Here is a 56,828-nt window from a genome sequence, read left to right as displayed (position 1 = left end):
TCATGGGCGGAAGCCTTGGACTGGATCGATGCAGAGCTCGGCCAGTACCCGTGGGTGCACACCATCAATAACGCAGCCCAGATCGCTGCCGCGCTCTTGTGGGGATCGTCGTTCCTTGACGCGCTCCACATCACGGTGGCCGGCGGACGGGATACAGATTCGAACGGCGCGACTGTGGGCAGCGTGTGGGGAGCGCTCCACGGCATTGAGTCGATTCCCGCCGAGCTCGTGGGAAGCACTCACACGCGCGTGCGCAGCGCCGTGCGCGACTTCGACCGTGTGGCCATCGAAGACTTGGTGGCGCGCACACTCGCCCTGATCGACGCGTAGTGTGGGCGGGCCCATGCCGTCGCCCGCATGACCGGCCAGTAGACTGAGCGCTTAGGCTCGCCACCGCCGTCGTGCCGCCAGCACCCGCCCCTCCCGCACAGCCCACCACAGGAGCACCGTGAGCCTCATCGTGCAGAAGTTCGGGGGATCGTCGGTCGCCGACGCCGAGAGCATCAAGCGCGTCGCGAAGCGCATCGTCGAGACCCGCAAAGCCGGCCATGACGTCGTCGTGGCCGTCAGCGCCATGGGCGACACCACCGACGAACTCATCGACCTCGCCCACGAGGTCACCCCGCAGCCCGACCCGCGCGAGATGGACATGCTGCTCACCACGGGCGAGCGCATCTCGATGGCGTTGCTCGCCATGGCCATCAAGTCGATGGGGTTCGAGGCACGCTCCTACACCGGCAGCCAGGCCGGCATGATCACGGATGCGCGCCACGGCTCCGCCCGCATCGTCGACGTGACGCCGGTGCGCGTTCGCGAAGCCCTCGACGACGGCGCGATCGCGATCGTTGCCGGGTTCCAGGGCTTCAACCGCGACAGCAAAGACATCACGACGCTCGGGCGTGGCGGCAGCGACACGACCGCCGTCGCGCTGGCCGCCGCCCTCGAGGCCGATGTGTGCGAGATCTACACCGACGTGGACGGCGTGTTCAGCGCCGACCCCCGCGTCGTGAAGCGCGCCCGCAAGCTCGACCACGTTTCGACCGAAGAGATGCTCGAGCTGGCCGCCGCCGGCGCCAAGGTGCTGCACATTCGCGCCGTCGAGTTCGCGCGTCGCCACGACGTGACCCTGCACGTGCGCTCGTCGTTCAGCCCGCTACCCGGCACCCTCGTCGTGCCTCCCAGTGAGAAGGACACCATGGAAGAACCGATCATCACCGGAGTCGCCGGCGACCTCAGCGAGGCGAAGATCACCGTCGTGGGCGTGCCCGACACCCCCGGCATGGCCGCCGACATCTTCACGATCGTCGCCAAGACCGGCGCCAACATCGACATGATCGTGCAGAACGTGTCCCTCGCCTCCACCGGCCGCACCGACATCTCGTTCACCCTGCCGAAGTCAGACGGCGAGAAGGTGCTCACCGCGCTGCGAGCCGAGCAGCAGGACGTCGGCTTCGAGTCGCTGCAGTACGACGACCAGATCGGCAAGCTGTCGGTCGTCGGCGGCGGCATGCGCACCAGCGCCGGCGTGAGCGCCCAACTGTTCACGGCGCTGAAGGAGGCGGGCATCAACATGGAGATGATCTCCACGTCGGAAATCCGCATTTCCGTCGTTACCCGCGCGGACATCCTCAACCACGCCGTGCAGGTCGTGCACACCGCGTTCGGCCTCGACGCCGATGACGAAGCCGTGGTCTACGCGGGGACGGGCCGATGAGCGCCGGCCTGCGCCTGGGTGTCGTCGGCGCGACCGGGCAGGTCGGTGCCGTCGTGCGGCAGCTGCTGCTCGATCGCGACTTCCCCCTCGCGGAGGTGCGGTTCTTTGCGAGCGCGCGCAGCGCGGGCACGAGCATCCCGTTCGGCGACCGCGAGATCGTCGTCGAAGACGCGTCGACCGCCGACCCGACGGGGCTCGACATCGCGATCTTCAGCGCGGGTGCGACCCTGAGCAAGGCGCAGGCTCCGCGGTTCGCGGCCGCCGGCGTGACCGTCATCGACAACTCGTCGGGCTGGCGCATGGACCCGGAGGTGCCGCTCGTCGTCGCCGAAGTGAACCCGCACGCCATCGGCGAGGCGCGCAAGGGCATCATCGCGAACCCCAACTGCACCACCATGGCCGCGATGCCCGTGCTGAAGGTGCTCGACCGCGAGGCCGGCCTCGAGCGGCTCATCGTCAGCACCTACCAGGCGGTGTCGGGTGCGGGGCTCGCCGGCGGCGAAGAGCTGCTCGAGCAGGCGGCCGCCGTCGTCGCGCAAGACGCGATGGGGCTCGTGCACTCGGGCTCGGCCGTCGAGTTCCCGGCGGGCGGAAAATTCCCGAAGACCATTGCGTTCAATGTGATCCCGCAGGCAGGCAACTTCGTCGACGACGGCCTCGGCGAGACCGACGAAGAGAAGAAGCTGCGCAACGAGTCGCGCAAGATTCTCGAGCTACCCGAACTGCGGGTCAGCGGGCTGTGCGTGCGCGTGCCCGTCTTCACCGGCCACTCGCTGGCCATCAATGCCGAGTTCGCCCGGGCCATCTCACCCGAGCGCGCCCGCGAGCTGCTCGCCGACGCCCCCGGAGTTCAGCTGATGGACGTGCCGACCCCGCTCGACGCCGCCGGCGCCGACCCGTCGCTCGTGGGCCGCATCCGCGCCGACGAGGGAGTGCCCGGCGGCCGCGGCCTCGCCCTGTTCATCTCGAACGACAACCTGCGCAAGGGCGCCGCGCTCAACGCGGTGCAGCTGGCCGAGCTCGTCGCGTCGACGAAGGCCGCTGCGGCGTAGCGCCAACCGCACACGCTGGCCGCGCCGAATACTCGATATGGATGCACGGAGAAGCCTTTCGACGCTCGCTGCGGTGGCGATGACACTCGGCGTGGCCGCCTGCGCGGCGATTCCTCCGGAGCCGACGGCCACGAGCATCCCGCCCGACGGGGATCGCCCCGTCGTCGCGTTCTACGGCGACTCGTACACGCTCGGCACCGGGGCCACATCCGACGCCGCCCGCTGGTCGACGATCATCAGCGCCGACCGCGGCTGGCGCGAGGTGAACCCGAGCGTCAACGGGCTCGGCTTCATCAACAACCGCACCGTCTTCGGCGAGGGAGACCTGCCGTCGATCATCATCGCGGCCGAGCCCGAACTGGTCTTCGTGACGATGGGTCTCAACGACAACTTCGCCTACGAACGCCGCCCCGACGAGCGCGACCGCATCCGAGAGCAGATCGGCATCGACCTCGAGCGGCTGCGCGACGGGCTGCCGGAGGCGCGCATTGTCGTCGTCGAGCCGTTCTGGTACACCGACGAGCGCCCCGAGAGTGTTGAGGTCATCATCGGCTGGGTGCGCGAGGGCGCTGAGGTGATCGACGCCGACTTCATCGCCGGGGCCTCCCGCTGGATCGAGGGCCGCCCCGAACTGATGGCCGCTGATGGCCTGCACCCCAACGACGACGGCTACGCGGTGATGGCCGAGCGCATGGATGCGGAGCTCGCAGTTCTGGGCTTGTAGTGCGGGTGGTCCGACCGTGGGCGGGACAGTGGAGGCGGGTATCCGCTCCGCCTCGCTAGGCTCGTCCCGTTATGGCGCTCGAGTCTCTGCCCCGCACGTACGCCGCGATTGGCGATAGTTTCACCGAGGGCATGGGTGACGAGCTTCCCGACGGAACGCCGCGTGGCTGGGCAGACCTGGTGGCCATCGGCCTTGCGCACGCCGCCGGCGAGCCGGTCGGCTACGCGAACTTCGCGATCCGCGGCCGCCTGCTCGGCCCGATCCTTGCCGAGCAGTTGCGACCGGCGATCGACCTGGGCCCGCAGCTGCTGACCATGAACGGCGGGGGCAACGACATCATGCGCCCGCGCGTGAGTGTGGCAGCGACGGCCGACCGCCTCGTGTCGGCGGCGGAGCGCGCGAGCGATGCGGGCATCCGTGTGGTGGTGGTGAGCGGCGGGAACCCAACCGATCACATCCCGTTGGGCCCGGTTTTTCAGCGCCGCGGCGACGAGTTGGCGGATGCGGTGCGCGCCCGTCTCGACCGCTCGCCGCACACGATCGGCTACGTCGACAATTGGAGCGACCCCGAGCTGCGCGCGCTGCGCTACTGGTCGATCGATCGCCTGCACCTGAACTCACTCGGTCACGCGCGCGCTGCCGCCAACGTGCTCGCCGCGCTCGAGGTGCCGGTGCCGGCGGCGGGCGCCCCCGACGAAGTGGCCGACGAACTGCAGCGCCCTCGCACCGCGGAGTATTGGCGCGAATACGTCCTTCCCTGGATCGGCCGCCGCCTCACCGGCCGCTCCTCCGGCGACGGTCGCACCGCCAAGCGCCCCACCCTCGAGCCGATCGCCCCTGCCTAAGCCCCGTCCGTGCCCGCTGTGCACCGCTCCCCGCGCTGAGAGTCGCTGCGCTGCGCTGTGCTCCCCGGGCCTAACGGCGCTGCGCTGCCTCGTGCCGTGACCGCTGGCTCAAGTCGCGCCAGCCGGCGCCGCGCCATCCTGCCCGGGCCTCTGCCCGGCACCTCCCCGGCACCTCCCCGGCACCTCCCCGGCACCTCCCCGGCACCTCCCCGGCACCTCCCCGGCACCTCCCCGGCACCTCCCCGGCACCTCCTTTGCCCCTCTCCGCGCCTTCCAAAGACGCGGAACGCAAGACAGTGTTTCACTTTCAAGAATGCCGTTGTGCTGTGTCGTTTCTCAGGAGTTCCGGACCGCCGACCCCAGAAACGTGCGGCTCGGCGGCCGTGCCGGGCCTCTACTCCTGAGAAATGTCACGGTCATGGGCGCGCCACTAATCCCCACGCCCCCATGCACCGTGACACTGCTCGCGACTGTGAATCGAATTCGGCGTTCCGCGTCTTTGGAAGGGGCTGGAGGGGGTGCACGTCTTCCCGAGCGCCCGTCGCCGCCATCGATCACCCGCCGCCGCAAAGGGAGGCGGGCGGGCGTCTACCCCTCGCGGTCGCGCTTCTCTCGGGCCTGGAGGCGGACCGCGCGTACGGAGAGTTGCGCGACGACCGCGACCAACAGCATCCCGAACAGGATGCTCGACAGCGATGGCGGAATCAGGAACGCCAGCGAGACTCCCGCGCCCGACGCTGCGACCGCGGCGACGCCGACGACGAGGCCGTCGCGCAGGCGCACGAGGCCCGCCCGCAGGTTCGGGATGGTGCCAGACACGGCCGCCGGAATCATGGCGAGCAGCGACGTTCCCTTCGCCAGCAGGTCGCCCATGCCGAACAGCGCGATGAACACCGGCACGGCAATGATGCCGCCCCCAATGCCGAACATGCCGGCCGCCAGCCCCATCACGAGTCCGAGGCCGACGAGCCCCAGCATGACGAGCGGCTGCAGCTCGAGCGAGCCTCCGCGCTCGGGCGTCACCAGAATCAGGTACACGGCCGCCGCCAGAAGCCCCACGATGAACAACCAGCGCAGCCACGCCAACGGCAAAGAGCGCAGCAGCCACGCGCCGATCGGAGCGCCGACGATCGTGCCCGCGCCCACGAACAAGGCCGCCACCCAGTCGACCTGCCCGCCGATCCCGTAGAAGATCGACCCCGCGATCGCGGTTGGCACGATGGCGACGAGGGAGGTGGCTGCGGCCTGCCGCTGGTCCATGCGGGCCCACCACAGCAGCAGCGGCACCATGATGATGCCGCCGCCCACCCCGAACAGGCCGGCAAGAAGTCCGCCGATCGCGCCGACGGCAAGAAGGGCAAGAATCACCCACCCACCCTAGGCGCCTCGGGCCGGAGGCCCAGAATTGAGCGGCTAAACTCGCTGCGTGAGTGACACCATCGACGTCGCCCTCATCGGCGGCGGAATCATGAGCGCGACCCTCGGCACCATGCTCAAGCAGCTGGAGCCCGAATGGGACATCCGCATCTACGAGCGACTCGGCGAAGTCGCCCAAGAGTCGTCCAACCCGTGGAACAACGCCGGCACCGGCCACGCCGCCCTCTGCGAGCTCAACTACACGCCCGAGAAGCCAGACGGCACGATCGACATCACCAACGCGGTGAAAGTCAACGAACAGTTCCAGGTGTCGCGCCAATTCTGGTCGTACCTCGTGAACGAGGGCCTCCTGCCCGACCCGTCCGCGTTCCTCAGTGCCACCCCGCACATGAGCTTCGTGTGGGGCGAAAAAAACGTCGAATACCTGCGCAAGCGCTACGAGGCGCTGAAAGATCACCCCCTCTTCGTGGGCATGAAGTACTCGGAGGACCCGGCCGAGATCCACGAGTGGGCGCCGCTGCTCATGCCGGGCCGCGCGAAGAGCCAGCCCGTCGCGGCCACCTTCATCGCGTCGGGAACCGACGTCGACTTCGGTGCCCTCACCCGGATGCTCGTGGCCGCCCTCGAAGACCAGGGTGCGCAGGTGCGCACCGAGCACACCGTCACCGGGCTGAAGCAAGACAAAACCGACGGCACGTGGCTGCTGAAGATGCGCCACGAGGTGGGCCTCTTCCCGCTCGAGGTGCGGGCCAAGTTCGTGTTCGTGGGCGCGGGCGGCTACGCGCTCCCCCTGCTGCAGAAGTCGGGCATCCCCGAGATCCGTGGCTACGGCGGATTCCCCGTCAGCGGCGAGTGGCTGCGCACCGACAACCAGGCGATCGTCGCCCAACACTCGGCGAAGGTGTATGGCAAGGCGTCGGTCGGCGCCCCGCCGATGAGCGTGCCGCACCTCGACACCCGCGTCGTCGACGGCGAACGCTCCCTCCTGTTCGGGCCGTACGCAGGCTTCAGCCCCAAGTTTTTGAAGTCAGGATCGCTGTTTGACCTGATCTCGACCATCCGCTGGCACAACCTTGTGCCCATGATCCAGGTGGCGCTGCGCAACTTCGACCTGCTGAAGTACCTCATCGGCGAGCTGCTCGCGAGCCGCAGCGACCGCGAGAACACCCTGCGCGAATTCTTCCCGAACGCGAAGGGCGACGACTGGTACGAGATGGTCGCCGGCCAGCGCGTGCAGATCATCAAGAACGTTCCCGGCAAAGGCGGAACCCTGCAGTTCGGCACCGAGGTCGTCGCCTCCGCCGACGGTTCGATCGCCGGCCTGCTCGGGGCTTCGCCGGGCGCGAGCACGGCCGCGCCCATCATGCTCGACCTGATCGAGAAGTGCTTCCCGTCGAAGCTCGACGAGTGGACTCCCCGCCTCAAGCGCATGATCCCGTCATACGGCGGCACCGTGTCGGCCGACCCGAAGCTCGCCGACAAGCTGCTCACCGAGACGGCGGAGGCCCTCGCCATCGCACGCTGAGCGTCGGGACGACTCGCACGAGGCGGGCGCGTGCTCGCTAACCTCGACGCATGACCGAACTCGACGACCGCTCGGATGCTCGCTTCGCGTCGATCGCGCGCCTCGCCTTCTGGACGACGGTCGCCCTCTTCGCCGCGCTCGCCGCGTGGTTGCTCGTCGCCGGCCCGCCTGAGGTGATCGGCCACTTTGGCGCCGACAACGGCAGCCCGCGCTTCGACCCGACGCCCGTGTTCGTCGGCTACATGACGCTGATCGTCGCGTTCCTCATCGGGATTTTCGTGTCGGTGCCGGCGTTCGTGCGGCGCATCCCCATCGAGTTCGTCAACGTGCCGAACCGTCAGCTCTGGGACACGCCTGAGCGGCGCGCGATTCTCGCCCGGCGCATGGGCGCCGACATGTACCTGATGGGCGCGGTGACCATGTTAGTGCTGGTCGCTACGGTGGTGCTGAGCACGCTCGGCGGCCTCGGGCTGACGGCGCCCGATTGGGTGTTTCTCGTGATGATGACCGTCTACATGGTCACTCTCGGCGTGCTCGTGCTGGCCATGTTCCGCGGCGACCGCTACAATCCGCGGGCGCTGCCCGTCTAGTTGCGGGCCGCCCCGTCGCTCGCCCGCACGACGAACGTGTCGGGCGCGGCGAAGCCGTGCTCACTGAACGCGTTGTCGACGGCGACCTGCACGCGCGACAGGTCGTCGAGCTTCACGAGCGCGATCGCCGCGCCGCCGAAGCCGCCGCCCGTCATGCGCGCGCCGATTGCGCCGGCCCCGACCGCGGTCTCGACGGCGAGGTCGAGCTCGGGCACCGAGATCTCGAAGTCGTCGCGCATGCTGCGGTGCGAGGCATCCAGCAGCTCGCCGATCGCGAGCGGGCCGCCGGGGCCGACGGCGACGGTGGACGAGCCGGAGCCGTCCTCGTCGGCCTCGCCGAGCAGCATCCCGCTTTCGCCGCGCAGCGTGTCGACCGTGTCGAGCACGCGCTGGTTCTCGGTGACGACGTGGGCGACCCGGCGGTAGGTCACGTCGTCGAGCAGCTCGCGGGCGCGTGGCAGATCGGCGACCGTCACGTCGCGCAACGACTCGACGCCCATGGCGGCGGCTCCCCGTTCGCAGGCGGCACGGCGCTCGCCGTACCCTCCGGTGGCGTGCGAGTGCTTGACGCCCGTGTCGATGACGAGCACCACGAGCCCTGCCTCGTCGAGGCCGAGCGGCACCACCTGCGCCTCGAGCGAGCGGCAGTCGAGGAAGACGGCGTGGTCGCGCACGCCGAGCAGCGACGCCGACTGGTCCATGATGCCGGTGGGCGCGCCGACGGCGATGTTCTCGGCCCGCTGACCCACGCGCGCGAGCGTGGGGCGGTCGAGCTCGACTCGCCAGACGTCGTTGAGGGCCAACGCGACGGCACTTTCGATCGCGGCCGACGATGACAGGCCGGCGCCGACGGGTACGTCCGAGTCGATGAACAGGTCGAGGCCCGGCACCGCCGCGAGGTCGCCGCCGAACTCGTCGAGGCCGAGCGCCCAGGCAACGCCGAGCACGTAGGCCGACCAGCCGCCGAGTTCGCGGCCGGCGTCCTCCGACGAAAGCGCGGCGAGAGCATCCAGTGAGATTTCGACGAGCTCGTCGGCGAACGTGGAGGCGGCCCGCAAAAGCCGGTCGTCGCGCAGCCCGACGCCGACGACCGTGCGCCGGTCGATGGCGAACGGCAGCACGAAGCCGAGGTTGTAGTCGGTGTGCTCGCCGATCAGGTTGACGCGGCCGGGCGCCGACCACAGCCCGTCGGGCTCGTGCCCAAACACCGCGGTGAAGCCCGCGGTTACGTCGTCGCGAATGTCAGTCAACGGCTTTCTCCCAACCAGAGCGAATGAACGCGGCCTGAGCCTCCGGCGTCACGTCGCCGATGAAGGCTCCCATGGCCGCCTCTGAGCCTGCCAGGTACTTGAGCTTGTCGGCGGCGCGGCGGGGCGACGTGATCTGCAGCATCAGCCGCACGCTGTCGCGGTGCGAGTGCACGGGCGCCTGGTGCCACGCGGCGATGTACGGCGTGGGGGTGTCGTACAGCGCGTCGAGGGCGCGCACGAGGCGGCGGTAGAGCGGTGCCAGGTCGTCGCGCTCGGCGGCGGTGAGGCCGGCGAGGTCGGGCACGTGGCGGTGCGGCAGCAGGTGAATCTCGAGCGGCCAGCGTGCCGCGAACGGCACGAAAGCTGTGAAGTGCTCGGTGGAGGCGATGACGCGCTCGCCGGCTCCGGGCTGGCCCGCGGCGTCGCCGACTCCCCGCTCAAAATCAAGGATGCGCGCAAACAGGTCATCGCCCACGCTCTCGATCGGACGCAGTAGCCCCCGCGTGCGCGGCGTAATGAACGGGTACGCGTAGATCTGCCCGTGCGGATGCGGCAGGGTCACGCCGATCTCTTCGCCCCGGTTCTCGAACACGAAGACCTGCTCGATGCCGGGCAGGGCGCTAAGTTGCTCGGTGCGGTGCGCCCACGCTTCGATCACGGTGCGGGCGCGGCCGACCGTCTGCGAGCCGAACGACCCCTCGTGGTCGGGGGCGAAGCACACGACCTCGCAGCGCCCCACGCTGGTGCGCGAACGGCCGAGTCCGATCGCGGCGGTGTCGTCGAGGCCCGTCGGCGCGTTGTCGTCCTCCAGCAGGGGGCCGAACGACGGCGAGCGGTTCTCGAACACGGCCACGTCGTAGATGTCGGGAATCTCACTCGGGTTGGCGTCGGTCTGCGGCGCCAGCGGATCCTGGTCGGCCGGCGGCAAGAACACTCGGTTCTGCCGGGCCGCCGCGTGTGACACCCACTCGCCGGTGAGCACGTCCTGCCGCATGGTGGCGGTCGCGGGGCGCGGGTCAAGCACGCGTGCGTCGGCCCGGCGCGTTTCGGGCGCAGGAAGCGTCGAGTCGATGTCGTCGACGTAAATCAGCTCACGCCCGTCAGCGAGGCGTGTTGAGTGGATGCTATGGGTCACTCGTCAACGGTACGCGCGCGCGGTTTCATTCTCATAAGCCGTACGCTTTCGATATCGACAACCTTCGAAAGGCGGTGGATGCTCGTGAGCGCCTCCCCGACAGCGACGACGCGTCGTGAACGGCTCGCCGCATCCATCGCCCGCCGCGGGTTCGCCCGCGTCGTCGACCTCGCCCGCGAGGCCGACGTCAGCGAGGTGACCGTGCGCACCGACCTGGCGGCGCTCGAAGCCGACGGGCGCATCGCGCGGGTGCACGGCGGGGCAATCCCGCGCGGGCCGGTCACCGAGCGCGAGCTCAGCGTTGAACGCACCCGCACCCGGCTCGCCCGCGCGAAGGAGGCCATCGCGGCCGAGGCCGCCGCGCGCGTGCAGCCGGGGCAGAGCGTGCTGCTCGACGTCGGCTCGACCACTCTCGCCGTCGCCCACGCGCTCGTCGCCCGGCACGACCTCGACGATGTCGTCGTCGTGACGAACGGGCTCGCCATCGCGCTCGCGCTCGAGCCGGCCCTGCCGCGGCTCACCGTCGTCGTGACCGGCGGAACCCTGCGCTCGCTGCAGCACTCGCTCGTCAACCCGCTCGCCACCACACTGCTCGACGGCGTGCACGCCGACCTCGCGATCATCGGGGCGACGGGCGTGCACGCCGAGCACGGGGTGACGAATGTCAACCTGCCCGAGGCCGAGGTGAAGCAGAAGATGGTCGCGGCCGCCGACCGGGTGCTGCTCGTCGCCGACGCGTCGAAGCGCGGCGTCGCCCACCTGGGGCGGGTGGCGGCGCTCGACGAGGTCGACGAGCTGATCACGGATGCACGGGGCGGGGCGGCGGCGAGCGGCGCGTTCGTCGACGACCCGGCCCGTGCATCCCTTGCCGCCCTCGCCGACACCGGCCTCGCCATCACTGCCGTGCCGGTCGGCGCCGGATTAGGCTGAGCGCGTGACCACCCCCACCACTCACACGCCCGTGCCCCCGACCGGCGAGCAGTACGTTCTGCACCACGACGGATCCCACGGGCCCGTCGAGGCCGTCATCACCGAAGTGGCCGCATCGCTGCGCTCGCTGACCGTCGACGGCCACGACCTGACGCAGAGCTACGACGACGACCGCCTGCCGCCGTTCGGCTGCGGGATCGTGCTCGCGCCGTGGCCGAACCGGGTGCGCGACGGCCGGTGGGTGCACGACGGCACGCCGCTGCAACTCGACATCACCGAGGTCGATAAGAACAACGCGATCCACGGCCTGTTGCGCAACACCCCGTACCGGCTCGTGTCGCGCACCGCCGACAGTGTGACTCTCGGGGCCGCGGTCGTGCCGCAGCACGGCTGGCCGTTCCGGCTCTGGACGACCGTCACCTACCAGCTGACCGGCAACGGTGTGCGGGTCACGCACGAGGTGACCAACCAGGGTGCCGAGCGGGCGCCGTTTGCGGTGGGCGCGCATCCGTTCATTCGGGTCGGATCGCACGACGTCGAAACGCTGACGCTAACCGCGCGCACCGTCGAACACGTCGCCGTGGATGACCGGCTCAACCCGACCGGATTTGAGCCGGCGACTGACGGCGGCGACTGGGATCTCACCGGCGGCCGGGCCATCTCGTCGCTCGCCCTCGACGACGCGTGGAAGGTGGGCCGCGACGACGACGGGATGATCCGCACGGTGCTGACCGCGCCGGACGGCACCGAGACCGAGGTATGGCAAGACGGCGACTGGGAGTGGCTGCAAATCTTCATCACGCGCATCTTCGCCGGCCCCGACGGCCCCACCACCGCGGTCGCGATCGAGCCGATGACGGCGCCCGCCGACGCGCTCAACTCAGGTGTCGGCCTGCGCTGGCTCGAACCCGGCGAGGTGTGGAGCGGTGGCTGGGGCATCTGCCGGCCGGCGTAGCCCGCGAACGGGGGGTGCCACGGCTCGTCTGCCGAATGGTTGGATAAGCGTGGGGGAAGACTCGACGCCCCCTGCGCGCACGCCGTGATACCCCGCGCACAGCCCAGGCTGGAGTCGCTTCATGAAAATCACCCCCAAGGCCATTGCCCTGACCGCGGTCGGAGTGCTCGTCGTCGGAGGTGCTGCCGTCGCTGCCCCGATGCTGGGCGACTCGTTCACCGCCTCCGTCGCTCCGACGGCCGCGGCCGGTGGGCCCGTCGAGTTCGCCGTCAACGCGAACGGCGAAACGTACGGCAGCCCGCTCAACGAGCAGGTGCCCGACCTGATCTTGACTCAGGCGGAGGGCGGCAAGATCGGCTACGTGCGGGTGAGCGAGCTGAACCACGCACGCAACGTTCGCAAGTCGTCGACGAACCCGAACAAGGTGTTCGACATCCCCGTCTACGAGTCGGACGGCGAGACGAAGATCGGCGTCTTCCGCGTCCTCGACGACACCGAGAACCCGCGCGACCGCAACGGCTGACGTTGTGGGCCCCGTCGGGCTCGAACCGACGACCCGCGGATTAAAAGTCCGCTGCTCTGCCAACTGAGCTAGAGGCCCGCCCACCAGCGTACCGGCCCGCGACGCCCAGCGCTCGGGGGTAGCGTGGCGGCCATGGCCGAGCGTCCCCACCGACCCACACGTGTGCCCTCCGAGTTCTTCGAGGCCTACGAGGGCGGACTCGACCCCGCCGTGCAGTTGCGTATCGCCCACGACAGCGCCCGCGCGCTCGTGCACCGCGTGCGCACGGCTGCCGCCGACGACGCCGACGTGGTCGAGCGCATGGTCGCCTACACCGACGAGCACGGACTCGACACGCTCGCCGAGCTCTGGGCGCAGGCCGGGCCCCGCACCCTGCCCGGCGCGCTGTGGCGCCTTTCGCTGCTTCGCGCGATGATTCGTCAGGATGCTCGGGGCACCGCCCTCATTTATCAGCGCGGCTCTGAGGTGCTCACCTCGAGCGCCCACGTCGTCGTCGCCGGGGCCGAGGCGCCCACCGGCCCGGGGGAGATCCTCCGGCTCGCCGACCAGGTGTTGCGCGGCGCCTACTCAGGAGATTTCGCTGTCGCGCTCGACCGCGCTGCGGCGTTCTGTCGGGTGTCGGCCGCGGGTGCGGCCGACCTCGCCGACGACGCGGATGCGGGTCTCGACGACGAGCGCGCCGCCGTGATGACGGGGCGAGCATCCCGCCTCGCCGAGAGCGCGGACGACTTCACGGCCTGCGCAGCCCTTGAGCGCCGCGCCGCCCTCGACTAGGGCGGGGAGGCGCGCGCGTGCCGCGCCTCCCCGCTGCCGGGCCTGCCGGTGCGTCAGTGTGGCCGCAGTGCGGCACTTTGTCCTGGCGCACCGCGCCCAAACTGCCGCACACCCGCGCCGACACAGGGGTCTACGCCGAGACAACCCTCGGGTCAGGCGTGTTTCGGCGCAAACCCTTGTCTCGGCGAGCATGCGCCCCGTTCCGGAGCCGCGGCACCCTTGTCGTGCGGGTTTACGCAACTCGTGCAGTGGCAAACCCGCAAGAGTTGCGCGAACCCGCACACTTTCGCACTCCGACACGCCCGGGGTCGGCCCGCACCTGATTATCCGCGGAATAACCCAGCGTGCACCGCCGTTAGTCTTGAGCAGCCGGTCCGCAGTAACCCCGGGCTCCACATTTCGCCGCTACGAGCGGCCTCGCGCCGAGAGGCGTTCTGCGGGCCGGCTTTTTCGTGCCCGCACGCCGTGACGGCGTTCCTCCTGCCCGCCGCGCGCGCTCCCGCCCGCGCGCTGGTGCGAGCGACTACTGAACTGTAGGAACTCCTACACCGGAGTAGTCGCCAGCGCCCCCGGGTGGGATCGCGGGCACCGGCGCCCGCTCTCCCCGCCCACCCCGCACGCTGTCCGCCGCCCACGCCGACCCGCACCCCGGAACCTGAGAGTCACCTCCACGGCACCATCCGCGCCAAACCGGATGCCCGACGCCCCCGAACACTGGGCATGACATCGACCACGTTCGGCTCCCGCACTGCGCGGCGCACCGTCCCGGTGCGTGCGGCGCTCGCTGCGGCGACGCTGGCCGCCCTCCTCGGGGCGACGGGATGCGCATCCGCGACATCCCCGACCGCCGAGCCGAGCGCATCCATCGCCCCCGACGCGCAGCGCGACGAGCCGAACACCACCGACGACGCCGAGCCGGCTGTTCCGGCCGAGCCCGGTCCCGACGAGGTCATCACGATTGGACTGCGGTTCACCCCGCCGACGATCACGGTGCCCGTCGGAACGACGGTGACCTGGCGTAACGCCGAAGGGATCGGTCACACGATCACCTCCGGCGCCTGGGGGGGACGTCAACGAGACGACCGGTCTCCGCGGCAGCCAGGAGGCCGATGGCATGTTCCGTCACGCGCTCGCGCGGGCGGGGGAAGAGGGGGACACCTTCTCCTTCACATTCACCGAACCGGGGGAGTACCCGTACTTCTGCGAGCCCCACCTCACGATGAACGGTTCCGTCACCGTCGAGGCGGCCGGCTAGCGGGATGCACGGATCACCTCCCGGCTCACCACACAGTTCCACCACACAGTTCCACCACACACAAGGAGATACGCACCATGCGCAAGGTAACTGCATTTGCTGGCCTCGGCCTCGCCGCTGCCCTCGTCCTGTCCGGCTGCGCCGCCGAGGCGGAGGCTCCGGCCGATGAGCCCACGATGGAGCAGCCGGCCCCCGAGGCCGAGGCTCCCATGATCGACACCGTCAACAGCGACGGGGCGAACCTCCGCGCCGCGCTGACCGCCCTGCTCGCCGACCACGTGTACCTCGCCGGTGCCGCGATCAACCAGGCGCTCGCCGACGGGGGCGACCTCGAGACCCCGGCCGTTCAGGCGGCCGTCGCGGCGCTGGACGAGAACTCGGTCGAGGTTGCCGCACTTGTCGGCTCGGCCTACCCCGACGCCGAGCAGCCCTTCCTTGACTCGTGGCGCTCGCACATCCCGTTCTTCGTGAACTACACCCTCGGTCAGGCGACCGGCGACCAGGAGCTGGCCGACCAGGCCGTGGCCGACCTGAACGCCTACGCCGTGTCGTTCGGTGAGCTGATCAACTCGGTCGTTCCCGAGCTGCCGGCCGAGGCCGTTCAGGCTGAGCTCGAAATGCACGCCGTGACGCTGCTTGCGGCGATCGATGCGAACATCGCGGGCGACCCGGCCTACTTCGACCTCCTCAAGGAGGCCGCCAGCCACATGCCGATGACCGCCACCGCTCTCGCCGGCGGCATCGCGGCGAACCTCGGCCTGCAGTAAGGGCCGACACCTCACCAGAGTTGTTCCTCCAACTAGGTGAACTCGGAGCCGCCGGGCGGGACTGCATTCCCGCCCGGCGTTTCCGCGTGCCCTGGGCGCACGCCGCGTGAACTCGAGCAATGACCCGCGTTCTCAGCGATTACGCACCCGAAGCGGCCACGACCTGGAATGCTGGAGCCGTGCATCCAGAACCAGAGGTGGCGACCGACGACGCGACGCCGCCCACCGCCGACGAGGCGACCGCGCTGCTGACGCGGGTCGCGACCGGCGACCAGCGCGCGTTCAGCGACCTCTACGACCTCATCGCGCCCCGCATGCTGGGCCTCGTGCGCCACGTGCTGAAAGACCACGCGCAGTCGGAGGAGGTCGTGCAGGAGGTCTTGCTCGAAGTGTGGCAAACCGCTTCGCGCTTCGATCCGAATAAGGGGAAAGCGGTGACGTGGATGCTCACGATGGCTCACCGACGCGCGATCGACCGGGTGCGCAGCGCCCAGGCGAGCCGCGATCGGGACACCAAGATCGGCATCCGCGATCTCGGCCGAGACGTCGACACGGTGTCGGAGACGGTCGAGATCAGCATCGAACACAAGCGAGTGGAGAAGGCGATGGCGAGGTTGAGCGACCTGCAACGGCAGGCCGTCGAGCTCGCGTACTACGGCGGCTACACGCAGAGCGAGGTGGCCGAGATGCTGAACATTCCGCTCGGAACAGTTAAGACACGATTGCGCGATGGGCTGATACGCCTGCGCACAGAATTGGGGGTGGCGTCATGAGTTCGTTGTCGAACGAGCAGCTTGAGACCGCTGCCGCCTACGCGCTGGGCGCGCTCGACGCCGACGAGGCAGCCGAGTTCGAACTGGTGCTGGCGCTTTCGCCAGAGCTGCAGCGCGAGGTCGAGTCGCTGCGCGAGGCAACGGGGATGCTCGGAGCGGCCACCGCTCCCGTCGCCCCGTCGCCGGGTCTGAAGCAGTCGGTCATGGCGCAGCTGGCGGCGACGCCGCAGTTGCCGCGCGAAGACGCGGGCGCGCAGCTCGCGGCCCACGCCGCCCCGGTCGACCCGGCCCAGCTGGCGCCCGCTCACACTCTGGCCGGTGCGGAGCCGGCAACGGAGATTCCTGCGCCGATCCCGATGAGCGGTCTCGCCGCCGACAAGGCCCGTATGCGGTGGTTCGCCCGCCCGGCGACGATTGTCGCGGCTGCCGCGGCCGCCGTCGTCCTGTTCTTCGCCGGAGCCTTCGCCGCCGATCTGGTGCGCCCGAGTTCGGTCAACCAGCAGGTGCTGGCGCAGGTGGTCGCCGCTCCCGATGCGACGGTCGCCTCGAGCGAGGTCGCGGGTGGTGCGACGGCGAGCCTCGTGAGCTCCGAGTCACTCGGGCTGTCGGTGATGGTGTTCGACGGCCTCGCGACGCTCTCCGACGACGAGGCGTATGCGCTCTGGTACATCACGGGCGACCAGATCTCGCCGGCCGGCCTGTTCACGGTCGACGCCGACGGGCAGACCGTGCAGGTGCTTGAGGGCGAGTTCGTCGCCGGAACGATCGTCGGCGTGACGGTCGAGCCCGCGTCGGGTAGCCCGCAGCCGACGAGCGACCCGATCGTCGCGATCGTCACCGAGTCTGCGTAAGGCTTAGTCGACCCGCACCCGGTAGCCGACGCCACGGACGGTTTCGATGGGCGACAGCCCCCGCTCGGATGCTGCGCCCAGCTTCGCGCGGATCGACCCGATCATGACGCGCACCGCGCGCGCCCCCGCCTCGGAGTCGACGTCGGGGGAGAACTGGCGCGCGAGGTCCTGCGGAGACACGAGGCGCGGGGCGCGGGCGGCGATCGTGTGCAGCATCGAGAACTCACGGTGGGTGAGGCGCACGTCGACTCCGGCGTAGCTGACCATGTGGGCGGCGGTGTCGATGTGCAGGTCGCCGACGATGACGGCGGGCGCGTGGGGTGAGCTCGGCAGCCCGAGCCCCATGAGGCAGCGACGCAATTCCTCGGCCGTGAAGGGCGTTGGCAAGAGAGCGTTGGCGCCTGCGTCGAGCGCGCGAGCAGCGTCAGTGTTGCCGGTCGCTGCCGCGTCGATCGCCACAACGACGGGCACGTTCGCCCACTGGTGCACGGTATTGATGAGTGCGTCGAGCTCCACCCCAGTCGGCTCGGCGGGCGTCAGCACCACGTCGGGAGCGTCGCTCGCGAGCGCGACAAGCAACTCTGCGGCGTCGCGGTGCGCCACATAGTCGACTCCGGCGGCGATCAACTGCCGGTCGGTGTCGCGGCACAGCTCCCGGAGGGCGGTAGTGCCGGCCACGCGCCGAAACGCGCGCGGTCCCTGGGCGGCGCGGGGAGCATCCTGAGTCTGCGGGCTCACCCGAACTTGCCCGAGACGTAGTCTTCCGTCGCCTTGACGGACGGGTTCGAGAAGATCACCGAGGTGTCGTCATACTCGATGAGCGTGCCGGGCATGCCCGTGCCGGCGATGGTGAAGAACGCGGTCTTGTCACTCACCCGCGAGGCCTGCTGCATGTTGTGGGTGACGATGACGATCGTGTAGTCGCGCTTGAGCTCCTCGATGAGGTCTTCGATCGCGAGGGTCGAGATGGGGTCGAGGGCCGAGCAGGGCTCGTCCATGAGAATCACCTCGGGCTCGACGGCGATCGCCCGGGCGATGCAGAGGCGCTGCTGTTGACCGCCCGAGAGAGACGAGCCGGGGCGGTCGAGGCGATCCTTGACCTCGTTCCAGAGATTCGCGCCCTGGAGGGACTTTTCGACGAGGTCGTCGGCGTCCGACTTCGAGATGCGACGGTTGTTGAGCTTGACGCCGGCGAGCACGTTGTCGGCAATCGACATCGTCGGGAACGGGTTGGGGCGCTGGAACACCATGCCGACCTGGCGGCGCACGAGAACGGGGTCGATGCCCGCGCCGTACAGGTTGTCGCCGTCGACGAGCACCTCGCCTTCGACGTAGGCGCCGGGAATCACTTCGTGCATGCGGTTCAGCGTGCGGATGAACGTCGACTTTCCGCATCCTGACGGCCCGATGAAGGCTGTCACGCTGCGGGGCTCAATGGTGAGGCTGACATCCTCTACGGCCTTGAACTTGCCGTAGTAGACGTTGAGGTCGCGGACTTCGATGCGCTTAGACACGGGTGAACTTTCTTCTCTGGGGGTCAGCGGCCGAGCGTCGGCGCGAAGAGGCGGGCGATGAGTCGGGCAGTCAGGTTGAGCACCATGACGATGAGAATCAGGGTGAGCGCGCCGGCCCAGGCGCGGTCGAGGAAGGCCTGGCTGTCGACACCCTGGTTGGCGTAGGAAGTGAAGACGAACACGGGCAGCGACTGCATGCGGTCGTTGAACATGTCGTAGTTCATGCTCGCGGTGAATCCGGCGACGATGAGTAGCGGCGCCGTCTCTCCGATCACGCGGGCGATGGCGATCATGATGCCCGTCGTGATGCCGGCGATGGAGGTCGGCAAGACGACCTTCAGCACCGTGAGCCACTTGGGCACGCCAAGGGCGTACGCCGCCTCGCGCAATTCGTTGGGCACGATGCGCAGCATCTCCTCGCAGGAGCGCACGACGACAGGAATCATCAGCACGCTGAGCGCGATCGAGCCGGCGAAGCCCATGCGAACACCCGGTCCGAAGACGAGGGCGAACAGTGCGAAGGCGAACAGGCCGGCGACGATGGAGGGGATGCCCGTCATGACGTCGACGAAGAACGTGATCGCCCGGGCGAGCGGGCCGCGCCCGTATTCCACGAGGTAGATCGCGGTCATCAGGCCGATCGGGATGGAGATGATCGCCGCAGTGCCGGTCATGAGCAGCGTGCCGACGATGGCGTGAGCGGCGCCGCCGCCTTCGCCGACAACGTTGCGCATCGACTCGGAGAAGAACTGAATGTCGAATCGGGCAGCGCCGCGGGTGACGACGGTGAAGAGCAGGGAAATGAGCGGGATGATCGCGACCGTGAATGCGATCGTCACCATCGCCGTAACGAAGCGGTCCGTGGCCTGCCGCGTTCCTTCGATCTGTCGGCTGATCAGGGTGATCATGACGACGTACAGCACGGTGCCGAGGGCAAGAGCGAGGGTCAGGCTGAGGCCGTCCGTCGCGCCGACGGAGCCGAGGAACGCCGCAACGCCGAACCCAGCCGCGAGGCTCAGCCCGAGGATCGTCCACGGCGTGCGGCGATTGAGGCGTCCGTGGTCGTGAATGTTCGCCGGCGTCGAGGTGCGCAGGGGCGCGGGAGTGCTGTCGATGGCCATGTCAGTTCGCTCCCGAGAAGTCTTTGCGACGGTTGACCACCCAGCGGGCAATCGAGTTCACGATGAGGGTGATCACGAAGAGGACGAGGCCCGTCGCGATCAGGAGGTTGACGTTGACCCCGTACGACTCGGGGAAGCTGAGCGCGATGTTCGCGGCGATCGTCGAGGGGTTACGTGACTGCAGAACCGCGAACGACACGACGGCGGCCGGTGACAGAACCATGGCCACGGCCATCGTTTCGCCGAGCGCACGTCCGAGGCCGAGCATCGCTCCGGAGACGATGCCGGGGCGGCCGAAGGGCAACACCGCCATGCGAATCATTTCCCAGCGCGTTGCGCCGAGCGCCAGCGCGGCCTCCTCGTGCAGAACGGGGGTTTGCAGGAAGACCTCGCGACAGATGGCCGTCATGACCGGCAGGATCATGACACCGAGCACGATCGCGGCGGTGAGAATCGTCCGACCCGTGCCCGACGCGGGCGGGGCAAAGAGCGGAATCCAGCCGAGGTTCTCCGTCAACCACGTGTACAGGGGCTGCACGGCCGGGGCAAGAACGCCGATGCCCCACAGGCCGTAGACGACGCTCGGCACAGCGGCGAGCAGGTCGATGATGTAGCCGAGCGCCTGTGCGAGGCGGCGGGGGGCGAAGTGCGAGATGAAGAGCGCGATGCCGATCGCGAGCGGCAAAGCCATGAGCAGGGCAAGCGACGCCGACCAGAGGGTTCCGAAGACAAGCGGCCACACGTAGGCCCAGAAGCTGTCGGGTCGGCCGATGAAGTCATTCGGGTCGGCAACGAGAGCGGGAAGGCTCTGGGCGACAAGGAAGATGGCGACGGCAGCGAGGATGACGAGAATCAGAGAGCCGGCGATGAGTGCAGACTTCGAGAAGACGCGGTCGCCCAGGCGTTGATACGCGCGGGGGCTCTCAGCGGCGGTGGGGGGCGTAGCCGTGGCTGTCATGCGCTCGCTTCCGGGTGGGTGATGCAGGGCGGGTAGTGCAGTGTGTCGTTACGACGGTGGTTCCGTGGAAATGTGGTGCCGGGGTGGACGCTGCCGTGAGGCAGTGCCCACCCCGGCTCAGGGCTATCGACTAGGAGATCACGTCGATCGCCGCGTTGACCTGGCCCGAGAGCGTGGCCGAGATCGGGGCCGAGCCCGCGTTCTCAGCCGCGTTCGCCTGACCGGCGTCGCTGGCGACGTAGCGCAGGAAGGCCTGCGTCAGCTCGGCCTGCGCCGAGTCCGCGAAGGTCTCGCAGGTGATCAGGTAGGCAACGAGCACGATCGGGTAGGCGCCCGAGTCAGCCGTGTTGCGGTTCAGGTCGAAGGTGAGGTCGAAGTCGGCGCGACCCTCCTGCAGCTCCGAGTCGTCGACGACGGCCGCGGCGGCCTCGGGCGAGAACGGAACGTAGGTGTCACCGACGAGCACCGACACCTGGCCGAGGCCTCCGGCGCGCGAGGCGTCGGCGTAACCGATGGTGCCCGTACCGTTGGTGACGGCGTCGACAACGCCCGAGGTGCCCTGGGCGGCCTCGCCAGCGGCGAGCTCGGTCGGCCAGTCGCCGCTGACGTCGAAGGTCCAGACGCTCGGCGCTGCCTGGGCGAGGTAGTCGACGAAGTTCTCAGTGGTGCCCGACGAGTCGGAGCGGTTGACCGGGGTGATGCGCAGGTCGGGCAGGTCGACGCCCTCGTTCTGCGACGCGATGGCCTCGTCATTCCAGTTGGTGATCTCGCCCGCGAAGATACCGGCGATGGTGTCGGCGTCCATGTTGAGCGACTCGATGCCGTCAACGTTAAAGATCACGGCGATCGGCGAGATGTAGACGGGCAGCTGCACGATGCCGCTGTCGGGGGCGCAGGCCTCGAAGGTGATCTCCTCGAGCTCGGTGGTGCGGAACGCGCGGTCCGAGCCCGCGAAGGCCGAGCCGCCGCCGGCAAAGGTCTCGCGACCCGCGCCCGAACCGCTCGGGTCGTAGTTGACGGTCACGTCGGGGTTGGCGGTCTGGAACTCGGCGATCCAGCCCTCCATGGCGGCGCCGACCGACGACGCGCCAGCGCCGACGAGCGTGCCCGAGAGGCCCGCGGGGGCCTCGGCACCCGGCTCAGCCGGAGTGGTCGGCTCGTCACTTTCGTTGGTTGCGCAGCCGGTGAGCACGAGAGCTCCGGCGGCGAGAAGGGCGGTAAGGCTGCCCGCACGCTTGATGTTCACTGTGGTCCCTTCGGGGATGTGATCAGGGGGTTCGGATCCCCCGGGTGGGTGATCCAGCCCCGACGCTAAGAGCGCCGTGTGACCACAGTGACCAGTTCCGGTGAACGGCGAGTGAACGACAGGGAAACCCTGCCCCGAGCCCGCCGCCGAGCACCCGCCCCGTTCAGCAGCACCCGCGCCCCTCTGTCACGCAGCGCCACGTGTGTGCGCGCATCTCGCGGTGAAGTTGCAGTTGTGGCTCCATGGCTCGCGCTGAGAGCGCCACGAGTGCGGGCTCGGCCGCAGCTCCGCGCGGGGCGCCGCGAAACGCCTCCGGTGGCAGCGCTGCCGAGTGTGGACCCGCGCACGTGGCTCCACCACCGGCGCGCACCCGCGCACCGGCCCCGTCTTACCCGAACTTGCCGGAGACGTAGTCTTCGGTCGCCTTGACCGACGGATTCGAGAAGATCGTCGCCGTCTCGTCGTACTCGATGAGCTTGCCGGGCTTACCCGTGCCGGCGATGTTAAAGAACGCCGTCTTGTCGCTCACGCGCGACGCCTGCTGCATGTTGTGCGTGACGATGACGATCGTGTACTCGGTCTTCAGCTCCTCGATGAGGTCTTCAATCGCGAGGGTCGAGATGGGGTCGAGCGCCGAGCACGGCTCGTCCATCAGAATCACCTCGGGTTCGACCGCGATTGCCCGCGCGATGCACAGCCGCTGCTGCTGACCGCCCGACAGCGACGAGCCGGGGCGGTCGAGGCGGTCCTTCACCTCGTTCCAGAGGTTCGCGCCGCGCAGTGACGTCTCGACGAGAGCCTCGGCATCTGACTTCGCGATGCGGCGGTTGTTGAGCTTGACGCCCGCGAGCACGTTGTCGGCGATCGACATCGTCGGGAACGGGTTCGGCCGCTGGAACACCATGCCCACCTGGCGTCGCACGAGCACCGGGTCGACGCCCTTGCCGTACAGGTTGTTGCCGTCGACGAGCACCTCGCCTTCGACGCGCGCCCCGGGGATGACCTCGTGCATGCGGTTGAGCGTGCGCAGGAAGGTCGACTTGCCGCAGCCCGACGGCCCGATGAAGGCGGTGACGCTGCGGGGCTCGATGGTGAGGGTGACGTCCTCGACGGCCTTGAACGAGCCGTAGTAGACATTCAGGTCGCGAACTTCGATGCGCTTCGACACGGGGTTCCTTTTGCGGTCAGATCGGCGAGATTGTGGGGATGCTCGGCGCGCGTCAGCGCCCAGCCTTCGGTTGGAAGAGACGGGTGATCAGGCGGGCGATGAGGTTCAGCGCCATGACGATGATGATGAGGGTGAGCGCGCCGGCCCAGGCCCGTTCGAGGTAGAACTCGACGTCGCTTCCGGGGTTGGCGTACTGCGTGTACACGAACACCGGCAGCGACTGCATGCGCTCGCTGAACACGGTGTAGTTCATGCTCGCGGTGAAGCCGGCGACGATGAGCAACGGCGCCGTCTCGCCGATGACGCGGGCGATGGCCAACGTGATGCCGGTGATGATGCCGGCGGCCGCCGTCGGCAGGACGACCTTGGCGATCGTGAGCCACTTCGGCACGCCGAGCGCGTACGCCGCCTCGCGCAACTCGTCGGGCACGAGCTTCAGCATCTCTTCGCTCGAGCGCACGACGACCGGGATCATCAGCACGCTCAGCGCGACCGAGCCGGCGAAGCCCATGCGCACACCCTCACCGAAGATGAGCACGAACAGCGCGTAGGCGAACAGTCCGGCCACGATCGACGGGATGCCCGTCATGACGTCGACGAAGAACGTGATCGCTCGGGCGAGGGGCCCGCGGCCGTATTCGACGAGGTAGATCGCGGCGAACAGGCCGATGGGCACCGAGATGAGGGTGGCCCACGCGGTGATCTGCAGGGTGCCGACGATGGCGTGCAGCGCGCCTCCACCCTCGCCGATGACGGACCGCATCGACCAGGTGAAGAACTCGAGGTCGAAGCGCGCAGAGCCGTTGACGAGCACCGTCGACAGAACCGAGACGAGCGGCAGCAGCGCCAGCACGAACGCCGAGATGACGAGCGCGATCATGAACCGGTTGGTGGCGGCGCGGCGACCTTCGGCCATGAGGGAGATCGCGGTGACGAGCACGATCGACGCGATGGTGCCGATCGCGATGGCGAGCACGAGCGAGAACTCGGCGATCGCTCCCGCCGCGGCGAGCAGCGCCATGACGGTGATCGCGCCGCCGAGGCATGCGGCGGTCAGCCCGGGGGCGGCCCAGCGGGGCAGGCGGCCCGACACGTACGCGTTGGCGCCGTCGACGGGCGCACCAGCCGAGCGGCTGGATGTCGCGGGGCGGGGGGCGGTCTGGGTCATCGCGACTCCAGCGATCGCTCGTGGCGGCTCACGATCCAGCGGGCCACCGAGTTAACGACGAGGGTGATGACGAACAACACGAGGCCGGTCGCGATCAGGGCGTTCACCTGAATGCCGGCCGACTCGGGGAAGTTCAGCGCGATGTTCGCGGCGATGGTCGAGGGATTTTCGCTCTGAATCACCGCGAAGCTGATGATGGCCGACGGAGACAGCACCATGGCGACCGCCATGGTCTCGCCGAGCGCGCGGCCGAGACCGAGCATCGAGGCCGAGATGATGCCCGAGCGCGCGTACGGGAAGACGGTCATCCGCACCATCTCCCACCACGTGGCGCCGAGGGCGTAGGCGGCCTCCTGGTGGAGGGTGGGCGTCTGCACGAACACTTCGCGGCACAGAGCCGTGATGATGGGCAGCACCATGACGGCCAGCACGATCGCGACCGTCAAGACGGTGCGCCCGGTTCCGGATGCGGGCCCCGCGAACAGTGGGAACCATCCGGCATTCTCGGCGAGCCACTCGTACAGCGGCACGGTGGCCGGTGCGAGCACCGTGATACCCCACAGGCCGTAGACGACGCTCGGCACGGCGGCGAGCAGGTCGATGATGTAGCCGAGCGGCTGCGCGAGGCGGCGGGGCGCGTAGTGCGAGATGAACAGCGCGATTCCGACGGCGAGCGGCACGGCCATGAGGAGGGCGAGTGCGGCGGCCCAGACCGTTCCGAACGCGAGGGGGGCGACGTAGTCCCAGAAGGTGCCGTCGGTGCCGCGGAATGAGCCTTCCGGCGCCCAGAGCGCGGGAAGCGACTGGGCGATGAGGAAGACGGCGACGGCGGCGAGCGCGACGAGGATCGCGGTGCCGGCGCCGACCGCGATGCGGCTGAACACCCGGTCTCCGCGGCGCTCAACGGCGTCGATCTGACCGGTCGGCGCGGCTGGCGCCTGGCCGGGGGCGGGAGTGGTCATCGGATCCCCTCAATGGCGTCGAGCACGCGGTCGGTGAAGCCCTCCGACAGTGGCGCTGAGCCGGCGAACTCCGCGGCGAGTTCCTGCGCCTCGGGGCTCGCCACCCAGCTGAGGTAGCCGCGCACGAGTTCGGCGTCTGCCGGGTTCGGGTATTCGCGGCAGGCGATGAGGTAGCTCACGAGGACGAGCGGGTAGGCGCCGGGCTCGGTCGTGGTGCGGTCGATGGCGATGGCGAGGTCGTCGTCGGCACGTCCCTCCTCGAGCGGGGATGCTTCCACCACGCGTGCCGCGGCCTCCCTCGTGTAGGCCACGAACTCGTCACCCACCTTGAGGGCGGCGATGGTGAGATCACCCGCGCGGGACGCGTCGACGTAGCCGATCGTGTTGCGGCCGTTCGTGACGGCGTTCACGACACCTGAGTTGCCCTGCGCTGACTCGCCGCCGTACGGGAACGCGTCAGCCGCGTCGGCCTGCCACTCGTCGGGCGCCGCCTGGGCCAGGTAGTCGGTGAAGTTCTTGGTGGTGCCCGACGCGTCCGACCGGTGCACGGCCGTGATGGTGGCGCTCGGCAGCGCGGCGTTCGGGTTCAGCTCTTGGATGCGCGGGTCATCCCACTGCCGAATCTCACCGCGGAAGATCAACGCGGCCGTCGCGGCATCCAGGTTCAGTGCATCCACGCCCTCGATGTTCACGATGATGACGAGGGGCGAGATGTAGAGCGGCAGGTTGATTGCGCCCGTGCCGGGAACGCACGCGCCGAGCCCGTTCTCTGCCTCGGCCGCGGTGAGGGCCGAGTCGCTGCCCGCGAAGTCGAGGCCGCCGGCGAGGAACGCTTCGCGCCCGGCGCCCGACCCGGAGGGCTCGTAGTTCACGGTGAGGCGGCCGTTGGCGTTCTGGATTTCGGCGATCCAGACGGCTTGGGCGGATGCCTGGGCCGACGACCCGGCGCCGTCGAGGGTGCCTGCGAGCGTTCCGCTGCTGTCGCCACGGTTCAGCTCATTGACCGCGCACCCGCTGGTCGCGAGAACGGCGGTGATGGCCAGCGCGCTGATGAGTCGGCGCGGAGTATCCACCCGGGTCCTTTCGTGGGGAGCGCACAGAAAAGCGGGAGACGCTGCGTCGGCGTCGTCCCGCAGTCAAGCACAATCGCAACCAAAGGTAAACGGAAGGTTAACGGGATGCTCGGAGGGCATCCACGAATCGCGGTTAGTCGACGGCGGGGCGGTGCGATTCAACAGCCACGAGCCAGGGGCGCTCCGTCTCGCGCGAGAAGTGCAGCACCGTGAAGTCGCCCGTCGAGAGGGCCGCGCTGCGCCACAGCTCGGGCGTGAGGTGGGCCCCGCCGAACTCGGCCGCCGCCTCGATGATCTGCGGAATCACGGGCCCGTGGCTGCACAGCACCGTGCCGAGTCGGCGTTCGAGGCGCTTCACCACCTGGGCGCGCACGCGCTCGCCGTCGGCGCGGTAGGCGTCCTGGCTGATGCTGCGCACCTCCTTGACGGGGGCGCCCGTCGCGGCGGCGGTCGGCGCGATCGTGGCGACGCAGCGCGCGGCGACCGACGTCACGAGCACTTCGGGACCGTAGGCGGCGATTCCGCCGGCGACGGACGCCGACTGTTCGAGGCCGCGGTGCAGCAGCGGGCGCGTGGCGTCCGGGCCGTCCCACTGCTCGGGCGGCATCGCCTTGCCGTGCCGCAGCACGACGAGTGGGAAGGTGCGGGCGCGCCCGGCTTCGGCCTGGGCGGCGAAGCGCTCGAGCACATCCACGTCGTGCTCGTAGCTGAGCTTCTTCTCGGCCTTCGCGAGCGGCACCCACTCGAGGGTGAGAATTTCACCGTTCGCCTCGTAGGTGTGCCGTTCAGCGGCGCCCGGGTCGACCTCGGCCGACCAGTAGTGCACGGTCTTCGGCCGACCGCCGGGCAGTCGATACTCGACGGTGCCGAGCGGGGCGCCGAGGACGACGTTGAAACCGGTCTCCTCCGCGATCTCGCGTACCGCCGTGTGGGGCAGGGTCTCCCCGGGGTCAACCTTGCCCTTGGGCAGCGAGACGTCCTTGTGCTGCGTGCGGTGCACGACGAGGACGCGCACCTTGCCGTCCACGATCTTCCATAGCACGGCGCCGGCCGCCCGCACGGGGGCCTGAGGGGTGGGGGTCATGCGGTCGTCTTCCCGTCTGAGGGGCGGCGGATTCCGTCAGGCTACCGAGAAAGGGACACCATTTCGCGACTACCGGGCGGTGACGGCCCGTCGGCGGCTGCTGATGCGGGTCATCATCGTGTCTTGCAGGTCGGCAAGCGGACGGCCGTCACTGCGCGAGGCGACGCGCTGCCACTCGCCATCGGGCGTCAGGTGCCACGACGCTGTGCGGTCCGACAGGGTCGCCGCGAACAGCTGGTCGATCTGCTCAAGGTGGGCGGGGTCGGTCAGGCGGATCAGCGCCTCGACGCGCCGGTCGAGGTTGCGGTGCATCATGTCGGCGCTGCCGATGTACACCTGCGGGTCGCCGCCGTGGTGGAAAGCGAAGATGCGCGAGTGCTCGAGGTAGCGGCCGAGCACGCTGCGCACGCGAATGTTCTCGCTCAGGCCCTCTTCGCCCGGCACGAGCGCGCAGATGCCGCGCACCACAATGTCGACCGGCACGCCCGCCTGGCTCGCGCGGTACAGCGCGTCGATGATGGCCTCGTCGACGAGCGAGTTCACCTTGATGCGAATGCCCGCGGGCAAGCCCGCCTTGGCGTTCTTCGTCTCCGTGGCGATCAATTTCAGGAGGCCGCGCCGGAGGTAGCGGGGCGCCACGAGCATCCGCTTGTACTTCTTCTCGATCGCGTAGCCCGACAGCTCGTTGAACAGGCGCGTGAGGTCTTTGCCGACCTGGTCGTCGGCGGTGAACAGCCCCAGGTCTTCGTAGAGCCGGCTGGTCTTCGGGTTGTAGTTGCCCGTGCCGACGTGCGAGTAGTAGCGCAGTGCGCCGTTCTTCTCCTGACGCACGACGAGGGCGAGCTTGCAGTGGGTCTTCAATCCGACAAGCCCGTACACGACGTGCACGCCGGCCTTTTCGAGCTTGCGCGCCCACTCGATGTTGTTCTGCTCGTCGAAGCGCGCCTTGATTTCGACGAGAGCGAGCACCGCCTTGCCCGCCTCGGCGGCATCGATGAGCGCCTCGACGATGGGGCTGTCACCGCTCGTGCGGTACAGCGTCTGCTTGATGGCGAGCACGTTCGGGTCGGCGGCGGCCTGCTCGAGGAAGGCCTGCACGCTGGTCGCGAACGACTCGTACGGGTGGTGCACGAGAATGTCGCCGGCGGCGATCGCGCTGAACACGTCGGGCTTCGCGTTCGGCTCGGCGGGCTGCAACTGCAGCGCCGTCACGGGCACGTGCTTGGGGTACTTCAGGTGCGGGCGGTCGAGCTTCGCGATCTGAAAGAGCCCGCCCAAGTCGAGCGGGGCGGGCAGGCGGTACACCTCGTTCTCGGTGATGCCGAGCTCACGCACGAGCAGTCCGAGGGTGACGTCATCCATGTCGTCGGTGATCTCGAGACGAATCGGCGGGCCGAAGCGACGACGCAGCAGCTCGCGCTCGAGCGCCTGGATGAGGTTTTCGGCCTCGTCTTCTTCGATCTCGACGTCTTCGTTGCGGGTCAGGCGGAACTCGTGGTGCTCGAGCACCTCCATGCCCGGGAACAGCTCATCGAGGTGGTTCGAGATGAGGTCTTCGATCGTCAAGAACCGCACGCGGCCCGAGCCGTCATCCGGCAGCTGCACGAAGCGCGGCAGCACGGTCGGCACCTTCAGGCGCGCGAACTCGACCTTCTCGGTCTTCGGGTTGCGCACACGCACGCTGAGGTTCAGCGAGAGGCCCGAGATATACGGGAAGGGGTGCGCGGGGTCGACCGCGAGAGGCATGAGCACCGGGAAGATCTTGGTCGAGAAGATCTCGTCGACCCGTTCACGGTCGTCGTCGTTCAGGTCGGCCCACGACTCGATGTGAATGTTCTCGTCGTCCAGCTCGGGTTTCACCAACTCGTGCAGGCACCGCACGTGGCGGTGCTGCAACTCGAGGGCGAGACGATTGATGTCGGCGAGCACGTCGCCGGGCGCCCGACCCGTGTTCGTCGGCACCGCGAGGCCCGTGACGATGCGGCGCTTGAGGCCCGCGACGCGCACCATGAAGAACTCGTCGAGGTTGGTCGCGAAGATGGCCAAGAAATTGACCCGCTCGAGCAGCGGGGTGGTGGGGTCCTCGGCGAGCTCCAGCACGCGCTGGTTGAAGCGCAGCCAGCTCAACTCGCGGTCGAGGTAGCGCTCGATCGGCAGCGTTCCGTCGTCGACGCTCGTCGTCTCGTCGTAGTCGTCCATGAAGTCGCCGTCGACGCCGCCGTCGACCTGCGCTCCGTCGCTTGTGGCCCCGCCCTCGTCCTGCATCCGCACATTCTGGCACCCGCGGGTGTCGGGAAGGTTGCTACTCGGTGGCGACGAGCGTCGTGGCCTCGTCGGCCGGGTCGCGCTGTGCTCGGCTGAGGGCGAGGAAGGGCAGTGCGCACGCCGAGATGACGCCGCCGAGCAGGAGGGAGAACCCGTAGCCGTTCAGGTCGGCCGCGCGTCCGAGTGCCGGCTGCGTACCGATTCCTCCGGCGCTACCGAGCAGCGAGTGGAACGACAGCACGGTTGCGCGTTGCGCCGACGGGATCATGTCGTTCAGGTACGAGCGCTGCGCGGGCTGGGCGACCGATGTCGTGAGCCCCCAGGCGGCGAGCACCTCCCCCGCGGGGAGAGGGCTACCGACACAAGGAAACACCGAAGAACGGGCCGGCGTTGGCCGGCTATGGCGCGCTCACGATGAAGAACGCCCTGGCGAACACCATGTCCACCCTTCCAACACAGTTGGCACGGTCTTTGACCTGGGACCGGGGGAAAGGGATGTCCGCCCACGCACAGTTCCGAGTCGAGACAGGAATTCCAGTGTTCTTCGCCGACCCTCAGTCGCCCCCCTGGCAGCGCGGGACGAACAAGAACACCAACGGGCTGCTGCGCCAATACTTCCCGAAGGGCACAGATCTCTCGCGCTGGTCCGCCGAAGAGCTCGAGGCCGTCGCTCACGCTCTGAACACACGGCCACGCAAGACGCTCGGCTGGAGGACTCCCGCCGAGGCCTTCAACGAGCAACTACTCTTGCTCCAAGAAGCCGGTGTTGCAACGACCGGTTGAACCTGGTCAATTCACCAGTGTCTCCTTCGCCGAAACCCTCGCATTGGAAGGCACCGCCGTCTCGATCGGCTCAGTCGGCGACGCTTACGACAATGCCCTCGCTAAGTCCGCGATCGGACTGTTCAAGTATGAAGCGATCCGCGACGGATCACCGTTCCGAACCGGACCACTGCGCACGATCGATGATGTCGAATGGGCAACCGCTGCATGGGTCGAGTGGTTCAACGCCCGACGCCTGCACTCGACCCTCGGGGTTGTTCCCCCTGAAGAGTTCGAGGCCGACTACTTCGCTGACCTCGAAACGTCACACCCGCCGGTGCTGACACCCGCATAGGAACGGCAGAGAACCGGGGACTGTTCAGATGTCGTGTTTTCCGAACGCCCGCGGAGGCTGCAGACCGCGCTGTTCCTGGGCACTGGGAAGGCGAATTGATCATCGGCGCCGGCCGGTACGCGATCGGCACGATCGTCGAACGCAAGAGCCGCTCCACCCTGCTTGTGGACTTGCCCTGCATGGAGGGGTATCGCGAGATACCACCCGTGAAGAACGGCTCGGCGCTCGGGGGCTATGGCGCCGTCGCGATGAACGCCGCGCTGACGAAGTCGATGACCGCGCTCCCCGAGCAGCTCCGCAAGACGCTCACCTGGGATCGTGGCAAGGAACTCTCCGTTCATGCTCAATTCACTCTCGAGACTGGCACGAAGGTGTTCTTCGCCGACCCGAACTCGCCCTGGCAACGGCCGACGAACGAGAACACGAACGGGCTGCGGCGGCTGTACTTTCCGAAAGGCACCGACCTCTCACTGTGGTCCGCCGAGGACCTCGAGGCCGTCGCTCTCGCACTCAACAACAGGCCCCGCAAAAGCCTCGACTGGAAGACACCAGCCGAGGTGTTCGAGGAGCAGTTGCGCTCACTTCAACAACCTGGTGCTGCACCGACCGGTTGAACCTAGTCAATTCCGATCCAGGAAATTCTCCCTCGCCCTGCGTCGCCACAACCTCATCGGATTGATGGGCCGAGTCGGTGCGGCTGGCGACAACGCTGCCATGGAGAGCTTCTTCAGTCTGCTGCAGAACAACGTTCTCAACCGCCGGTCCTGGACAACCCGTGAAGACCTGCGCATCGCGATCATCACCTGGATCGAGAGGACCTACCACCGCAGGCGCAGACAAGCACGCCTGGGTCGATTGACACCCGTCGACTTCGAGACCATCATGACCAACACCGTGGACCTCGCGGCCTAACTGAAACTGTCACCCATCCCCTTCAGCTGGCCCCACGCTGCTGGCACGATTCTCCGATCTGGATGCTGTGCTCTGTGGCAGCGATCAGATCACGCGTGGAGCGTTGGATTCCCTGCGGGAGCTCGGCCGTTCCGTGCCCTCCGACGTGGCGGTCATGGGTCACGACAACTGGGAGCACATCGCGACGCAGGCGCGTCCGCCACTGTCGACCATTGATATGCGGCTCGAAATGGTCGGCCGGAGAGCCGCGGAACTCCTATTCGAGGCGATTAGCGGCGATGCGGAATCAGGGTTGCATGCGGTACCAACCAAGCTGGTGACGCGCGGATCGACCGCGCTTGCCTGACCGCGGTGCGGTACCCAATCACTGACTTGCCCGAGCCATGGGGCACTGCGACCACGCTCGCCCGCCAGGAAAAGCTCCTAGGCCCCGATCTGGAGACCGAGTGGCAGCATTGTCGAGCCCGCTGGGCGGGTGAGGTATTGGATACCTCGCGGCGAGAGCACCTGCTCGATGGCCGAGATCATTCCGCCGACCAGACCGGCCTCCTTGCCCAGCGCGCTGTGGGTGACCGAGAGGTTCCGCGTCGCCAGTGGTTGTGCCTGCTGATAGACGACGCTGCGGATCTGCGAGAGCACATCCTCGGTGCACTCGGTGACGTCCCCGCCGATGACGATCCGAGCCGGGTTGCAGAAGTTTACCAAATCGGCAATCGCGCGCCCCAGGGTGGATGCGGTCTCGCGCACGACGCTCACGGTGGTTGCGTCGCCGAGCATAAGGCGCGCGATGAGCTCCTTCGGGTCGACGGCGGTCCCGAGCGTCTTCGAAACGCGGTCGGCCATCGCGCCTACAGATGCGATCGCTTCGAGGCAGCCGCGATTGCCGCAGTTGCACAGTACGTCGCTCATGTCGCGCATCTGAATGTGCCCGATGTCGGCGGCGGCGCCGTCGGCCCCGTGCAGCAGCAGACCGCTCTCGCTGACGAAGCCGGCGCCGACACCCGTACTGATGTTGATCATCAACAGGGGGAGGTGGGCGCCACCGTAGGCGCGTGCCTCGCCCAGCGCCATGAGGTTGACGTCGTTGTCGACGATGACGTCGCACACGAAGCGTTCCGCCATGAACTTGCAGACGCTGAAGCCGTCCCACCCCGGCATGAGCGGGGGGCGAACGGCGAAGCCGAGATGCGAGTCCACCGGCCCGGGGAGTCCGACGGATATCGCCAGGGCATCGTCCGCGACGAGCGAGTTGGCATGCAGCATCTCGGCGAAGGCGTCGCAGATGGCGCAGAGCAGCACCATGGGGCCTACCTCGACGTGCATATCGATGTCGCGCCGCTCGACCACCACTTTGTCCAGGGTGGTCAGCGCTAGGCGGGTCACCTCGATCGAGACGTCGGCCACCAGTACGACGCCCCTGGCCGCACTGACCTTGAAGACCTGCGCGGGCCGGCCCCGGAGATTGCCCCCGCCGAGACCGCCGTCCTCGATGAGGCCGTTCTCGAGCAGAACGCCGAGGTGGCCGTCGATCGTCGACCGCGCGAGTCCGGTCACCTTCACGATCTCCCGCCGGCTCACAAGTCCGCCGTCGGCGATCATCCGAGCGATGACGCTGCGGGCGGCATGGGCATCGGGTGCGAGGTTGCGATCCGGCTTCAGAAGCTGAACTTCTGTCCACAGTGTTCCCATTAGCGTGGAATCGACCCTTCACTGGTCCCGATTTATGCAGAAAACGAAATAATTCGGGCGTCTTTTTTCTGTTTGAGACCTTATCTACAGTAAGTCAAGGTCAGCAACTAGACAGCCACAGACGACTGCCGAATGAAAGAGGTCGACGATGACGCTCAGACTCGAGGTGAAGGGGCTCTCGAAGCACTTCCTGGGAGTCCAGGCACTGGACGACGTGAGCTTCGGGATCGAGCCCGGACAGGTGGTCGCTCTGATCGGTGAGAACGGAGCCGGCAAGTCGACGTTGATCCGCATCCTCTCGGGGGCCCACGCTCCGGACGCCGGCGAGATCTTCGTCAACGGACGACGCGCGACGATCAACGGCCCCGCAGCCGCCGAGGACCTCGGCATCGCGACCGTCTACCAGGAGCTCAGCCTTTTTCCCGACCTCTCGGTCGCCGAGAACCTCCTCTTCGGCGCTTACCCCGGAAGGGGGATCATCAACTGGCGGGCGGCCAACAAGGAGGCTGCCGCGTTCCTGAGCGATCTCGGACTGGCCGTCGACGTCACGATGAAGGTGCGTCAGCTCGGCATCGCGGAGAAGCAGATGCTCGAGATCGCGAAGGCGCTGCACAGGCGGGCGCAGATCGTGATCCTCGACGAGCCCACGGCGGTTCTCGGCGGCGAGGACGTCGACCATCTTCTCGCGCTCGTTCACGGCCTGAGGGAGCGCGGGGTCAGCGTGATCTTCGTCTCGCACCGCCTCGACGAGGTCTTCGGCCTCGCCGACCGCTACGTCGTGCTGAAGGACGGCAAGCTGACCGGCACCGGGAAGATCTCCGAGACCGACCATGACGACCTCGTCTCGAAGATGGTCGGTCGGGAGTTCACCCGGGCGCCTCGTGCGGTCAACCAGTCCTTCGGGGACGTGGCGCTGGAGGTGAAGAACCTCTCGCGCGCAGGCGTGCTCGATGACATTTCGTTCTCCGTCCGTTCGGGGGAGGTGCTGGGCATCGCGGGCCTTCGCGGCGCGGGACGCACCGAACTCGCGCGTGCCATCTACGGCGCGGACGCCATCACGAGCGGTACGGTCACCGTCGCCGGTACCAAGACCACGATCCACAGTCCACTGCGGGCGATCCGTGCCGGAATCGGGCTGGTCCCGGAGGAGCGGAAGAGCCAGGGCCTGTTCATCGCGCTCTCCACAGCCGCCAACATCCCGATCGTGCGGATGCTCAAGCGCGGAGCCGCGCGGTCTCAGCCCGCGGCCGATCGCCGCACCGCGGCCGAGTACGTCACGAAGCTGCGCATCAAGGCCGGCGACGTCGGCGCGCCGGTCGGCACCCTGTCTGGGGGTAATCAGCAGAAGGTCGTGCTTGCGAAGTGGCTGGAGGCGGGGGCCGACGTGCTCATCCTCGACGAGCCGACACGCGGCATCGACATCGGTGCGAAGCAGGAGATCTACGAGCTCATCCAGACGCTCTGCGAGCAGGGTCGTGCGGTGATCGTCATCTCCTCGGAGTTGCCCGAGGTGCTTGCGCTGAGTCACCGGATCCTCGTGATGTATCACGGCGGGATCGCGGCCGAGCTCGACGGCGCGAGCGCAACCGAAGAAGAGATCATGTTCCACGCAGTGGGAGGAAACCGATGAGCACGTCTACCGCAGGCAACGGCGCCTTGAATTCTTTGTCGATGAAGGTGCGCGGAAACTGGCTCCCCATCGTGATCTTCATCGGGATCGTCGTGCTCGTCGCGGTCTTCGTCCCGGCCTTCTTCCAGCCCAGCAACCTCCTGAACGTCGGCCGTCAGTCGGCCATCGTGGGGGTGATCGCGATCGGGATGACGTTCGTCATCCTGACCGGCGGGATTGACCTGAGCGTCGGGTCGATCCTGGCGCTCTCGGGTGTCACGACCGCCATGTTGATCAACAACGGAATGGTCGTCCCCCTCGCCATGATCGTCGCATTGCTCGTCGGTGTCGGCGTCGGCATCCTGAACGGGCTCGGCGTCGCGGTTCTGGGCATCCAACCCTTCATCATGACTTTGGCGACGATGGTCGCCATCCAGGGATTGTCGCTGCGGCTGACCAACGGCGGACCCCAGCAGTTCAGCAATGCGGCTGAGATATTCCGGGTGATCGGCAGCGGAAACGTGCTCGGCATCCCCGGACCCTTCCTCGTGTTCGTCACAGTCGCGATCGTCGGCATCCTGGTGCTCCGCTATCTCTCCTTCGGTCGCTACATCTACGCGATCGGCGGAAGCCTCGAGGCCGCACGCCTTGCGGGCGTACGCACCAAGCGCACCCTGGTCATGGCGTACGCGATCAGCGGCCTCTGCGCGGGTCTCGCTGGAGTGATGACGGCCTCACGACTCGGCGTCGGCGACCCCACTGCGGGCAGCCTTGCGAACCTCGACGCCATCACCGCGGTCGTCATCGGCGGGACGAGCCTGATGGGCGGCACCGGCGGCGCTGTCGGGACGGTGTTCGGCGCGCTCCTGCTCGCGGTGCTCTCGAACGTCATGAACCTGATCGGCATCTCGCCCTTCGATCAGCAGATCGTCAAGGGCGTCGTCATCGTCATCGCCGTGCTGGTCGCGGTGCAGGCGACGAGGCGACGGCTGAGCGAGAGGAAGCCGTCCGCGCCGAAATCGGGAGCGAAGCCCGCCTCCCCCAGTCCGGTTCAGGCGACACGCGCGGCGCTATGACAGGCATGTAGCGAAGCACTTCCCCGGGCCCCGGGCTCACGAGAAGTTCCCTCACCACTACCACCACCACCAAGAAGAAAGGTGCAATGATGCACGACCTGAGAAACAACAGAGGAAGTCGGCTCGTCCTGGCGGCGGCCATCGGTTCCATCGCCCTGATGACCGCGGGTTGCACGTCGACCGGGTCTGCAGGATCCACGTCGGAGAACGAGGCGGTCGGTGACGAACTCGCTCCGAGCATCTATTGCGGCGAGGAGTGCCAAGCCCAGCTCGCGCTCGAGGCGGACCCCGCGTCGATTGACTGCTCCGTCGGCGTCTCGTGGAGCAGCGCCTCCTTCCCGTACGGCGCGAAGTCGACGCAGCAGATCCCCGAGTTCGCGGAAGCGTTCTTCCCCGGCATGGACGTCACCGTGAGCGACGGTCAGGGGGATTCCACGGTCCAGTCCGGTCAGGTCGACGACATGATCGCGCAGGGCATCGACGTGCTGATCATCTCCCCGCAGGACGCCGCGGCGCTGGCCGGGGCCGTCGACCGAGCGACCGCCGCCGGCATCCAGGTGATCGCGGCCGATCGCGCCGTCGACACCGAGGTGGCGACCTACATCGGGTCCGACAACGTCGATGCCGGGGTCGTGAGCGGCGAGGCCATCGTCGCCGACTTCCCCGACGGCGCGAACGTCGTCGAGCTCGCGGGCAGCCTGGGCGCATCGCCGACGATCGATCGCGGCGATGGGTTCCGGCAGGCTCTCGAGGGCTCGAACGTCGAGATCATCGCTACCCAGACGGCGAACTACGATCGCGCCCAGGGCCTGCAGGTGATGGAGGACTTCCTCCAGCGTTTCGGCTCCGGCGAGATCGACGCGGTCTTCGCGCACAACGACCAGATGTCTTTCGGCGCCATCCAGGCCATCAAGGAGGCCGGTCGCGAGGGCGAGATCAAGGTCTACGGGATCGACGGAGAGTCGGGCGCCCTCGACCTCGTCCAGGCGGGGGAGTACGCGGCGACAGTCGGATACCCGCTCGTCGTGAAGGAGTCGGTCATCGCCGCCGCGAAGCTGTGCGCCGGCGAGCCCATCGACGAGCGCATCGTGCTCGACTCGACCCTCATCAACGCCGACAACGTCGAAGAGTACACGGGGCGCGCTCCCCAGTGATCGCGCCGGGGCCGGATGCGTCGGTGAGCGTCCGGCCCCACACTTCTTCCTGAAAGGACACACGAAATGAAGATCTCCTACAACACGTGGGCCTACTCCAGCTTCTTCGTCTGGGTTCCGGCCTACACCCTCGACGAGACGATCAAGCGCATCGCGGGACTTGGCTACGACGGAATCGAGATCGGCGCCGCTGCGCCACACGCCTACCCTCCGCACCTCGGCGCAGAACGGCGCAAGCAGGTGCGCGAACTCCTCGACGAGCACGGCCTTCAGCTCTCCAGCATGCTGCCGGCTCCGTCCGGGGGGCCCGGGAACAACCCCGCCTCGCCCTACATCGAAGAGCGCCGCGCGACGGTGGAGCACTACAAGGAGCTCGCCGAGATCACCGCCCAGTGGGGCGGCAAGACCCTCATCTACCTGCCCGGCTGGATCATCTTCGGCACAACGCGTCGTCAGGCCTGGAAGTGGAGCCGCGAGGTTCTCACCGAGGTCGCCGACGCGATCGCGCACACCGGTGTGACGCTCGTGATCGAGCCGACCTCGCACGACACGAACCTGTGCATGAGCGCCGACGATGCGATCGAGCTGATGGAAGACGTCGACCGCCCCAACGTGAAGCTCATGTTCGACACCTTCCACATCATGTACAACAAGGAGGTCTTGAGCGACTACGCCTACAAGATGGGCGAGAACCTCAAGCACATCCACATCTCCGACAACGATCGGCTCCCTCCCGGGTCTGGTGTGGGCGACTTCCCGTCCCTGATCGACGCGCTGATCGATGTGAAGTTCGACGGGTTCCTGACCATGGAGACCGGGTTCCACCGCCGTGGCATCGAGCCCGACGAGGACGCCCGCACCTCGATCGAGTACCTGCGTCCGCTCGTCGAGCAGAAGTTGGCAGCTCGCGCGAACCCCAGCGCGTAGTCCGAGCTACGAAAGGCAGTGATGATGACCGGGTCGACGTTTCACCCCGACTTCGCCCTTCTCTTCCTGAATCCGCGGGAAGCCGCGACCATCGACGCGATCGTCGGCCACATCATCCCCTCAGAGGAGGGGTCGCCGGGGGCGCGGGAAGCCGGGGTCACAGAGTACATAGACCGTGCGTTGTCGGGGTTCATGCGCGACCTTCAGCCGGTCTACCGGGAGGGGCTCGCGGAGTTCGAGGCGTTCGCGGTGGAGACCGCGGGTGCCCCGTATCTCGACCTCGACGGCGAGCAGCAGCTCGCGGTCATCGCAGAGCTCGACGAGCTCAGCGGCGCTCGACCGGACGCCTTCCTGGGGCAGTTCTACCGCATCGTTCGCGAACACACCGTGCAGGGGTTCTTCGGCGATCCGGCCTACGGCGGCAATCGTGACGTCGTGGGCTGGAAGCTGGTGGGCTTCCCCGGCGCGCAGTGGGGCTATTCGCCGGAGCAGATGCGCCCGGGGGTCGATTCGTCGAGCATCCCCATCCTCACGGTCAAAGATCTCTACGCCCGGATTGGAAGCATGTAATGAGAGCGGAATACGACGCGATCATCGTCGGAATGGGCTCGGCCGGAGGAATCATCGCGGAGCAGCTGACCAAGGCCGGTGCACACGTGCTGGCACTCGAAAAGGGTCCTGACTACACGCAGGAGGACTTCATGGTCAAGCAGGATGAACTGCGCTACTACCAGCGCGGGGCGATCGTGGCCGGCGTGAACGTCGATCCTGTGACGTGGCGTCCGAACGAGTCGTCGACGGCGCGTGTGCTGCCCTGGTCGGCGGGTGCGCTCGGGACCGACGAGCCGCTCTACGGCCTGCCCTCGATCGGCACGGGGGGCGGGACCCTGCACTGGGGATGCGCCGCGTACCGGTTCCGTGAGGCGGATTTCCGGATGCGGTCGGCGATCGCGGAGAGGTTCGGGGAGGCGGCGCTGCCGGAGGGGTCCTCGCTCGCGGACTGGCCGATCAGCTATGCCGACCTCGAGCCCTACTACGAGCGGGTCGAGCAGGAGCAGGGCCTCTCCGGGCGGGCAGGGAATGTCGGGGGCGTGCTCCAGGAGGGCGGAAACCCCTTCGATCCGCCTCGTGAGCGCGACTACCCGATGCCGCCTGTCGCACAGGGGCCGGGAGATGTGCCGTGGGTGGCGGCGACGGAGCGCCTCGGTCTGCATCCGTTCCGTCAGCCCCTCGCCATCAACTCCGAGGAGTACCGGGGTCGTCCTGCCTGCGTGAACTGCGGGTTCTGCCATGGCTTCCCGTGCCATGTGAAGGCGAAGTCCACGACACAGGTGACGTCGGTGCCCGCGGCCAAGGCCACGGGCAACCTCGAGCTCCGTGCGCGCAGCCGGGTACTGCGCATCAACCGCTCTCCCGACGGGCGCGAAGTGCGCGGGGTGACCTACGTCGATGCGCTCGGCGAGACGCACGACGTGTTCTCGAACACCGTCGTGCTGACGGCGTACGCGCTCGAGAACGTGCGGCTGATGCTCATCTCGGGTATCAATGCGAACGGTCAGGTGGGTCAGCACTTCATGACGCACAACTTCGGCTGGTTCACTTCGGTCCTGCCGGAGGTTACCAACCCGTTCATGGGGACGTTCAACGCGTCCAGCGCGATCGACGACTACACCTCCGAGCTCGTTCCCGACAACGACCTCGGTGTGCTGTGGGGATCGCCGATCATCAGCGTCACCGGTGATCTTCAGCCGATCGAGGCGTACCACAACATGAATCCGGGCGTCGCGAAGTTCGGCCTCGAGTTCAAGCACTGGATGCGGGACAAGTACCGTCACATGCATCGTATGTACTCGCAGACCACCAACTTCCCCTATGCGCGTCACTACGCCGACCTGGACCCGGTCGTCAAGGACCGCTGGGGTCAACCGGCCCTGCGCATCACGCACGATTGGGAGGACCACGACGCCAACTCGGTGACCCTGATGGGTCGGTACAAGGAGCGCATCGCGAAGGAGATGGGCGCGACGGAGTACTGGATGGACTCACCTCGGCCGCCGTACCACCTGTCAACCCACGACGTGGGGGTGCATCGCATGGGCCTCGACCCCGCGACATCGGTAACGAACGTGCACGGCGAGGTCCACGAGTGCCGCGGCCTGTTCGCCGTCGGCGGGGGCCAGTTCGTCAGTTACGGCGGATACAACCCGAACCAGACCGTGCAGGCGCTCGCGTATCTGAGCGCGGAGGGTCTCCTCGCCTCTAACGGCCTCCGGCTCGCCAGCTCGACGTCGATGGTCGCATAGTGGGCGACCGCTTCAGCGGCCGGGTCGCGTTCGTGACGGGCGCAGGTCGTGGTCAGGGTCGCAGCCATGCGCTTCGGCTCGCCCGCGAGGGAGCGGATGTCGCACTCGTCGACCTAGGAGGTGGCGGGGTGATCAATCATCCGCCCTATCCGACCGCGACGAGCGCCGACCTCGCTGCCGTAGCCGCGGAGGTGCGCGCGATCGGTCGCTCCGGCGAGGTCTTCGAGGTCGACGTGCGCGATCCGGCGGGGCTTCAAGCGGCCGCCGATGCCGCCGCCGAGAGGCTCGGCGGGATCGACCACCTCGTGGTGAACGCGGGCATCACCGACGGGTTCCACAACACGTGGGAGCTCCCCGTCGAGAACTGGCGCACGATGATCGACGTCACGCTGTCGGGGGCCTTCTACACCTGTCGAGCGGTCGTGCCCCATCTCCTGCAGAGGGCCGAGACCGCATCCGTCGTCCTCATCGGCTCGGGGGTCGCGATCAAGGCGGTGCCCGGACTCAGCCACTATGTGGCGGCCAAAGCCGGTCTCGTGGGGCTAACGGAAGCGCTCGCCGCGGAGCTCGGACCCTACGGCATTCGGTGCAACTCCGTTCACCCCGCCGGGGTCGACACGGACATGACGACCGCGATGGTCGAGCTGAACGGGATTCCGCGCGAGGACCTGCTGCGCGGGTTTCGCGAGCGACAGCTGATCGCGCGGAACGTCGAGATCGACGACGTCACGGCAGCGGTCACCTGGTTGCTGTCGGACGAGGCGCGCCGCGTCACCGGGCTCGCGATGACCGTCGACGCGGGAGAAACGAAGAAGTGAGCAGCTCCGTCGGAGCAGGAAAGGACGAGAACATGGCCATCCAGGACGTGTACCGAGTGGGCATCGTGGGACTCGAATTCGGTGCGGAGTTCATCCCCATCTACCAGCGGCACCCGAATGCCGAGATGTATGCCATCTGTCAGCGCACGCAATCGAAGCTCGACGAGGTCGGCGACCGGTACGGCGTGGAGGTGCGCTACACCGATTACGACCGGATGCTGGCCGACCCATCCATCGACATCATCCACATCAACACTCCGTTGCAGTTCCACGCCGACCATGTCGTCGCCGCGCTGAAGGCGGGCAAGCACGTCGGCTGCACCATCCCCATGGCGATCTCCGTCGAGGACTGCAAGCGGATTGTCGACGCCCAGCGTCGTACCGGCCTGACTTACATGATGATGGAGACGACGGTCTATAGCCGTGAGTTCCTCTTCGTCCAGGACCTCTATCGCTCGGGCGCGCTCGGCAAGCTCCAGTTCCTGCGCGCCTCGCACCACCAGGACATGACCGGGTGGCCGTCGTACTGGGACGGCATGCCGCCGATGTACAACGCGACCCATGCGATCAGCCCCACGCTCGCGCTCGGCCGCCACCAGGCCGAGTATGTTCAGGCGCTCGGATCGGGCTCGGTCTTCGAGCGGATGAAGTCCGCCTACGGCTCGCCGTTCGCGATCGAGTCGACCCATATCAAGTTCCTCGACGCTGATCTGGGCGCGGAGGTCACCCGGCATCTCTGGGCCGTCGCCCGGGAGTACCGGGAGAGCTTCGACGCGTACGGTGCGATCCGTTCCTTCGAGTGGTCGCAGACGGAGGACGGCGCGCACGTCGTCTACCTCGGCGAGCGTGCGGAGCGGGTCGAGGTGCCCGATTTCGCGAGCCGGCTGCCCGCCGAGATCCAGTCGTTCACGACCGCGGGCGTCTACACCGATGAGGGCGAGTTGGAGCACCGGTCGTTCGTGCAGGGCGGCGGCCACGGGGGATCGCACCCGCATCTCGCCCACGCGCTGCTCATGGCGGTCGCCGGCGAGGGGGAGGCGTTCCCCAACGCGGTGCAGGCGGCGAACATCACGTGTGCGGGCATCCTGTCGCACGAGTCGGCCGTCAACGGTGGCCAGAAGACCTACCTGCCGGAGTGGACGCTGAGCGATCAGAAGCCGTTCGACGTGTCTCTCGAAGAGGGACGCGAGCCGGCCTGGGAGGGCGAGACCGAGGTCGTGCCCTCCTAAGTAGTTCCCCGTGAGGTTATGAATACGGGTTGAGCGGCGTGGCCGTCGAGCCGGGGAGGGGCTGTGGTGATTGCAGTGGTGGACCCGTAGTAGGTGGCTTCGCGGGCCTGCTCGCTGTCATAGGTGACTGGCCCCGGTAGTCGCCCTCGTTCGGAGCGGGGGCATACCTATCCTCGTTGCCCACCAGTTGCCCACAAGTGAACAGAATCGGGATCAACCGAACCGGGTTAAAAGCTGAGAATGAAGACCTAGTATTCGCGTGATTCCGGGGTAACTGAGCGAACCGGCGCGGACTGGATCGGGGCTCTTTGGGTTCAAATCCCACCGTCACCGCCATTGTCCTTTCTCAGGACATCGGAAGCCCTCGAACCTACTGGTTCGGGGGTTTCCTGCGTTTCTGGGGTCCTTTGGGTCGGCCTGCCGGCTGATGAGCGCGGGCCCGGTGCCGCCCGTCAAGCCGCCGAGGGTGTCCTGCGCGCGCTGACGGTGATACTTCCGCTCGATCCATACGACGATCGCGAGCCGCAGCTCCTGCCGTGTGCCCCACCGGTGCTGGTTGAGCACGTTCGTCTGCAGCAGTGACCAGAACGACTCCATGGCCGCGTTGTCCCCTGCGGCGCCGACGCGTCCCATCGATCCGACCATGTCGTGGCGGCGCAGCTCGCGGGCCATCGCCCGGCTCCGAAACTGACTACCCCTATCGGCGTGCAGGATGCAGCCGGCGACCTCACCACGGCGGGCGACGGCGTTGCGGACGGCGTCGACGGCGAGCTTCGCGGTCATCCGGTCGGAGATCGAGTAGCCGACAATCCGGTTGGAGAACACATCCTTGATCGCGCAGCAATAGAGCTTGCCTTCGCCTGTCCAATGCTCCGCGATGTCCGTGAGCCAGACCCGGTTCGGTGCATCAGCGCGGAACACGCGCTGGACGTGGTCGTCGAACACGGGCGGCCCGGCCTTCTTGCCCTTCCGGCACCTTCGACGTTGGGCGGACGAGAGGATCCCGGCCTGCGAGCACAGCTTCCACGCCGTCCGCCGGCTCATCCGCCACCCCGCTCGACGGGCTTCGTCGGCGAGGTATCGGTAACCGAACGTTGGGTCGACGTGGTGCGCGTCATGCAACGCGTTGATCCGATACGCGCGGAGCACGTCGGCAGCGCGGACGGGGTCGTTGCGCCACCGGTAGTAGGGCTGTCTTGCGAGCTTCAGAACCCGACACGACACCGTCACGGGGATCCCCGCATCGGCGAGCTCAGATACGAGCGGGTACGTCATTTTGGGGAGCCACCGAGGCGCAGATTCGCCTGCGACAGATACGCCGCCGCACGTCGCAGCACCTCGTTCTCCTGCTCAAGCAAGCGGATCCGCTTTTTCAACTCCCGGGCCTCCGCGGCATCGGCGGCGGTCTGACCGGGCCGGTTGCCTTCCTCGACATCGGCTTGACGCAACCAGTTCTGCAGCGTCGCCTCACTGATACCAAAATCGGTGGCGATCTGTTTGATGGTGACGCCGCTCTCACGGCTACGAGCGACCGCGACGACGTCCTCGCGGAACTCTCTGGGATAGGGACCGGGCATGATGACATCCTCCCCGCCAGCGCCCTGCGGCACTAACGATCAGTTGTCACCAGTTCGTTCCTCACGCCCTCCTGTCTCAGGACATAGGAAACCTCCGAACCTACGGGTTCGGGGGTTTCTGTCTTCTCTGGGGCCCTTTGGCCGGTGGGCGGCAACCTTGGGCATCACGTCTCTGACGGAGCAGCTGTCACGTTCTGATTCGAAGCCCCTGCATTCCGCCATCGACGGCGAGGGCCACCCCGGTTGTTGACTCAGCGAGTGGGCTAGCGAGGTAGCAGATTGCGGCGGACACCTCGTCCGGTTCAACAAGACGCCCGTGTGGCTGACGCCCTTCTAGCGCTGCCCGCTCTGCTGCAGGATCTGCTGCTGAGGAAAGAAGACGTTCGACCCACGGCGTGTTCGCTGTCCCTGGATTCACACAGTTCACACGGATTCCCTCGGGAAGGTGGTCTGCTGCCATGCTCATGGTGAGCGAAAGTACGGCGCCTTTCGTTGCGCTGTACAGCGCTCGCTCCGGCAGGCCAGCCGTTGCTGCGATAGAGCAGGTGTTTACGATGACCGCATGTCCCGAATCGCGAAGGAAGGGTAGTGCTGCGCGGGAAACACGAACAAGTCCGACGACATTGACGTCGAAAACGCGGTGCCACTCATCGTCTTCGTTCCTCTCGATGGTGCCTTGCGCACCGATTCCCGCGTTGTTGACGACGATGTCGATTCCGCCGAGTTGCTCTGCCGCTAGAGCAACGGCAGAGCGTACCGAGTCATCATCAGAGACGTCACACGCCAACGCGATCACGTTGTCCGCCGCGAGTTCAGGGGTCAAGTCAAGCACTGCGACTTGTGCGCCTCGTTCCACGAGTTGGGCGGCAGTAGCAGCCCCGATACCGGACGCTCCGCCGGTGACTATTGCTGTGAGTCCGTCGAATTCCATGCTTGTCCTTAGGGGTGGGAAGGGGTGAAGTGCTGGCGCTGACGGCCGAGACCATCGATCTCGACCTCGACCACATCACCGACCCTGAGGTAGGGAAAACGTCCTGAGAGTGCGACTCCCTCGGGGGTGCCTGTGCAGATAAGGTCCCCCGGTTCCAGCACGAGGTACTGGCTGAGGTTGAAGATGATCTCGTGGACGCTGAAGATCATGTCTGCAGTCGTTGAGTCCTGGCGAGGTTCCCCGTTCACCCAACTGCGAAGCCGTGCGTCGCTGGGGTCAAACTCGTCAGGGGTGACAAGCACCGGCCCTACCGGGCAGAAGCCCGCGGAGCTCTTGCCCTTCGACCATTGGCCACCGGACGTCTCCAGTTGAAATTCTCTTTCCGAGAGGTCGTTTACCGTGACGAATCCAGCGATCGATTCGCCAGCCTGCTCTCGATAATCGAGGTATGACGTTCGTTTGCTGATGACGACACCGAGTTCAACCTCCCAGTCGGTCTTGGATGATCCTCGTGGAATCGCGACGTTGTCGTTGGGTCCGACAACGGTGTTGGGTGCCTTGTGGAACAAGATCGGAACAGTCGGGGGTTCTGACCCGGATTCTGCCGCGTGCGCCGCATAGTTCATGCCTATGCAGAACACGGACGACGGTCGCGCTATCGGTGCGCCGATGCGGGCACCGTCGGTTGATATCTCGGGAAGAAGCGAGGAGGAAAGTGCTTCTGCGACACGTTCAGGCCCTCTCTCCATCCAGAAATGGTGGTCGACATCCGGCGTGAGTGACGCGATCGAGTAGTAGATGTTGTTGTGCACGACGCACGGGATCTCTTTGCCGGGCTCGCCGATGCGCATGAGCTTCATTGCGTACTCCTAGTGGCCCATGAAACTGCGCTGGCTCGCCCGGTCCGCGAGCCACAGCCATCGGCGCACTGCGTCGCCAACCGTGCTCTTGGCAGCATCGAGCGCCTCATCGCGGATGCCCCGAAGGCGGGTTGCGTCGATCCTGGCGCTGCCGTCGAGCTCCTCCATGAGCCTCACGAAGGCATCAGCTTCAGACTGACCGCCGACCCGGGGGGCGACATCCTGTGCCATGAACTCTTCCCATGTGAGGTCGGGGTCATAGGTGAATCGGCCGAAAGCGAGGTAGCTCAATTCGCTAGAAACGTGGTACGGCGAAGGTTCCCCCCACACCGTGAGCCCCTGCATGTCAAGCGCCGCCGAAGTTCTTGCCAACTCTGCGAAGTCGGGGGCGTTGAAGGCATAGCGTTCCGTGCGCTCGTCGCCATTCCATTGGCAGGCAAACTGACTACGAATAACGTTGGTCTGCGTGGGGAGTGACCTGACGTCTGCTGCGGTGAGCTCGGTGCGCGCCCGATTCCAATACGAGCGATTAAACGTGTGCTGGTAGATGCCTCCCTGAGGAAGCGTGTTGAGCGGATCGTGGGCGGCGGGGTCCAGGAGATTGTCCCACTGCAACTCGCAGTACAACCAAAGATCCTTTCGCTGAGATCGGGCGGCATCGAACAACACGGGGAAGTTGTCGGCCATGTCGGCGTGCGACCAGAATTCGGCGTCGTTGTCGCGCCGTGCTGCCGTCTCGCGCTCGCCGCGTCGGGCATTGCACTTCGCACATCCGCAGACCCCGTAGTCGCCGGCCTCGATGTTGATGCCGCCAACGTCGACGGTTTCTACTAGCCACGAAATCGCATCACGCATCCACTCGATGTTGGCGGGTTCGGATGGGCAGGCGGTGCGAGTGTAGTCACTCTTGGGAAAGCTGAGGGGGAAGGAGAGGTCCTGCAATTGGAATCCGACCCCTCGCTCCATTTCGGCTTCGTATCCTGGGTTCCGATCGAGCCACGTCGCGAGATTGTAGGGGTGTTTGCCCTCCCAATAGACCCCTCCGTAGGCCCCGATCGCAATTCCCGGGAGGATCCGGACGCCCCGTTCGTTGGCGTAGCGACACAACTCCTGTGCGGCAGCGACTCCGCCGTGGCTGTCCCGGAAGAAGCCGTAGATCACGATGGCCGCGATCTGATTCATGCTGCAGAAGTCAACCATCCGGCGGTAGTCCGCAAGGAAGCCTCCAGGTGGCTTCCCGTACGAGTTAAACACACCGATCTCCTGGTGCCCGATCTGATTGAGCTCCCAGTTGGTCGAGTGATCCCAGGTCCAGAAAGTCCTGTACGCCAGCTTGGGGGTGCGCTCCAAATTGCGGTCCGCAATGCGAATGCCGTTGGGTGCTGGTTGGGAGATCCGCTGAACTAGCTCCTCAACTCCAAAGATCACGCCGGAGAATGGTCCGCCCGTGATCGTGATCGACGGCACTGCGCCCGTTGAGTCCACCTCAATGCGGAAAGCGCCCTCATCCAAGCCTGCTGATTCACGCAACATGACTGTGGGCATGGATTCTGGAACGACCGACCCTGCGGCCGCGTCGAGCCACTCCAAGTCGGCCCATGACTCCTTGAGTCGTCGTGCCGCATGCGGATGCGCGTCGGCACCGAGAACAGTGACTCGGCCAAACATCTGAACGTGGGAACCCTGCGACATCGATCGTCTCCTCTTTGTGCGTAGAAGTGGGGAAGCGATCGGTAGAGCGAACGGCAGGTGGTTATGTAACATAGCCGACACCATGGAACAACGCCAGCTCCTTTCGCCTTTGGCCAACAACCTTCGAATGTGGCGCGAGCGCAGGGGCATGAGTGCCTCCGCCCTCGCTCGAGAAGCAGGACTGGCGAAGTCAACGGTGTCTGAGCTCGAGCGGGGGAACGGGAACCCGTCGCTCGACACGCTCTGGGCGCTTGCCAAGACCCTGCACGTTTCGTTGGGCGCACTCTTCATGGGACCCGTTGGTCGTAGCGAAGTTGAGCTCAAGCGCCTCATCGATGCGCCTGTTATCGCACACGATGGTGACAAGTTTGTGGCTCAGTTGATGGCATCGTGGCGCAATTCTGGCGAAGTTGAAGTCTCGATTGTGTCGTTGGCGCCGAATGCGAAACGAAGCTCACGGGGCAATTCCCTTGGTGTCGTGGAACGCGCCGTTTGCCTCAGCGGCCTGGTCGAGGTGGGGCCAGACGAGTCCATGACTCTTCTGGAGCCGGGCGACATGATCACCTTTCATGCCGATCAACCCCACATCTATCGGGCACGCGCCGACGGTGGACGCTTGCTCGTCGTGCAGCAGTACCCATTCGTGAACTGAGTAGTCGCCGAGGCGGCACTATCCGTCACGAGGTGTTGACGCGGTGACCTAGCTTTGGTTTACTTGTGTCGTTCGGTAGAGCGAACGAGTAACTGACATGGCGAACATGTTTGAGTTCAATTTCAATGGAGAAGCTTTTGGAAGCCGACATTACGGAAGCTGACGACCCGGGCCTTGAATCGACGGCGCAGCCAGTCATCGAGACTCGTGGAATTACGAAAAGCTTCGGCCACGTCGAGGCGCTGCGAGGCGCGTCGCTCAGGGCTTACCCGGGAGAGGTGCTCGCGCTAATCGGCGACAACGGTGCCGGCAAATCGACGCTGGCCAATGTCATCGCGGGAGTTCACGCAAGTGACGGCGGCGAGCTCCTTTTGCGGGGCAACAGCGTGGACGTAGCATCCGTTCGTCAGGCTCGGGAGCTCGGGATCGAGATCGTCTACCAAGACCTTGCACAAGCTCCCGACCTGACTGTCTCGCAGAATTTCTTCTTCGGTCGCGAGCTACTCGTTAGAGGCTTCGGTCGCATACTCGGCAAGCTTGATGAGCAGTCCATGCGGCAACGCACCAAGGAGGCGATGACTCTTCTCGGTGCCCAGGTTCCCTCACTCACCGTTCCAGTGAGCGCCCTCTCGGGGGGCCAGCGCCAGGCAATCGCAGTGGCACGCGCTGTCATGTGGGCGAAGGCAGCGATCATCATGGATGAACCTACGGCAGCGCTCGGGACAAAGCAGACGGCAATGGTCTACGACGCTGTGCGCGCGGCTGCAGATCGCGGGCTTGCCGTCATTCTCGTGAGCCACGACATCCCAAAGATGATCGAGTTCGCCGATCGAATGGCGATCATGCGCCACGGTGCCGTGGTGTCTCAAATGCCAACAGACGGTCTCGAGCTAGTCGACGTACTGACGACGATGCTTACAGCTCAGAAGGACGAAGCATGAACCTCACGAAGACGTCCCCGCACACTTCCGCCGCAACGTTCTCCAGCAGCGAACCGCCGCTAGCGAAGAGGATCGTCACGTCGACAGCATTCATGATCGCGGTCGTTGTACTCATCCTCATTCTCATCTTCGGTCTGCTCTCCCCCAACGGGGTGTTCCTCGGTCCCACCAACTTCCGCAATCTTGCACTCGATTCCGCACAGCTCATTTTGCTTGCCGTTGGAATGACCTTCCTGTTGGGCGCTGGCGAACTGGACCTCTCAATCGGTGCGAACGTGATTCTGTCGTCTGTGGTTGCAGCCAAGGTGATCACCTTCATGGGCGGGACGCCTGAAGAGGTGCTCGCCGGCAACTACAGCAATGCCGGTGTAGCAATACTCCTTGGACTCCTCGCTGCCATGGTGACGGGCACTCTCTTCGGCATTGTGAACGCGACGCTTGTCAACATGCTCCGAGTCAACTCCTTCATTGTGACTCTCGCGATGATGAGTGTTGGTAGCGGAGTTGCCTACATCATCACGGGCGGGGTGAACGTCAGCGCCTTGCCTCGTGAGCTGCAAAGGAACTTTGGCTCAGCCGACCTCTTCGGGGTCGTCCCCATTCCGGCGCTCATCGCCGTCCTTATCGGTGCCATCGCCTGGTTTGTCATGACGAGACTGCGTTTCGGTACCCACACGGTCGGGATGGGGTCGTCGATCCGGGCTGCTCAACGCGCTGGGATCAACGTGAAGCTGCAGCGCATGAAGCTCTTCGGAATCATGGGACTGATCGCCGGCCTAGTCGGATTCATCGATATCTCTCGATTCTTGACGACCAACATCCAGGGCCATCAGGGGGACGCTCTCGCGGCGATCGCGGCTGTGGTCATCGGCGGCACGAGCCTGTTTGGTGGGCGTGCGTCAGTACTGGGATCGATGATCGCGGCCATCATCCCGGCCATTCTCATCAATGGGCTCGTCATCATGCGAGTCGGCTCGTTCTATCAATTGGTCGTCACAGGTGTGATCCTCTTGATCGCCGTCGGAATCGACCAGCGCCGCCGCGCGGCACCCAGCTAGTCAGTCTCTGCTCCGCTGTGCGGACTCTCCAGACCTTCACACCCACCAAGAGATCCATCCAGCCAAAAGGAGAACACTGTGCAAAAACAATCACACGTCCTAAAGCGCGGAAGCGTCATCGCGGCCGCGTCCGCCCTCGCGTTGGTGCTGAGCTCGTGCAGCAGCGCAACGGCACCGGCAGACGGCTCTGACGATGCGGCGGCAGGTAGCCGAGTTGTCTCGTTCGTTGCCGCGCAGATGACTGCAACGTACTTTCAGGTCATGCAGTGCGGTGCGCAGGCGGCTGCCGACGAATACAACGTCGACCTTGACTGGCAGGGTGACGCCGACTGGGATGTCGCAACCCAGACGCCTCTCATCAACGCGGCAGTCCAGTCGCAGCCTGGCGGCATGGTGCTCGTCCCGACCGATCCTGTTGGGCTCATCGAGACCGTGGGCAACATCGTTGCCGACGGAATCCCTGTAATCACCGTCGACGGCAGCCTGAACGAACCGGTCGAGGCGCAGAACATCCGCACGGACAACATTAGCGCCGGTGCACTCGCGGCAGACGCGCTCGCCAGGTCGATCGGTGAAACGGGAACTGTCCTCGTAATCGCTTCATTCCCCGGGGTTGCGGCAAACGCGGAACGCGTCGACGGCTTCACGGAGCGGATGGCAGAGGCGTACCCGGATGTCACCGTGCTTCCGACCGAATACTCGGAAGCTGACCAGTCGAAGGCGTCGCAAATCGCAGCAGCGGCGATTACCAGCCCGGACCTGGTGGGCATCTACACGACCCTCGCCCCGGCATCTTCAGGTGCCGCGGCTGCAATCCAAGCCGCGAACAAGACCGGTGAGGTCAAGCTCGTCGCCTATGACGCCGACCCCTCGCAGGTCGAGGACCTCAAGAACGGCGTCTACGAGGCGCTCGTCGCGCAGGACCCCTACGGTCTTGGCTACGACTCGGTGGCGCGCATCGCGAGAATTATCGATGGGGATCTTGATTCGGGCGACCTGGAGTACCAGGAGTACGTCACGGCCTACATCATCGACGCGGACAACGTCGACAGCGATGAGACCCAGCGATACATCTACAACCCGACCTGCTAGATCGATACCTCACACCGAAGCAAATAGAAGGCAGAAGTTCCATGAGCTCTGACAACGGCCACTCTCACCACCCGCTCACTCATCAGGCGGTGCGAGTGGCCATTGTCGGCTCTGGGCCCTTTGCAGAGCTTCACGCTCAAGCGTTCACAGAGAACCCTGACTGCGAATTGATCGCAGTTGTCGGTCGCTCGATCGAACGTGCAGAGGCACTCGCAACCCGTTTTTCCGTGCAGGAGACGTACCGCACCACCGAAGAGCTCTTCGAGGCTCGTGCGGTGGATGCCGTTGCCGTTGTGACAGCGGGGACCTTCCACCTTCAGCCAACTCTTGCCGCGCTCGAGGGTGGAGCAAGTGTGCTGCTCGAGAAGCCTGTCGTCATGAACAGCACCGAGGGGCGCACATTGCGAGAGGCGGTCGAGCGGGCGCCCGGTTTCGTTATGCCGGCACACATCCTCCGGTTCGCCACCCCGTATCAAGAACTCCGAAGTCGGCTAGAAGCCGGTGTGGTCGGCACCCCGCGCGCCTTGTCCTTTCGACGTCACCGCACGACTGACCATGATGAGCTCTTTCATGACGTTCATCCGGTTCTCATGACGATGATTCACGACATAGATCTTGCGATGTGGCTGACCGGTGCCACGCCGCTTCACATTACTGCGCGACAGATTGAGGCGCACTCGCGGTCGCAACCGCTTGCCGTCTGGGCCGAGGTGGAGACCACAGATGGCACGGCGATCTCCTTCCAAGTCTCCTGGTCGCTCGCGGCAGGATCGCTTTCGGACTCCTTCGAGGTCATCGGCGACAATGGAGCACTTTCGCTCTCTCTTGCGCCCCGCGTTCGCGACTTCGGTCCGGGGGCCAGCCTTGTGGACGATTGCCTGACGCCCGACGGCGGACACGGCGCTTTGCGTGAAGAGATCCGTCAGTTCGTCGACGCGGTCCGATTTGAGAATCCGCCCACCGTGGTCACCCTTGACGAAGCGCTTGCAGGTATCGACCTCGCCGAGCAGATCATTGCGGTTGCCAGAACGCATCGAATCGAGGCCGGCGAATGTCTCTGATCGACTCGCACATTCACCTCTTCGAACGCGGGTATGCCGACAATAGGCCGGCCGGCGCGGAGCTCGAGGACTACCAGTCTCTCCGGAAGCGGTATGGGATCGACAAGGCGCTCGTGGTCGGCTTCGAGGGCGACTCCCGGTTCAGGGGGAACAGCGCATACGTGCTGAATCTCGCCAGAGACCACGATTGGATTGTCCCCCTCAGCTTCATTGACCCGACAAACGCGAGCGCTCGATCCGTCGACGAAGCTGTCGCCGCCGGCGCAGCGGGCTTCTCCCTCTACCTCGGTTCGGATGCGGCCCTGGCTGAACAGGTGCAGGCCGACGTGTGGCGCGCGATCGACAAGCACGGATCGATCCTCAGCGTGAATGCGACGCCCGCGGCGCTCGCCGGCTTCGGACCCGTAATCGAGAGGCTAGGGAGAAGCGAGGTGCTCATCAGTCATCTCGGGCTGCCCGGACTGGCCGCCATCGAATGTTCTTCCGCTGACTCTCTTGCGCCGTGGACCCCAAAGAGATTGGCTGCGCTGACCGAGCTGGCGAAGTATCCGCAAGTTTCAGTGAAACTGACTGGCTTGTACGCGATCGATCCAGAGTTTCCGCACCGTCAGGCCGAAGCAGACGTCCGCGTGGCGATGGAGGCGTTCGGTATCTCTCGTTTGGTCTGGGGGTCAGACTATTCACCTGGCTTGGGCACAGTGACAGTCGACCAACTTTTCTCGGTTCCGGACTGGCTCAGCAAGCAACTCAGCGCCGACGAGGTGGACGACCTCACCGGCAAGACAATGCAGCGCATCCTCGAGGTGAGCTGACGATGCCCCGATTCTGCTACACCTTCGAACTGCTCCCGGGAACACTCGATCGGTACGAGCAGGAGCATCTGGAAATCTGGCCGGAAGTAGTCGAAGCGATGAAGCGGGTGGGTATCACCGACTACTCACTCTTCCGACGCGATCATGCAGTCATCGCTTTTGGTGAATGTGTTGAATCGGTATTCGACACTCTCCGGGCGCTGGACGACGATCCCGACAATCAGCGCTGGAGTGGACACATCCGCACGCTGATGCACAACCCACTCGATGCCGACGGGCAACTCAAGATCAGCCACGAAATATGGCGAATGCCCTGACTGTCAGAGAACACGCGCGATCCGAGACCGTCAACCCGCATGAACAACAGAAAGCGCCCATGATAACTCCCGGGGACACCCCCCTGCTCGACTCGAGCTATTTCCTCAACCTCACTTCGGACGCGTACCTCTACTGGGGTGCGCACTCGCCTGCGCTCAAGCGGGTCGAGGACGCGATTGTCGCCTCATATAGGGCCAAGAGTCTGGGCGAGGGGGGTCGGGACTTCCTCTACGCCGCCGAGAGTCACACGCGGGACAGCATCGCGCAGCTGACCGGCCGGCGAGCGTCAGAGGTGGGAATGCTCGGTGATGCCTCGACGGCGTGGAGCGCGATCGCCAACGGTTGGAAGTGGACACCCGGTGACAACATCGTCATCAATGAGTACGAACACCCCGCTGTCTTCGCACCCTTCCTGCGGTTGCGTCAGTACGGTCTCGAGGTCCGCGTCGTCCCGCGGAATGACGACTGGGAGATGCCCGCGTCTTCGATAGAGGAATACTGTGATGAGCGCACCACGGCGATTGCTGTGAGCCATGTCGGTTACGTCACCGGACTTCGACACAGTCTCACGGAGCTCGGTCAGATCGCGGATCGAGCAAATGTGCCGCTACTCGTCGACATCTCGCACTCCCTTGGCGTGATCGACATGGATCTCTCTGCTGCGGCTCTTACCGTCACAGCTTCGTATAAGTGGACCCTGGGTCCGTACGGTGTCGGCGCCGTAATCTGGAACCAGGATCGCCTGCCTGACTTCGAGCCAGGCTCGGTGGGCTGGCGGTCGCTAGAGAACATGTTCACGGACAAGCGCTTCGACGAAATCAACTGGAACCTCGACGGGACGCGGTTTCAGATGGGAGCCCCTGCGCTAGCGGACATTGCGGGTCTCGGCGCTGGAATCGACACGATCCTTGACCTTGGAATCGCGAAGGTCGAGGCTCACTCACTCGCCTTGGTCGGCGCAGCCATGGCCGGGTTGAGCGACTTGGGACTTGAGGTGATCACCCCCTCCGACTCTGCCAGACACGCCGGTAGCGTCGCATTCCTGCACCCGGGCGGCGAGGCTTTTGCTCGGCGGCTTGCAGATCATGGGGTGCTGGTGTGGGGCGGCGACGGGCGGGTTCGAGCCTCGTTCCATGTTCTGAATTCGAAAGGCGACGTCTCGCGTCTTCTGGCGGGCGTGACAGCCGTACTTGCAGAGATGCCTCTAGAAAGGATTTGACATGTCACATGAACAAATCGACGCCTACCTTGCCCAACGGGAAGACGACCTCATTGCACTCGTTCAGGACATGGTGGCGATCAATAGTCAGATACCGCCACACGGCGACGAACGCGAGATCGTGAAGTTCCTGCAAGAAACTCTGACCAGGCTTGGACTCGCTGACGAACTGACGGTTATCGGACCGTCCGAAGATCGGCCGAGCCTCATCGCCCGTATTCGCGGCACCGGGGGTGGCAAGAATCTCATGCTCAATGGACACATCGACACCAAGCCGATTGGCGAGGCTCGCGAGCAATGGCGGACCGAACCCCTCGAGGCCACGACCATCAACGGCACAATGTTCGGACTCGGCACAACGGACATGAAAGCTGCCGTTGCCGCCATGATCTATGCCGCTTACGCGCTCAAGGAAACTGGAACCCCACTGAGCGGCGACCTAGTAATTGGGATGATTGCCGATGAAGAGGCGGGCGCTCAGCTCGGCGCAAAGTTCGTGGCGCCACACGTCACCGGCGTCGACGCGATCCTTATTGGGGAACCAAGCGGATGGGACCACGATTGGCAGGGCATCCACCTGGTCTCACGGGGAGTTTGCGGGTTCCGCATCATCGTCCACGGTACCCAGATGCATTCGAGCCTCTCTGACCGGATGCCGTCTGTAAACGCGTCTCTCAAGCTCGCTGACCTCATGACCCGAATCGGTGCAGAACTTGACGTTCCCTTCACTCCGCACCCGCTCGGTCAGGTTGGTCCGACGCTCAACGCTGGCGTGATGATCAGCGGTGGCACATTTTTCGGTGTCGTTCCGGGGCGCGCGGAGTTCGCGTGCGACCTGCGCACGGTCCCCGGTCAGACGAAAGACGAAGTTGCTGTCGGCATCGAAGCATGGCTGGATGCCTGCAGAGCGGCCGACCCGGAGCTCCAAGTCGAGTACTCGTTCGAGCCCGGGCTTGACTGGGTCCCGTGGAGCGAGCTTGACGCAGAGCACCCGCTCGTCACCGCGACGCAGGCCGCGTCCAAAGATGTACTCGGAGAGGCGCCGCCACTTGGCGTGTTCCCCGGGGGGACGGATGCGCCGTGGTACTCACAGATCGGCATCCCCACTCTTCCCTCGTTTGGCCCTGGCGTGCTGACTTGTGCGCACGGCCCCAACGAATTCGTCAGTGTCGAGAGCATTCATCAGGCCGCACGAATGTATGCGCGGATCGCCGCGGACTTCTGCCGATGATCAACCAAGACAAAGGAGCAATTAGCATGCAGCTTATCCACACCACTAACGCACCGGCTCCCGGTGGTCACTACTCCCAGGCATCACGCGTGGGTGACTTCGTTTTCACGGCAGGACAGATTGGCGTTGATCCGTCGACTGGCGAGACACCGTCTGACTTCCGCGAGGAGGTGCGGCAGTCCCTCAAGAACCTGAAGGCGGTCCTCGCTGAAAGTGGCGCAGAAATCGGCGATGTTGTGCGGACAATGTGCCTCCTTACCGACATCGAGAGCTTCGCCATCTTCAACGAGGAATACGCCGCATTCTTTGGTGATCACAAGCCAGCGCGAAGCACCTTCGGAATAGCGCTCGCCGGCGGGTTCACTGTAGAGGTAGAGGCGATCGCATTCGTCGGGGATAAGTAAGGTCTAGCCGAAGCGGAATCCCAATCTCGCATCTTCTTCTTTCGTAGTAGACGGCAAGCCCAAAGCGTGATTGAGCTCGAACGACAGGCCGCGCCGCCTGGGTCGGGATCCCGAACCAATGTCGATGACCGAGCGCATAGCTCGGCATGGGTCGAGTGATCCGCGTGAATCTAAGAACCCCCGGGGCCGCATCGTGCGCCTGGCCGATGCGGCCCCGGGCACCACTCGAGTGATTACCTGGAGAGCCTTAAGGGCTCGCTCGTGAACACCCACTAAGTCTTCCTCGTGGGTGTCGCCGGGTACCCTGCCGCCCCAAATGCTGGAGGCGAACAGGGGACAGGGGTTAGTTGTTTCGTAGCGCCCAGCTCCGCGCTACGGGCGGCAGCAGCAAGAACGATGGACGGTGGTGAGTAACTCTCCCGCTGCCGTAGCTGTGAGGGATTCTTGAGCTCCTGACGGCGCTCACTGAAATTCCTCAGTTCTGCTCATCGAAATTCCCCACCCCGGGTCGCTCCGCCGCGTGAGGCGGGCCTCCCTCGATGCTGGT

Annotated in this window: 55 protein-coding genes, 1 tRNA gene and 4 pseudogenes (1 of these 60 running past the window's edge); 38 read left to right on the top strand and 22 right to left on the bottom strand. The window is 66.3% G+C overall.

Going from position 1 to position 56,828, the window contains the following annotated elements; all coding sequences use genetic code 11:
* The 5 genes from EV140_RS05990 to EV140_RS05970 all read left to right on the top strand — a co-directional run.
* A protein-coding gene (locus EV140_RS05990) for an ADP-ribosylglycohydrolase family protein (protein WP_130282071.1) crosses the window boundary here: on the top strand, window positions 1-330 show its end. The gene continues 963 nt to the left of window position 1, outside the view; the window shows 330 of its 1,293 coding nt (coding positions 964-1,293); the start codon falls outside the window, past its left edge; the stop codon is at window positions 328-330.
* Window positions 331-448: 118 nt separating this feature from the next.
* Window positions 449-1,714 (top strand): aspartate kinase, encoded by a 1,266-nt coding sequence (locus EV140_RS05985; protein ID WP_130282069.1) that lies wholly within the window; start codon window positions 449-451, stop codon window positions 1,712-1,714.
* Window positions 1,711-2,766 carry an aspartate-semialdehyde dehydrogenase gene (locus tag EV140_RS05980; RefSeq protein ID WP_130282067.1) on the top strand — a complete coding sequence of 352 codons (1,056 nt, stop codon included), beginning with the start codon at window positions 1,711-1,713 and terminating at the stop codon, window positions 2,764-2,766. The genes EV140_RS05985 and EV140_RS05980 overlap by 4 nt, the downstream gene beginning before the upstream one ends.
* Before the next feature lie 79 nt (window positions 2,767-2,845).
* Window positions 2,846-3,490 (top strand): SGNH/GDSL hydrolase family protein, encoded by a 645-nt coding sequence (locus EV140_RS05975; protein WP_241971348.1) that lies wholly within the window; start codon window positions 2,846-2,848, stop codon window positions 3,488-3,490.
* A 71-nt stretch (window positions 3,491-3,561) separates the two neighbouring features.
* Complete coding sequence (locus tag EV140_RS05970) at window positions 3,562-4,335, top strand: SGNH/GDSL hydrolase family protein (RefSeq protein WP_130282063.1); 774 nt, start codon at window positions 3,562-3,564, stop codon at window positions 4,333-4,335.
* 588 nt (window positions 4,336-4,923) lie between these two features.
* Here the strand turns inward: EV140_RS05970 and EV140_RS05965 are convergent.
* Complete coding sequence (locus EV140_RS05965) at window positions 4,924-5,703, bottom strand: sulfite exporter TauE/SafE family protein (protein ID WP_130282061.1); 780 nt, start codon at window positions 5,701-5,703, stop codon at window positions 4,924-4,926.
* 58 nt (window positions 5,704-5,761) lie between these two features.
* Here EV140_RS05965 and EV140_RS05960 point away from each other — a divergent pair, with 58 nt between their 5' ends.
* Together EV140_RS05960 and EV140_RS05955 are read left to right on the top strand one after the other, a co-directional pair.
* Window positions 5,762-7,237: a malate:quinone oxidoreductase gene (locus EV140_RS05960; protein ID WP_130282059.1), complete on the top strand. Its 1,476-nt coding sequence runs from the start codon at window positions 5,762-5,764 to the stop codon at window positions 7,235-7,237.
* A 50-nt stretch (window positions 7,238-7,287) separates the two neighbouring features.
* The gene (locus EV140_RS05955; RefSeq protein ID WP_096423027.1) at window positions 7,288-7,827 is read left to right on the top strand and encodes a hypothetical protein; all 540 of its coding nucleotides are present in this window, start codon (window positions 7,288-7,290) and stop codon (window positions 7,825-7,827) included.
* Here EV140_RS05955 and galK read toward each other — a convergent pair.
* Entirely contained in the window at window positions 7,824-9,077 is a 1,254-nt protein-coding gene (gene galK, locus EV140_RS05950) for a galactokinase (RefSeq protein ID WP_130282057.1), read from the bottom strand. The two genes, EV140_RS05955 and galK, sit on opposite strands and share 4 nt — an antisense overlap.
* On the bottom strand, window positions 9,070-10,212 hold the full coding sequence (gene galT / locus EV140_RS05945) for a galactose-1-phosphate uridylyltransferase (protein ID WP_130282055.1): 1,143 nt from the start codon (window positions 10,210-10,212) through the stop codon (window positions 9,070-9,072). The genes galK and galT overlap by 8 nt, the downstream gene beginning before the upstream one ends.
* A gap of 78 nt (window positions 10,213-10,290) precedes the next feature.
* Here galT and EV140_RS05940 point away from each other — a divergent pair, with 78 nt between their 5' ends.
* The 3 genes from EV140_RS05940 (at window position 10,291) to EV140_RS05930 (ending at window position 12,620) form a co-directional block, all read left to right on the top strand.
* On the top strand, window positions 10,291-11,142 hold the full coding sequence (locus EV140_RS05940; protein WP_130282053.1) for a DeoR/GlpR family DNA-binding transcription regulator: 852 nt from the start codon (window positions 10,291-10,293) through the stop codon (window positions 11,140-11,142).
* A 4-nt stretch (window positions 11,143-11,146) separates the two neighbouring features.
* On the top strand, window positions 11,147-12,097 hold the full coding sequence (locus EV140_RS05935) for an aldose 1-epimerase family protein (protein WP_130282051.1): 951 nt from the start codon (window positions 11,147-11,149) through the stop codon (window positions 12,095-12,097).
* A gap of 121 nt (window positions 12,098-12,218) precedes the next feature.
* On the top strand, window positions 12,219-12,620 hold the full coding sequence (locus tag EV140_RS05930) for a hypothetical protein (protein ID WP_130282049.1): 402 nt from the start codon (window positions 12,219-12,221) through the stop codon (window positions 12,618-12,620).
* A 5-nt stretch (window positions 12,621-12,625) separates the two neighbouring features.
* On the opposite strand, the gene EV140_RS05925 is transcribed toward EV140_RS05930, so the two are convergent.
* Window positions 12,626-12,698: transfer RNA gene (locus EV140_RS05925), tRNA-Lys, on the bottom strand.
* A gap of 54 nt (window positions 12,699-12,752) precedes the next feature.
* On the opposite strand from EV140_RS05925, the gene EV140_RS05920 reads away from it, so the two are divergent.
* Entirely contained in the window at window positions 12,753-13,394 is a 642-nt protein-coding gene (locus EV140_RS05920) for a DNA-directed RNA polymerase subunit beta (protein WP_130282047.1), read from the top strand.
* Window positions 13,395-14,056: 662 nt separating this feature from the next.
* Here the strand turns inward: EV140_RS05920 and EV140_RS05915 are convergent.
* Window positions 14,057-14,368, bottom strand: a complete 312-nt coding sequence (locus EV140_RS05915; protein WP_130282045.1) for a hypothetical protein — start codon at window positions 14,366-14,368, stop codon at window positions 14,057-14,059.
* Window positions 14,369-14,508: 140 nt separating this feature from the next.
* Between EV140_RS05915 and EV140_RS05910 the strand changes: the two genes are divergently transcribed.
* From EV140_RS05910 to EV140_RS05895, 4 genes are all read left to right on the top strand, one after another.
* On the top strand, window positions 14,509-14,649 hold the full coding sequence (locus EV140_RS05910; protein ID WP_130282043.1) for a cupredoxin domain-containing protein: 141 nt from the start codon (window positions 14,509-14,511) through the stop codon (window positions 14,647-14,649).
* A gap of 77 nt (window positions 14,650-14,726) precedes the next feature.
* A complete protein-coding gene (locus tag EV140_RS05905) occupies window positions 14,727-15,416 on the top strand; it encodes a hypothetical protein (RefSeq protein ID WP_130282041.1) in 690 nt (229 codons plus the stop codon).
* Window positions 15,417-15,535: 119 nt separating this feature from the next.
* A complete protein-coding gene (gene sigK / locus EV140_RS05900) occupies window positions 15,536-16,189 on the top strand; it encodes an ECF RNA polymerase sigma factor SigK (RefSeq protein WP_130282039.1) in 654 nt (217 codons plus the stop codon).
* Window positions 16,186-17,040, top strand: a complete 855-nt coding sequence (locus EV140_RS05895) for an anti-sigma factor (RefSeq protein ID WP_130282037.1) — start codon at window positions 16,186-16,188, stop codon at window positions 17,038-17,040. Before sigK ends, EV140_RS05895 begins: the two co-directional genes overlap by 4 nt.
* A 3-nt stretch (window positions 17,041-17,043) precedes the next feature.
* Here EV140_RS05895 and EV140_RS05890 read toward each other — a convergent pair whose 3' ends face one another.
* From EV140_RS05890 to EV140_RS05835, 12 genes are all read right to left on the bottom strand, one after another.
* Window positions 17,044-17,778, bottom strand: a complete 735-nt coding sequence (locus EV140_RS05890) for a winged helix-turn-helix transcriptional regulator (protein ID WP_130282035.1) — start codon at window positions 17,776-17,778, stop codon at window positions 17,044-17,046.
* Window positions 17,775-18,554: a phosphate ABC transporter ATP-binding protein PstB gene (gene pstB / locus EV140_RS05885; RefSeq protein WP_096422997.1), complete on the bottom strand. Its 780-nt coding sequence runs from the start codon at window positions 18,552-18,554 to the stop codon at window positions 17,775-17,777. Before pstB (EV140_RS05885) ends, EV140_RS05890 begins: the two co-directional genes overlap by 4 nt.
* 23 nt (window positions 18,555-18,577) lie before the next feature.
* A complete protein-coding gene (gene pstA / locus EV140_RS05880) occupies window positions 18,578-19,675 on the bottom strand; it encodes a phosphate ABC transporter permease PstA (RefSeq protein WP_130282033.1) in 1,098 nt (365 codons plus the stop codon).
* A gap of 1 nt (window position 19,676) precedes the next feature.
* Window positions 19,677-20,633, bottom strand: a complete 957-nt coding sequence (gene pstC / locus EV140_RS05875) for a phosphate ABC transporter permease subunit PstC (RefSeq protein ID WP_130282031.1) — start codon at window positions 20,631-20,633, stop codon at window positions 19,677-19,679.
* A gap of 130 nt (window positions 20,634-20,763) precedes the next feature.
* A complete protein-coding gene (locus EV140_RS05870) occupies window positions 20,764-21,879 on the bottom strand; it encodes a phosphate ABC transporter substrate-binding protein PstS (RefSeq protein WP_130282029.1) in 1,116 nt (371 codons plus the stop codon).
* Window positions 21,880-22,267: 388 nt separating this feature from the next.
* Window positions 22,268-23,047 (bottom strand): phosphate ABC transporter ATP-binding protein PstB, encoded by a 780-nt coding sequence (gene pstB / locus EV140_RS05865; RefSeq protein WP_130282027.1) that lies wholly within the window; start codon window positions 23,045-23,047, stop codon window positions 22,268-22,270.
* A gap of 52 nt (window positions 23,048-23,099) precedes the next feature.
* Window positions 23,100-24,215, bottom strand: coding sequence for a phosphate ABC transporter permease PstA (gene pstA, locus EV140_RS05860; RefSeq protein WP_130282025.1), 1,116 nt, complete (start codon window positions 24,213-24,215; stop codon window positions 23,100-23,102).
* On the bottom strand, window positions 24,212-25,177 hold the full coding sequence (gene pstC / locus EV140_RS05855) for a phosphate ABC transporter permease subunit PstC (protein WP_130282022.1): 966 nt from the start codon (window positions 25,175-25,177) through the stop codon (window positions 24,212-24,214). Before pstC (EV140_RS05855) ends, pstA (EV140_RS05860) begins: the two co-directional genes overlap by 4 nt.
* A complete protein-coding gene (pstS, locus tag EV140_RS05850; RefSeq protein ID WP_130282020.1) occupies window positions 25,174-26,250 on the bottom strand; it encodes a phosphate ABC transporter substrate-binding protein PstS in 1,077 nt (358 codons plus the stop codon). Before pstS ends, pstC (EV140_RS05855) begins: the two co-directional genes overlap by 4 nt.
* Window positions 26,251-26,383: 133 nt before the next feature.
* Window positions 26,384-27,334 (bottom strand): NUDIX hydrolase, encoded by a 951-nt coding sequence (locus EV140_RS05845; RefSeq protein ID WP_130282018.1) that lies wholly within the window; start codon window positions 27,332-27,334, stop codon window positions 26,384-26,386.
* Between the two features lie 69 nt (window positions 27,335-27,403).
* Window positions 27,404-29,599 carry an RNA degradosome polyphosphate kinase gene (locus EV140_RS05840; RefSeq protein ID WP_130282016.1) on the bottom strand — a complete coding sequence of 732 codons (2,196 nt, stop codon included), beginning with the start codon at window positions 29,597-29,599 and terminating at the stop codon, window positions 27,404-27,406.
* 37 nt (window positions 29,600-29,636) lie between these two features.
* Window positions 29,637-29,933, bottom strand: a complete 297-nt coding sequence (locus EV140_RS05835) for an MFS transporter (protein ID WP_130282014.1) — start codon at window positions 29,931-29,933, stop codon at window positions 29,637-29,639.
* Between the two features lie 5 nt (window positions 29,934-29,938).
* Here EV140_RS05835 and EV140_RS05830 point away from each other — a divergent pair.
* The 5 genes and pseudogenes from EV140_RS05830 to EV140_RS05810 form a co-directional block, all read left to right on the top strand.
* Window positions 29,939-30,382: pseudogene (locus EV140_RS05830) on the top strand (IS30 family transposase); the annotation flags it as partial.
* On the top strand, window positions 30,366-30,716 hold the full coding sequence (locus EV140_RS05825) for an integrase core domain-containing protein (RefSeq protein WP_157985615.1): 351 nt from the start codon (window positions 30,366-30,368) through the stop codon (window positions 30,714-30,716). The pseudogene EV140_RS05830 and the gene EV140_RS05825, both read left to right, overlap by 17 nt.
* Before the next feature lie 24 nt (window positions 30,717-30,740).
* Window positions 30,741-31,330, top strand: a pseudogene (locus EV140_RS05820) (IS30 family transposase); the annotation flags it as partial.
* A gap of 4 nt (window positions 31,331-31,334) precedes the next feature.
* A pseudogene (locus EV140_RS05815) lies at window positions 31,335-31,628 on the top strand (integrase core domain-containing protein); the annotation flags it as partial.
* A gap of 67 nt (window positions 31,629-31,695) precedes the next feature.
* Window positions 31,696-31,974, top strand: coding sequence for a substrate-binding domain-containing protein (locus EV140_RS05810; protein ID WP_241971322.1), 279 nt, complete (start codon window positions 31,696-31,698; stop codon window positions 31,972-31,974).
* A gap of 77 nt (window positions 31,975-32,051) precedes the next feature.
* Here the strand turns inward: EV140_RS05810 and EV140_RS05805 are convergent, their stop codons facing one another.
* Window positions 32,052-33,317, bottom strand: a complete 1,266-nt coding sequence (locus EV140_RS05805) for an ROK family transcriptional regulator (RefSeq protein WP_130282008.1) — start codon at window positions 33,315-33,317, stop codon at window positions 32,052-32,054.
* Window positions 33,318-33,465: 148 nt separating this feature from the next.
* Here EV140_RS05805 and EV140_RS05800 point away from each other — a divergent pair, with 148 nt between their 5' ends.
* The 8 genes from EV140_RS05800 to EV140_RS05765 all read left to right on the top strand — a co-directional run bounded on the left by EV140_RS05800 (window position 33,466) and on the right by EV140_RS05765 (window position 42,433).
* Complete coding sequence (locus tag EV140_RS05800; RefSeq protein ID WP_130282006.1) at window positions 33,466-34,947, top strand: sugar ABC transporter ATP-binding protein; 1,482 nt, start codon at window positions 33,466-33,468, stop codon at window positions 34,945-34,947.
* On the top strand, window positions 34,944-36,002 hold the full coding sequence (locus EV140_RS05795; RefSeq protein ID WP_198674364.1) for an ABC transporter permease: 1,059 nt from the start codon (window positions 34,944-34,946) through the stop codon (window positions 36,000-36,002). The genes EV140_RS05800 and EV140_RS05795 overlap by 4 nt, the downstream gene beginning before the upstream one ends.
* An 89-nt stretch (window positions 36,003-36,091) precedes the next feature.
* Window positions 36,092-37,156 (top strand): substrate-binding domain-containing protein, encoded by a 1,065-nt coding sequence (locus EV140_RS05790; protein ID WP_157985614.1) that lies wholly within the window; start codon window positions 36,092-36,094, stop codon window positions 37,154-37,156.
* Window positions 37,157-37,222: 66 nt separating this feature from the next.
* Window positions 37,223-38,083 carry a sugar phosphate isomerase/epimerase family protein gene (locus tag EV140_RS05785; RefSeq protein WP_130282002.1) on the top strand — a complete coding sequence of 287 codons (861 nt, stop codon included), beginning with the start codon at window positions 37,223-37,225 and terminating at the stop codon, window positions 38,081-38,083.
* A gap of 24 nt (window positions 38,084-38,107) precedes the next feature.
* On the top strand, window positions 38,108-38,653 hold the full coding sequence (locus EV140_RS05780; RefSeq protein ID WP_198674363.1) for a gluconate 2-dehydrogenase subunit 3 family protein: 546 nt from the start codon (window positions 38,108-38,110) through the stop codon (window positions 38,651-38,653).
* Window positions 38,653-40,386 carry a GMC family oxidoreductase gene (locus EV140_RS05775; RefSeq protein WP_130281998.1) on the top strand — a complete coding sequence of 578 codons (1,734 nt, stop codon included), beginning with the start codon at window positions 38,653-38,655 and terminating at the stop codon, window positions 40,384-40,386. Before EV140_RS05780 ends, EV140_RS05775 begins: the two co-directional genes overlap by 1 nt.
* Entirely contained in the window at window positions 40,386-41,204 is an 819-nt protein-coding gene (locus tag EV140_RS05770) for an SDR family oxidoreductase (protein WP_130281996.1), read from the top strand. Before EV140_RS05775 ends, EV140_RS05770 begins: the two co-directional genes overlap by 1 nt.
* Window positions 41,201-42,433 (top strand): Gfo/Idh/MocA family protein, encoded by a 1,233-nt coding sequence (locus tag EV140_RS05765; RefSeq protein ID WP_241971321.1) that lies wholly within the window; start codon window positions 41,201-41,203, stop codon window positions 42,431-42,433. The genes EV140_RS05770 and EV140_RS05765 overlap by 4 nt, the downstream gene beginning before the upstream one ends.
* Window positions 42,434-42,883: 450 nt before the next feature.
* On the opposite strand, the pseudogene EV140_RS05760 reads toward EV140_RS05765, so the two are convergent.
* The 4 genes and pseudogenes from EV140_RS05760 to EV140_RS05745 all read right to left on the bottom strand — a co-directional run.
* Window positions 42,884-44,010: pseudogene (locus tag EV140_RS05760) on the bottom strand (IS3 family transposase); the annotation flags it as partial.
* A 187-nt stretch (window positions 44,011-44,197) separates the two neighbouring features.
* Window positions 44,198-44,941: an SDR family NAD(P)-dependent oxidoreductase gene (locus EV140_RS05755; protein WP_130281994.1), complete on the bottom strand. Its 744-nt coding sequence runs from the start codon at window positions 44,939-44,941 to the stop codon at window positions 44,198-44,200.
* 8 nt (window positions 44,942-44,949) lie between these two features.
* Window positions 44,950-45,801 carry a fumarylacetoacetate hydrolase family protein gene (locus EV140_RS05750; protein ID WP_130281992.1) on the bottom strand — a complete coding sequence of 284 codons (852 nt, stop codon included), beginning with the start codon at window positions 45,799-45,801 and terminating at the stop codon, window positions 44,950-44,952.
* Window positions 45,802-45,810: 9 nt separating this feature from the next.
* Window positions 45,811-47,493, bottom strand: coding sequence for a hypothetical protein (locus EV140_RS05745; RefSeq protein ID WP_130281990.1), 1,683 nt, complete (start codon window positions 47,491-47,493; stop codon window positions 45,811-45,813).
* An 82-nt stretch (window positions 47,494-47,575) separates the two neighbouring features.
* On the opposite strand from EV140_RS05745, the gene EV140_RS05740 reads away from it, so the two are divergent.
* The 10 genes from EV140_RS05740 (at window position 47,576) to EV140_RS05695 (ending at window position 56,281) form a co-directional block, all read left to right on the top strand.
* On the top strand, window positions 47,576-48,145 hold the full coding sequence (locus EV140_RS05740) for a helix-turn-helix domain-containing protein (protein WP_130281988.1): 570 nt from the start codon (window positions 47,576-47,578) through the stop codon (window positions 48,143-48,145).
* Between the two features lie 125 nt (window positions 48,146-48,270).
* Entirely contained in the window at window positions 48,271-49,086 is an 816-nt protein-coding gene (locus EV140_RS05735; RefSeq protein ID WP_130281986.1) for an ATP-binding cassette domain-containing protein, read from the top strand.
* A 92-nt stretch (window positions 49,087-49,178) separates the two neighbouring features.
* Window positions 49,179-50,144 (top strand): ABC transporter permease, encoded by a 966-nt coding sequence (locus EV140_RS05730; protein ID WP_157985613.1) that lies wholly within the window; start codon window positions 49,179-49,181, stop codon window positions 50,142-50,144.
* Window positions 50,145-50,222: 78 nt separating this feature from the next.
* Window positions 50,223-51,236: an ABC transporter substrate-binding protein gene (locus EV140_RS05725; protein ID WP_157985612.1), complete on the top strand. Its 1,014-nt coding sequence runs from the start codon at window positions 50,223-50,225 to the stop codon at window positions 51,234-51,236.
* Window positions 51,237-51,277: 41 nt separating this feature from the next.
* Window positions 51,278-52,297 (top strand): Gfo/Idh/MocA family protein, encoded by a 1,020-nt coding sequence (locus EV140_RS05720; RefSeq protein WP_130281980.1) that lies wholly within the window; start codon window positions 51,278-51,280, stop codon window positions 52,295-52,297.
* Entirely contained in the window at window positions 52,288-53,109 is an 822-nt protein-coding gene (locus tag EV140_RS05715) for an amidohydrolase family protein (RefSeq protein ID WP_130281978.1), read from the top strand. Before EV140_RS05720 ends, EV140_RS05715 begins: the two co-directional genes overlap by 10 nt.
* A 2-nt stretch (window positions 53,110-53,111) precedes the next feature.
* Window positions 53,112-53,426, top strand: a complete 315-nt coding sequence (locus EV140_RS05710) for an L-rhamnose mutarotase (RefSeq protein ID WP_130281976.1) — start codon at window positions 53,112-53,114, stop codon at window positions 53,424-53,426.
* A complete protein-coding gene (locus tag EV140_RS05705) occupies window positions 53,411-54,646 on the top strand; it encodes an aminotransferase class V-fold PLP-dependent enzyme (RefSeq protein WP_130281974.1) in 1,236 nt (411 codons plus the stop codon). Before EV140_RS05710 ends, EV140_RS05705 begins: the two co-directional genes overlap by 16 nt.
* A 1-nt stretch (window position 54,647) precedes the next feature.
* Window positions 54,648-55,877, top strand: coding sequence for a M20 family metallopeptidase (locus EV140_RS05700; protein ID WP_130281972.1), 1,230 nt, complete (start codon window positions 54,648-54,650; stop codon window positions 55,875-55,877).
* Window positions 55,874-56,281 carry a RidA family protein gene (locus EV140_RS05695; RefSeq protein ID WP_338418539.1) on the top strand — a complete coding sequence of 136 codons (408 nt, stop codon included), beginning with the start codon at window positions 55,874-55,876 and terminating at the stop codon, window positions 56,279-56,281. Before EV140_RS05700 ends, EV140_RS05695 begins: the two co-directional genes overlap by 4 nt.
* Window positions 56,282-56,828 lie beyond the last annotated feature (547 nt).

Origin of the sequence: Microcella alkaliphila, assembly GCF_004216855.1 — a bacterium.
Taxonomy (GTDB): Bacteria; Actinomycetota; Actinomycetes; order Actinomycetales; family Microbacteriaceae; genus Microcella; species Microcella alkaliphila.
Note: the sequence above shows the minus strand (reverse complement) of the source record. Positions and strands in the feature narration are given on the sequence as shown.

Excerpts from the sequence above, each read along its gene's own strand:
- EV140_RS05720 (WP_130281980.1), top strand. The coding sequence starts at position 51,278 with ATGAGCTCTGACAACGGCCACTCTCACCACCCGCTCACTCATCAGGCG.
- EV140_RS05800 (WP_130282006.1), top strand. The coding sequence starts at position 33,466 with ATGACGCTCAGACTCGAGGTGAAGGGGCTCTCGAAGCACTTCCTGGGA.
- EV140_RS05750 (WP_130281992.1), bottom strand. The coding sequence starts at position 45,801 with ATGAAGCTCATGCGCATCGGCGAGCCCGGCAAAGAGATCCCGTGCGTC.
- EV140_RS05735 (WP_130281986.1), top strand. The coding sequence starts at position 48,271 with ATGGAGAAGCTTTTGGAAGCCGACATTACGGAAGCTGACGACCCGGGC.
- pstC (WP_130282022.1), bottom strand. The coding sequence starts at position 25,177 with ATGACCACTCCCGCCCCCGGCCAGGCGCCAGCCGCGCCGACCGGTCAG.
- EV140_RS05730 (WP_157985613.1), top strand. The coding sequence starts at position 49,179 with ATGATCGCGGTCGTTGTACTCATCCTCATTCTCATCTTCGGTCTGCTC.
- EV140_RS05790 (WP_157985614.1), top strand. The coding sequence starts at position 36,092 with ATGCACGACCTGAGAAACAACAGAGGAAGTCGGCTCGTCCTGGCGGCG.
- EV140_RS05930 (WP_130282049.1), top strand. The coding sequence starts at position 12,219 with ATGAAAATCACCCCCAAGGCCATTGCCCTGACCGCGGTCGGAGTGCTC.
- EV140_RS05755 (WP_130281994.1), bottom strand. The coding sequence starts at position 44,941 with ATGGAATTCGACGGACTCACAGCAATAGTCACCGGCGGAGCGTCCGGT.
- pstA (WP_130282033.1), bottom strand. The coding sequence starts at position 19,675 with ATGGCCATCGACAGCACTCCCGCGCCCCTGCGCACCTCGACGCCGGCG.
- EV140_RS05795 (WP_198674364.1), top strand. The coding sequence starts at position 34,944 with ATGAGCACGTCTACCGCAGGCAACGGCGCCTTGAATTCTTTGTCGATG.
- EV140_RS05940 (WP_130282053.1), top strand. The coding sequence starts at position 10,291 with ATGCTCGTGAGCGCCTCCCCGACAGCGACGACGCGTCGTGAACGGCTC.
- EV140_RS05845 (WP_130282018.1), bottom strand. The coding sequence starts at position 27,334 with ATGACCCCCACCCCTCAGGCCCCCGTGCGGGCGGCCGGCGCCGTGCTA.
- EV140_RS05785 (WP_130282002.1), top strand. The coding sequence starts at position 37,223 with ATGAAGATCTCCTACAACACGTGGGCCTACTCCAGCTTCTTCGTCTGG.
- EV140_RS05955 (WP_096423027.1), top strand. The coding sequence starts at position 7,288 with ATGACCGAACTCGACGACCGCTCGGATGCTCGCTTCGCGTCGATCGCG.
- EV140_RS05715 (WP_130281978.1), top strand. The coding sequence starts at position 52,288 with ATGTCTCTGATCGACTCGCACATTCACCTCTTCGAACGCGGGTATGCC.
- EV140_RS05705 (WP_130281974.1), top strand. The coding sequence starts at position 53,411 with ATGGCGAATGCCCTGACTGTCAGAGAACACGCGCGATCCGAGACCGTC.
- EV140_RS05970 (WP_130282063.1), top strand. The coding sequence starts at position 3,562 with ATGGCGCTCGAGTCTCTGCCCCGCACGTACGCCGCGATTGGCGATAGT.
- pstA (WP_130282025.1), bottom strand. The coding sequence starts at position 24,215 with ATGACCCAGACCGCCCCCCGCCCCGCGACATCCAGCCGCTCGGCTGGT.
- EV140_RS05710 (WP_130281976.1), top strand. The coding sequence starts at position 53,112 with ATGCCCCGATTCTGCTACACCTTCGAACTGCTCCCGGGAACACTCGAT.
- EV140_RS05745 (WP_130281990.1), bottom strand. The coding sequence starts at position 47,493 with ATGTCGCAGGGTTCCCACGTTCAGATGTTTGGCCGAGTCACTGTTCTC.
- EV140_RS05775 (WP_130281998.1), top strand. The coding sequence starts at position 38,653 with ATGAGAGCGGAATACGACGCGATCATCGTCGGAATGGGCTCGGCCGGA.
- EV140_RS05700 (WP_130281972.1), top strand. The coding sequence starts at position 54,648 with ATGTCACATGAACAAATCGACGCCTACCTTGCCCAACGGGAAGACGAC.
- EV140_RS05975 (WP_241971348.1), top strand. The coding sequence starts at position 2,846 with ATGACACTCGGCGTGGCCGCCTGCGCGGCGATTCCTCCGGAGCCGACG.
- EV140_RS05840 (WP_130282016.1), bottom strand. The coding sequence starts at position 29,599 with ATGCAGGACGAGGGCGGGGCCACAAGCGACGGAGCGCAGGTCGACGGC.
- EV140_RS05695 (WP_338418539.1), top strand. The coding sequence starts at position 55,874 with ATGATCAACCAAGACAAAGGAGCAATTAGCATGCAGCTTATCCACACC.
- pstC (WP_130282031.1), bottom strand. The coding sequence starts at position 20,633 with ATGACAGCCACGGCTACGCCCCCCACCGCCGCTGAGAGCCCCCGCGCG.
- EV140_RS05905 (WP_130282041.1), top strand. The coding sequence starts at position 14,727 with ATGCGCAAGGTAACTGCATTTGCTGGCCTCGGCCTCGCCGCTGCCCTC.
- EV140_RS05895 (WP_130282037.1), top strand. The coding sequence starts at position 16,186 with ATGAGTTCGTTGTCGAACGAGCAGCTTGAGACCGCTGCCGCCTACGCG.
- EV140_RS05740 (WP_130281988.1), top strand. The coding sequence starts at position 47,576 with ATGGAACAACGCCAGCTCCTTTCGCCTTTGGCCAACAACCTTCGAATG.
- sigK (WP_130282039.1), top strand. The coding sequence starts at position 15,536 with ATGACCCGCGTTCTCAGCGATTACGCACCCGAAGCGGCCACGACCTGG.
- EV140_RS05805 (WP_130282008.1), bottom strand. The coding sequence starts at position 33,317 with ATGGGAACACTGTGGACAGAAGTTCAGCTTCTGAAGCCGGATCGCAAC.
- EV140_RS05780 (WP_198674363.1), top strand. The coding sequence starts at position 38,108 with ATGACCGGGTCGACGTTTCACCCCGACTTCGCCCTTCTCTTCCTGAAT.
- EV140_RS05980 (WP_130282067.1), top strand. The coding sequence starts at position 1,711 with ATGAGCGCCGGCCTGCGCCTGGGTGTCGTCGGCGCGACCGGGCAGGTC.
- EV140_RS05920 (WP_130282047.1), top strand. The coding sequence starts at position 12,753 with ATGGCCGAGCGTCCCCACCGACCCACACGTGTGCCCTCCGAGTTCTTC.
- EV140_RS05910 (WP_130282043.1), top strand. The coding sequence starts at position 14,509 with ATGTTCCGTCACGCGCTCGCGCGGGCGGGGGAAGAGGGGGACACCTTC.